Below are 52,088 nucleotides of genomic sequence, written 5' to 3'. Positions count from 1 at the left end.
CCAGACAATCAGCGTCGGTCGCAAACCATGCACGGAACTCACCAGCAGAGCGCGGGTAATCCACCCCAGCCCGGGGTCGAAGCTCGATCACCCCTCTATTTTAGGCCGGTCAGCTGAATACCCCAGACTCGTCTTTTCGTGATCAATTGGATCCAGCTCCGCGATTGCGATTGCTGCCACTCCAGCCTAGCCATTGACGTGTCGAATTGACCATTGACACTTGTTGCATCTATTCATACAGTCAGTAATTAGATGCAACAATTTTTAGACCTTAGCAACCTCCGGCAAGTGCTTCCACTCGATTCCGGGATCGCGGCCCTTCACCCAGACGAAGCGGTCTACGAATCGATGCTCGGATCTTGGGAGCAACAACAACGAAGTCGAAGTCTGACTGACGCCACCATCAATGAGCGAACTACCGTCGTTAGGCACTTCGGTGAATACGCAGGTTCCTATCCTTGGAAGTGGCAAGCTTCAGATCTGGATGACTACTCGAGCTTCATGCGTTCCAAAAACCTCGCCGTTTCTACTATCAGGCACCGGCAGGGGATATTGCAGGTTTTTTGCAGCTATCTCGTCAGCCCTGACTATGACTGGGTAGAGATCTGCGAGACCAAATTCGGAGACACGCCCTCGCAGATTTGCCTGCCGTGGAACACCACGAAGCACCTCGTGGATAATGAAGGCCACCCAGGGCGTCGGGCACTAACTCTCGATGAGATTGAGACACTTTTCAACTATGCGGACTCCCGTGTCGAAGCCGCCGTTCGCAATGGCCGAAAGGGGGCGTTGGCAGCACTTCGAGATGCCCAAATGTTCAAGACTGCTTATTCCTTCGGCCTGCGGCGGGCAGAACTACGGGGTTTGGATATACAGGACCTTCATGGGAATGCACGTGTCCCCCAATGGGGTCAATACGCGGCCATACATGTTCGATGGGGCAAAGCGAGCAAGGGTAGCGCACCAAAGCGGCGAACCGTCTTACTTGTCCCGGAATTGGCTTGGTGGATAGACGGCATGACGCAGTGGATCGAGGAAGATCGATCACTATTTATTCCGGGCAGTCTTGCAGCCCTGTGGCCTACCGAACGAAAAACGCGGGTGTCCCTTGAATACATTGACCGAAGATTTACAGCTCTGCGGCGTGAAGCCGGCCTCGATCCTGCGTTATCCCTACACTGCCTGCGTCATTCCTATGTCACTCATTTGATCGAGTACGGCTATGCTGATCGATTCGTTCAAGAACAGGTCGGTCATCAACATTCATCAACGACAGCAATTTATACCTCTGTCAGCGGCGACTTCAAAAATCGAATCCTAGCCGACGCTCTGCACCGCTTCAATGACCTGGAGAAATCATGACCAAGCGTGTTGAGACCATATGGAACCTACGACGTTTGATGGCTGATCAGGGACTCTTTAAGACCACTGAATTGATTCCCCTTCTTGCAGAATTCGGTGTCAGCCTCTCTCGGGAGCAAGTCTTTCGGCTGGTGACCCAAACGCCCGAGCGCGCGAACTTGAACTTTATCGGTGCAGTGTGCGCTGCCTTGAACTGCACTGCCTCCGACTTGATAGAAGTTCGAGTCGTAGAAGAGAAAGCAGTCGCAACCCCGGTTGAACAGACTCGAACAACCATCGGCAACCTGCGCCCAAGACCCGCGCGGATTCACCGCCCACAACAGGATCCAGGACACAAATGAGTCCGCCGCCCCAAGATCCAGACCGAATCCTCGAAGAAATTGCGCGGGCGTGCCAAAAAGAAGTGCCAGAACTACCCAGCTCGCTCATCATCTCAATAGCAATGAATTCGGGCGGCCCGAAGACCCGTGTCCGGTTCGTTCAGGAACTAGCATCAAAACCTGACCTACTCACATCGGGTCGCTCCGACGCAACGCCAACAGCCCACAACCTAATCAAAGGCCTCCGTGCGAGCGGCTTCGAGAATATTCGGCTCCCCCGCTGTTCGTCCTGCAGTCGAACTATGAAGCTTCCTCACCGCGACGGGCAAGGAGGCAAGCGATGTGGAACATGCAACCGCCGCGCAACTACGCCGTCTTGCACTCGCTGCGGCCAAATCCATGCGGGCGGACATCGCCTTATCGGCGGTGCCCCATTCTGCACAAGATGCTGGCGCCAGGATGAACGGAGCCACGAGATCTGCAACGTTTGCGAAAAAATGGGAATCATCATCCAACGAACCGCGACAGGTCCCGTGTGCGAACGATGCTACACCCCGCCGCCAATCATCTGCGCTCGTTGTGGAAACATACGCTCTCTCGCAGCCACAAGAGACGGATGGCCCCTCTGCCAAGGATGCAACCAGTCACTTCTCCGCTATCCTCGCACCTGCTCTCGCTGTGGCAACCACAGAATCGCACCGTACTTCAGTGAAAATGGTCCCATCTGTCCGAGCTGCGCCGACCAGCATGACCTGGGCAAATGCGCCGGCTGCGGTAACGACCAAAAGCCACTCAGCGGCATCCGCTGCGCGGCATGCCTCATCCCCGGACTCCTACGAGCTCTAATATCCAAAGAAGACGGCACCACACAACCACAGCTATTGGCCCTGGAGAGTTACCTGCTCCGCGACCCAACCAAAGCCGATTCAGTTCTTGTCTGGATAAGAAACAGCCCCATGGCGAAGGTCGTTCATGACATGACCTCCGGCCACACCCCAATTTCCCTCCATGCGGTAGCCGAACACCGCGCGAAGAGGGCCATCGGGTACCTCGCCGCCCTACTCATGGAATCCAGAGTCGTCCCCACAGAAAATTTCGATCGCATTCGATTAGAAGTATGGGAAAGAGAATTCTTCGCAACTCTCCCAAACCCATCCAGACGGGCACTGCTCAGGCGATACGCCACATGGATCGTCAACCCTCGGTTTGCCGAGGACGCGCATCTCAGCACCAAAGATGAAAGCAGCCGCTATACCGTATCCAAAGCCCATCTGATCGCAGTCTCCGAGCTCCTTGATAGGCTCGATGCGCTCGACCTGGATATGGGCGTCGTGCCCCAGCGCATCTTTGATGATTACGTGGCAACCCGCGGCAGGATTGGCAAAGAGCTCACGCCCTTCATCCGCTGGGCACGCACCCAAGGGTTGACCCGACTTCGCAGCGAGTACCTGAAAACAGGACTGGTGGCTGCAGGGGGCTCCGATGATCAGCGATGGGCTTGGGTGAAAGTTCTCCTCACAACGAACGAAATTCAGCTGAGCTCGCGCGTCGGCGGGCTCCTTGCCATCGTCTACGGGACAGCACTTACTCGACTGGTTTCTCTTCAACGGGATGCGGTCAGGAGAGACGGCGACACTACATACCTTTCGCTCGGAACCGAACCGATCAAGCTCCCTGAAGCACTCGGATTGTTGTTGCGGCAGCTGTTGGGGACCGAGACCAGAGCCGTTCACGATGACAACATATGGCTCTTTAAAGGCGAGCGAGCCGGTCGACACCTTACAACTGCGGCCTTGACCGCACCACTCGTGAAGAGGGGCATCAATCTAAGATCCGCGAAGAATACTGCGCTCCTGAGCCTTGCCAGAGACCTCCCGCCCTCCGTGCTTGCCGACCTCTTGGGCATATCAATTTATGCCGCGGAACGTTGGAGCGCCCACAGTGGTCACGACTGGGCTGACTACCCCCGAGCCCGCCTCACGACAGAACCGGGCTAGGCATCCATACCGAATTAAATACCGGATGTTGCGTGAAAGAGGGATCCTACTGATGGCACCGAAAGCTAGAAAAGATCAGCATAGGCATCTGAGAGCAAAAAACGACAAATTAACCCTCCAGCAATTTCCATGTAACTCCAGCTGGGCGTTCAAGTAGCCAAAACAGCGTTCCGCTTCATACCACCGTCACGGGTCAGACCCCCGGACACCCTACAGAGCAGTAGACGGGCCAGCAGTCGCACGATGTATGTCAGGGGCTGATGTGTTCGGTGGTGACCGTTTGCGGACACCACAAATCTTTCGTATCTTTGCCTTTCCCTTGCCACCACGTTGGTAGTTGTGTCGGGTTTCGTTTTTTATAGGTCGGTCAGGCCGATCCGCTGGTCGTCAAGGCAGGGTGAGCGTTTTCCTGCCGATGGTCCGATGGAGCGTCGGCAGGTGCAGGCTGGTCCCTTGACGGCGGGCATTGTCAGCCACGCGAAGCGTTGGATCTTGTTGTACTGACCGAAGTCCAAGACGGCGCCGTCAAGCTTAGCTGCCAGTTCGTGGCTGACACTGATCAGTATCTCTTCCCCGGTTGGCAGGCCCCAATCATCGTCGGTATCTCCTCCAGCCTGCTCTGGACCGTTGAGTAGGCACCGAAGCAGCTTCTTCGGTTCCGTTCGTGAGAAATACAGGCCCTGCTTGCGGCAGCCACCGCAGCCTTGGTAGCAATGCAAAACACCGCCGAACACATCGATCATGGACACCGCCTCCGCGGTCACAGTGAAAGTGCCGTGGCCGGGGATGCTTGCCAGTAGATTCTGTCCCTCCCGTGAGTACCTCATAAGTCCGGCTTTCTCATCGATGAACGTGGTGCGTGGACGGCTCAGAGTCAGCAATGTTTTCGCGCGCCGGATCCGTGATGGTCTTGACTAGCAAGTCGTTTATTTGGGGCAGCGCGAGGCCGCCAGAAAAGGCACGATTGCAGCGGCGACTCCAACATGAAACGAGCGCAAAGAGGCGCAGTGGTTATTTGGCGTCCTTTCTGCTGTGCTCTATTCCGGGCCGGTGGCGATGGGTGGGGTTATTCGTGGGTTGGTTCCCCACTCACCCGGTGATCAGCATGATTAAGGCCTTCCTGGACTAACCGGCCCAAGTGCCCGTCAGAGATTGAGTAGATCACGTGACGATGCTCTTTACGTGTGGAAACCAGTGCGCTGAAACGTAGTTTGGCCAGGTGCTGGCTGACCGAGGTGCGGCTGGCTCCGGTGCGTTCCACGAGCTGGCTCACATCAGCCGGCTCCCTTGCCAGCAACCACAGGATGTGTAGCCGGGTGGGGTCTGCGAGCATCCCAAACGTTGAGGTCGCCGCCTCCAGCCGTTCCTTATTGGGCTCGTCTGGGTGATGCAGGCTCGGTTCCGGTGCAGGCTGCGCCTGGGTCATCTTATGCACCTTCCCGTACTGTTTCCAGCATCGCTTCCGTGGGGTGCGCCGGCCATAATCTAAGGGCAAACCCAGTACCCAGTGTAGCGAGAACTACCAGGACCAGCGCGGCAGTGGGCTGCCCCATCCCTGCCCCGATCCACCCAGCCACCGGGTAGGTGATCATAAAGCAGGCATGGGAGAGGGAAAACTGCGCGGTAAAGATATAGGACCTGGTCGCGTCCGTCGCGGCACGGCGCAACAACCGAGCAGAGGGCGTGTTGATCATCGACGTCCCCGCCCCCAAAACCACCCACAAGGCCAACAACAACCACCACGGGAAAGCGGAGGCAGAAATGAACACCGTAACGCCCAGCCCCACGATGAGAACCAAGGCCCCGGCGAGCATCAGGGATCGATCCTCCACGCGCTCCAGCACACGGGGCGCAGTCAATGCCACCACCATCGAACCAGCACCGAAACACGCCAAGGCCACGGCCACATCAGTATTGGATAGCCCGTAGATTTCCCGGACGTAAACCACCGTGTTGACCAGCACCAGCGCAGTCGCGGCCGCCACGACCAGATTCAAGGCCAACAAGCCACGCAGCGACGGTACCCGGGCAAAGATCCGTGCACCCAACGTCGTGCGATGCAGCACCGAACCCTTGTTCCCCGCTACCGGGACCGGTGGCAGAACGGTGGTAACCACCAGCACGCCCGAAGCCAAGAACCCGGCCATCGTGCCCAAAAAGAGGTTGTTGTAAGAGATAACGGTCAACAACACCGCGGCGATCATGGGGCTGACCAAAGATTCCAAATCATAGGCCAAGCGCGAGAGCGACAGCGCCCGGGTGTAGTCCCGCTCCTGTGGCAAAATGACAGGGATCAGGGCCTGAAAGGCCGGTGTGAAAGTCGCCGAGGCCGACTGCAGAACAAAAATCAGGACGTAGATCTGCCATTCCTGAGCCACGAAAGGCAAGGACAACGCTATCGCGGCACGAACCACATCCGCACCGACCAGGACCATTTTGCGCGGCAGCCGCTCCACCAAAGCTGCCATGACCGGGGCCACCAAAACATAGGCTGCCATTTTAATGGTCAACGCCGTCCCCAACACGGCCCCGGCCCGGTCACCAGCCAAATCAAAGGCCAACAGCCCCAAAGCCACAGTCAACAGGCCCGTCCCGAGCAGAGCGACCACTTGGGCAGTAAACAATTTGCGGTACGCACGTACCCGAAACACTGCAAGCATCAGGACCCTTTCCAAGAATCAATCAACTCACCATACCGTTAATGTGCATAGGTGTGCACTCGTGCACTTCGATTCTTTGCTACAAGTCTACAATCCGACGCCTGAGACGATCCCTGGGCAGGGCTGGGGCACCATTCGTTCAGGGTTCCCCTCTCGGACTATCGATACCCGAGACGAGCAATTTACGGGGCAGATCCAAATTGAGCCTGGATTCGAGGTTTCGGTTCAACTGGAGTGAGATAACTGCAGCAAGTTCATCTCACTACAGTTGAACCAAATCGCATGTATTCGGGGTTTCCGTGGTTTAACTTAGATGAGGCGAGACATCGGGTTCGGCATGGGCGCGTGGTGGGCCATAGGCCTGCTGTTGGCTATTGGCCTCATCTGGGTCATCATTTGCGAGGTCCGCGCCGCTGGCGACGACATTATCCAGAACAACAGCCGGGAACCCCTAAGATACGGAGATCGGGGCCGCTGAGACACCCACAGGTGCCCGCGAGATCCTTGCTGAGCGATACTCACGCGGTGAACTGAGCGCAAAGGAGTACCTGGAACGCCTGTGTGTTCCCGGCGAGAACCCTTTAGGGAAGCCGGCCACCACCTTCGGCCGGCTTCCCGACCGGAAGCCAGCGTTCCGGGGCGCCGATTTTCGCCGTCTAGAATGTTGCCTCAAGTTTACGCGGATTGACCCCTGATGGTAACTCGAGCACCCAGTGGTTTCCGCCAACATGGCCACGCTGAGCCAGGCACCGGGTGAATAATCCAGCCGACACAGCACAGTGGATGGCGGGCTTCTGTGCCACGCAGAGTTCAACCGTATTCGTTCTGTCCGCGGGCGGTCCCTCGCCGCATGTTGGCAGGTTCTCAGGCGGTTTCGAGTTCCTTTAGTGCTGCCAGGAGTCGGTGATCGGCGTCGGCGGCGACTTCGGCGACGGCCGGGGCGTCGCTAAGCTGCACCATGGTCTGCGGGTCGATGGTCTGGATGACGGTGGTGTCGCTGTTGGATCCGCGCCTGATCACAACGTTGCAGGGCAGCAGCAGTCCCATGTCGGGGTCCGCGGCGAGAGCTTTCTGGGCTAGGGCAGGATTGCAGACTCCCAGGATGAGGTAGTCGCCTAGGCCTTGGCTGGCATCGGACCCGAGCTTGGCCTCGAAGGTGGCGCGGACATCAATTTCGGAGAGAACGCCGAAGCCCTGCTCCGAGAGGGCTTCACGGGTCCGGGTTACTGCTTCGGCGTAGGGCAGGGCGACGGTGATGGTGTGTGCGTAGCTCATTGTTGTGCTCCTTCATCGGTTTTCTCAATCATGCAAAGAACTGTAAGGCCGCTGGGTTACCGGACTTCGATCAATCCCATCATGCCGCTGTCCTCGTGGTCCAGGATGTGGCAGTGGTAGACGGTTTTGCCGGTGAAGTCATCGAAGGCGATCCGGACCCGGACACTGCTGCGGGCCGGGATGTTGACCACATCTTGCCATGCGGCGCTATCCACGGGCTGGTCGGCTTGTTCGATGATCTGCATCGGCCACACGTGCAGGTGCACGGGGTGATCCATTGGGCTGGTGTTCCGCAGGGTCCATTCCTCGACGGCACCGGCCGGGACCGTGGTGTCGACCCTTGCCGGATCAAACGGGCTGCCGTTGATGGTGAAACTCATCATCTCGGACCCCATCCCACCGTCCATGCCGCCGCTGTTCATGCTCATATCCATGGCGAAGACCAGTTCTCGGTGGGCTGTTACCGGGGTGGCCCGCAGATCCCGCGGTGTCGGCTGGGTCGGGACGGGCCCCAGCCCAACGGCCGGTGCGCCGGTAACGGAAAGGGTGGCCAGGACGGTCCCGTCCGGGCCGGGCCGGGATTGTCCGCCTCCGTTGTTGTCGCCCATCATGGATCCCATGCTTCCTCTGTCCACGGGCAGGGTGCGCAGGATGGCAGTCCCTGTGGCGGTGGTGACGAGCAGGTCAGCCCGATTGCCCGGGGCCAGCAGCACCTCCTCAACGTCCCTGGGATTCTGGAAGCGGCCCGAATCCAGACCCAGCAGCTGCAGGTGCTGGCCATCTAGGCGCAGTTTCAGGTACCGGGAGGTGCAGGCATTGATGATCCTCCATCGTTCACGCTCGCCCGGCCGGGCGGTTAGGTCCGGGCTCAGTTGGCCGTTGACCAGGACCATGAGACCTTCCCGGCCCATTATTTTTTCCATCGCCGACACGGCGGCAATGGAGCCGCCCCCGGTGAGGGAGATATCAGAGATGACTAGGACCCGTTCCCGGCTGACCGGCACGGGCTGGGAGTCCTCGATGATGATCGCCCCGTAGAGGCCGCCGAAGATCTGGTCGGCAACGCGTCCGTGACGATGGGGGTGGTACCAGTACACACCCGGCGGATGGTCCGCCGGCAGCCGGTACTCATAGTCAAAGGACGTTCCCGGTTCGACCGAAACCAGCACGTTGTCGCTGTTGCCCCGCGGGGAGATATGCAGTCCGTGGACGTGTAGGTTGGTCGGATCCGTCAGCTTGTTCTCCAGCGCCACGTTCACCCGGTCCCCGGGCTGCAGAAATAGAGTGGGGCCGGGCAGGGACCCGTTATAGGACAGCGCGGTGGCGTCCTTGCCTGCGATGCGCACTTGGCCCAGGGCCGCTGAAAGTTTCACCTGAAGCCGACCATCGGCACTATGCAGGGCCTGTGGTTCGATCAGTTCCTGCCCGACGGCGGCTAGGAACCCAGGGCCCTGTCCCCACAGCAATCCTGCCGCACCCGTTGCGGTGGCCACGGCCCCGGCACCTCCCAGGAACAGGGCACTGCGGCGGCTGAGGGGTTGCATTAGGTATCGTTCCCGAGGACCTTGAGCCGTTCGCGGTATTCCTCTGTGCTCAATTCTCCCTTGGCGTAGCGTTCGTCCAGAATCCGTCGGGCGGTAGTCTCACCCATAGTGCCGCGGGGTTCCGTACCCGCTCCTGGACCCCGGCCGGTCCCGGGCCGGGTGATTCCCCCGGAAAAGGCTCGCACGGCAAAGATGACCAGTAGAACAATGCCGATAATCAGGAGCAGCCAGAACAACCACGTCCAGCCCATCGCCGAACCATATCCGTTCATCATTTTCCTTCTCCTTCATTTCTCCTCTGGCAGCTGTTCCGCCAGCCGCCTCGGGAGTCGTGGCGGGACCGGTGTAAGGATTGCCAATAAAGTGCCCGGCCGCATTGGACCCTAAGTGCTGTCTGGACCCGGCACGCGAGACAAACTCGCCCTCCGTGGGTTCGGTTTTGGTGTGGTTGTTGCGGCTCAGGCGAGGGACAGGAAAAGTTTTTCCAGGTCCTTCTTGTTCATGCTGGCATCCTCTTTGGTGATGCACTGCTCCAGGCCAGTGGCGATGATGGCGAATCCTGCCCGGTCCAACGCCTTGGAGACCGCTGCGAGCTGCGTGACGATGTCTTTGCAGTCCCGGCCCTCTTCGAGCATGCGGGTGACGGCGGCAAGCTGCCCCTGGGCGCGTTTGAGGCGGTTGATAATCGGGGTGATTTCTGTTGAATCAAGTTCCACGGTGTGCTCCAAAGCTAGGTAGGTATTTTCTACACTCTATACCCCTAAGGGTATAAAGGCTAGCGGTCGGGCGCCTGCACCCGGGCGGTTTCGGCCCGCTTGCCAGATACCCCATGGGGTATTACCGTTGTGAATAGAGGAACGGAGAATCCCTTCCGGAAAATCCCCACCGCCCAACGAAGGAGAGTCCCATGCTTTTTGAGCGCATTTATGATGAGGACCTGTCTCAGGCCAGCTACTTTATCGGCTGCCAGGCCAACGCCACCGCCGTAATAGTGGACGGACGACGCGATATCGCCGTCTACCAGGAGCTTGCGGAGAAGAACGGCATGACGATCGTCGCGGTCACCGAGACCCACATCCACGCCGACTACCTGTCCGGAACCCGTGAACTGGCCGCTGCCACCGGCGCCAAAATCCATGTCTCCGGCGAAGGTGGCCCGGACTGGCAGTACGAATTCGACGGCGGACGCCTCTACGACGGCGACACAATCACCGTGGGCAACATCAGCATCAAGGCCGTCCACACTCCGGGGCATACCCCCGAGCACCTTTCCCTCCTGGTCACGGACGGCGCGTTTTCCGACGAGCCTGGTTACCTGCTTTCCGGTGACTTCGTCTTCTCCGGGGACTTGGGCCGTCCGGACCTGCTCGATGAGGCAGCTGGCGGCGTCGATACCCGGTTTGAGGGAGCCAAGCAGTTGTTCGCCAGCCTGCGGGATAAGTTCCTGACCCTGCCCGACTACGTCCAGGTCCACCCTGCGCACGGTGCTGGCAGTGCCTGCGGTAAGGCCCTGGGTGCGGTCCCGTCCTCCACGGTCGGCTACGAGCGTCTCTACGCCTGGTGGGGCCCATATCTCGCGGCCAACGACGAGGAAGGTTTCATCAACGAACTCCTCGACGGCCAGCCTGACGCCCATGCTTACTTCGCCCGGATGAAGCGCGAAAACCGGGAAGGGCCTGCCGTGATGGGTGCACGCGCCCAGCTGGCAGAACTTGCCACGGCCGACGTCGTCCGCGACCTTTCCCAGGACGCGGTGACGTTTGTTGACACCCGCTCCAACGCTGAGGTCCACGAAGGCACGGTTGCCCGGTCTCTGAACATCCCGGCCGGGAAGTCCGCCGCAAGCTTCGGTGCTTGGGTTGTGAATCCTGAAACGGACAAGAACCCGTTGGTACTGCTGGCCCCCAGCCAGTCTGCCGCGCAGGAGATGTGGGACCACCTGGTCCGGGTCGGCATCGACCCTGTCGCCGGCTACGTCACTAGCATCGAGGGCCTGCCTGCCAGCACCCCGCAGCTCATCCAGCCTGAAGAACTGGACAGTTTCGGCGCAGCGATGGTCTTGGATGTCCGCAACCGCACCGAACACGCCGCCGGTCATATCCATGGCTCCCACCAGCTCAGCGGCGGCCGTGTCATGTGGCACTTGGACGAGCTCCCGAGGGAAGGAACCATCGTGTCGTACTGCCAGAGCGGGGTCAGGAACTCGGTGGCTGCCTCTGCCCTGCGCCGGGCTGGCTACGACGTCGTCGAACTTGACGGCAGCTACGCCGCCTGGCAGCAGGAACGGGAAACTGTGCCCAGCAACTGAGACTGTCAGTACCTGAATTAATTGATTGACATGCGTTGGCGGCGGTCGGGTGTCCCGACCGCAGCCAACGCATGTCCAAAAGAGCTGGAGTTAGAAGATGTCGCCCCGCAGCACCCCGTCACCGCAAGACCGCACAGTGCGGCGCGAACACCCTCAAGGCACCGCCGTCACGCTGGGGCTGCGTCAGAACCTGGCCCAGTTCATGCTCCTGGTGGCCGTCAACGCCCTTGTCGGCGGAACCCTCGGCCAGGAACGGACGGTGCTGCCCCTGCTGGCGGACCAGGTCTTCCACTTGGACCTTTACACATCCGCGCTGACGTACATCCTGGCCTTCGGGCTGGCCAAAGCCGGAACGAATTACTTCGCCGGCACCCTTTCCGATCGCTACGGTCGAAAACCGGTCCTCGTTACCGGCTGGTTCATCGCCATCCCCGTCCCACTGCTACTGATTCTCGGACCTTCCTGGGGCTGGATCGTGGCCGCTAACGTGATTCTGGGCATCAGCCAGGGCCTGACCTGGTCCACTACCGTGATGATGAAGATGGACCTCGTCGGACCCTCACGTCGCGGCTTGGCCATGGGCCTGAACGAAGCGGCCGGCTACCTCGGCGTCGCCGCCACCGCGCTGGCCACCGGCTACATTGCAGCCAACTATGGGCTCCGTCCGGGACCGTTCCTACTCGGTGCCGCCTACATCGCCCTGGGCCTGGGCCTTTCCGTTTTGTCCGTGAAGGAAACCCATCACCATGCCCAACTGGAAGCCGCCAACCACACCGTGGCCCATCCCAGTGCACGTGCGGATCTGAGCAATCGGCAGGTCTTCACGCTGACCAGCTTCCGGGACAAATCCCTGTCCTCGGTCAGCCAGGCCGGCATGGTGAACAACCTCAACGACGGCCTCGCCTGGGGGCTGTTCCCTGTCCTGTTCGCGTCCGCCGGACTGAGCATCGAGCGCATCGGTATCCTAGCGGCCGTTTACCCAGCTGTCTGGGGTGCGGGCCAGCTCGTCACTGGCGCCCTGTCGGACAAGTACGGACGCAAACCATTGATCGTGGGCGGCATGCTCGTCCAGGCAGTAGCCCTGGGAATGGTTGCCCTCGGGCAAGACTTCGGGATCTGGCTCGCTGCCGCCGTGCTGCTGGGCGCCGGCACCGCCATGGTCTACCCCACTCTGCTGGCCGCGATCGGTGACGTCGCCCACCCAGCCTGGCGTGCACGCTCCGTCGGAATCTACCGACTCTGGCGCGACGGCGGATTCGCCGTCGGCGCCTTGGTCGCCGGTATCCTCGCGGACGCCTACGGCATCCCAGCGGCGGTCGCCGTCGTTGGCGCCGTCACCGTACTATCGGGAATCCTCGTGGCTGTACGGATGCGTGGCACCGACCACAAACCTGCCCTCTAGCCTTCTGCTTCCGGGAAAGGTACGCGTTGGCCCAGATGCCACAACCCAACAACGCTGATCCCTAACAAAGTGCACTTACCCGTCCCCCATCCAGCCTGTCTGACCATACCGATCACCCCTTCCATACGGTCCCCGATTCGGCTTAACAACGAGCTGGTGCATGACTTGCGCTCTCTTTTGGCATCCGCGTCACACCCCACCCGGCGCATTGGGGTGCCAATGTCTGGCGGGTGAAGTATTTCGGGGAACACTCAATACCCCATGGGGTATACTGATGGGGCAATCCATCCAGACGAAGGAGCAAGCAGATGTGCCGTGCAGTGACATGTAAAAAGTGCCAGAAGACGACGTGGGCGGGCTGTGGCCAGCACGTTGACCAGGTCATGCGCGGAGTTCCGGCCTCCCAGCGCTGTCGCGGGCACGAGCAGGAAAAGTCGGCTGGCAAGGGCTTCTTCGCGAAGCTGTTCGGACGGTAAATCCGCCCTAACGGAACCCAGAAACAGCTGTTGGGACAAGGAAGAGCCGGAGGACATGTCCTTCGGCTCTTCCTTGTCCCCTTGCCGTGTATCTCAGGAGAGTAGTGCCTGTAGTGCGACGTAGGCGGCGATCACCAGGACGAGGATGGCAAAGCCGCGTTTGAGGGCCTTGTCCGGGATTCTGGTGCCGAACCGTCCGGCCACGAGTGAGGCAGCCATCGCGGTTACGGCGAAGGCTGCCGTGACTGCCCAGTCGATCTGTAGGTCTCCGAGGTGGGCGGCGAAGCCGGCAGCTGAGTTGATGACGATGATGACCAGGGACGTCCCGACCGTCAGTGCCATGGGGAGTCCGAGCACCAGGGTGAGTGCCGGGACGATCAGGAAGCCGCCGCCGACGCCGAGCAGGCCGGTGAGGAATCCGACGACGGCGCCGGTGGCGATTGCCTTGGGAAGGCAGCTGCGCCAGTTGATCCCGCCGCCGGGCAGCGCGCAGGCACCTCCAGCACTAGTGGTGGGCATGAGCATCCGGATGCCGGCGAAGACCATGATGACGGCGAAGGTCAGCAGCAGAATTTTGGGGTCCAGGAGACGGTTGACTGCCGCTCCGAGGTACGCCGTCGCAGTTCCGGCGGCGCCGATGATCAGCGCCAGGCCCCAGTTCACTCCGTTGCGTAGCCGGGGCAGGACCGCGACGGCGGAGGAAGCGCCGACGACGACCAGCGACGTCGGGATGGCCGCGGCAAGCGGCAGCCCCACGCCGTAGACCAGGGCGGGCACGGCGAGGATGGATCCGCCGCCTCCGACTAGGCCCAGCAGTGCGCCGACGATCAGCCCAAACGCGGCCGCGGTTACGATCATGCCCGCGTGTTCAGGTTCTGTAGCGCTTGGTGGGCGGTGGGCTCGTTAGCGGAGCGGTTCCACGGCATCTTGGAGAGCATCTGTCCCATGGCGCAACTGTTCGTTGCAGCAGAGAATGTCAGTCCGGCCCCGATCCCGCCAGCGATCAGGCCGAGTTTGGGCGAGACAAATTTCGCCGCGATGATGCTGGCGAGCACCAGGGAGCCGGCGGTCATCCGAACCTGGCGTTCCAGAGCCCAGGGACCGCTGCCACGGACGACTTTTCCGCCGGCAGCAGCGTAGGCGGGGACTCCTCCGGAGAGGACACTGGCGCCGGCCAGGCCGACGGAATCAAGGTGTTTGCGGGCCTGCTCGGCTCGGTTGCCCGTCTGGCAGACAAGCACCACACGGGTGCCCATTTTTGCAGCGAATTCGTCCACGTGCTCGCTGAGCATCGCCAGGGGCACATGGTAGGAGCCCACTATGTGCAGGGAATCAAACTCTGCGCCATTGCGCACGTCAATGATCATCAGATCGTCATGGTTGTCTTCCCAGAACTTCAGGGTTGAGGCATCGATGGACTGCGGAACGGAATCAATGGTGCTAGTCGTCTTCAAGGAAGTCATGATCTCTTTCGGTCTGTTGTGGAACGTTTCCGGCGGCGGCCCCGCCTTTGTGTGAAGCCGCCATCCACCGTCCGGTTGGTCATGTCAGGGACAGGGTCCGGGCAAGTGGAAGTCCGGGCGGCACGTGGGGACATGCCGCCCGGACAGTCTGGGGTCAACTGACCGGAAAGCCTGCGGCTGTCCAATCGAGCATCCCGCCCGGCACGGTGTAGGCGGTGAAACCTGCGGCGGCGAGCTGATCCGCGGCAGCCGCACTGCGGGCTCCGCTGCGACATATTGCGATGACGGGACGAGACTTGTCCAGGTCGTTGAGGCGCTCGACTAATTCGCCCAGGGCGATGTGTCTGGCACCGTGAATCATGCCGTCGGCGACTTCCTCTGATTCACGGACATCAATAATCTGAGCGTCGTAGCCGCCCTTGAGCTGTTCGGCGAGCTGCTGTGGGGTGATTTCCATGGGCTGGACCTTTCGATAGTCCAGGGCTCTCGCCCTGTAAGAAGTGAACTTAGGGGTTCCCCCGGGAGGAGGCAGGTGCATGCTCAGGTCAAGAGCATGAAGAGTATGCGGATTTCTGCCAGCGGAGGCCGCTGGCCCCATGAGGTAGTCGCCGGTCCCCGTCGTGACCAGCTCGAATTTGGCTTTGTCCATGACTCCGCAGACGGCCCACAGCCCCGGATTGGACGGCAGCAATCAGTCCCGTGAGTTGTACCTTGGCGCACTTGAGCTGGTTGATGGTGCGGCGCCTGCCAGAATCGCGGCCGGGTTGGATATCTTGGAGGCGGGCAGCGCAGGACATGCTCACTTGCCCCGGCCTAGTAGTGACCGAATGACCGTTGCGGTACCACTCGCTGATGCCACCCACGACATTGACCGCGTCATAACTTTCCAGGCAAGGTGCTCCGTGGCGCTGGAACTATAGCCGTCAGAATCACACCTCGCATAGACAGTCCGCCCGATGGGAACGTCACCAAGGGACTGCTGGAAAACCGAGAATGGAACACTCAAGGTTCCCGGAACGTAAGCCTCCAAATACTTCTTCTCTTTCCGGACGTCGATGATGGAAACTGCAGACCGGTGCTGTCAGATCGTCCATTGAAATGCTCTTCATGCCTAGCGTCCTTTCGCCATGTCCTGAAGTCCGGTTGGCATCTTCCTTATCCAGCATAATACCCATAGGGGTATAAATGCGAATCCATGAATGCCGCTCGGTCCCTTGAACCATATACCCCCCAGGGTATGCTCTTCTATCATGACAATCATCGATATTTCCGAGAAAACCTTCAACAACACCATCACCGGCAACAACATCGTGCTGGTGGACTTCTGGGCAGCCTGGTCGGGCCCTGCCGGATGTTCGCCCCCACTTTCAGCAAAATATCCGAGATCCATGCGGACATAGTCTTCGCGAAGGTGGACACCGAGGCCGAGCTCGGACTCTCCGCCGCCGTCCGCATCACCTCCATACCTACCCTGATGGCCTTCCGGGAAGGGATCCTCGTCTTCTCCCAGCCGGGAGCCATGAACGCAGCCGGACTTGAACAGCTCATCAGCTGCATCAAGGAACTGGACATGGAAGAAGTGCAGGCGGAAATGGCCGCCGCTACGGTCTCGTAGGAAACCACCGGGCCCACGCCCCGGTCCTCGAGCCCGATGCCCGCCCAGCTGAGGCGACAAGAAGCCTGTAGGAGCAGCAAGCCCTTCATCACAGCTTCCGGCAGCGCAAAGCTGGCCCTCATGGTCCTGGATCCGGCGGTATCTAGCCGGTACGCGTCGAGTACAGGGGCGTTGGCCGGCCGGGTCCTTACTCCAGGGGACTACTCCTGACACGGTTTCCTCGGGATGGCCGTGGTGGCTGTCATCGTTAGCACCGCACGGATCGCTCGCCGCCCGCCGGCACCCGCACAATCCCTGCACAGCTAGGAACAGACATGACCACGAATATCAGGATCGAACCGTAAATTCCGGCCGGCATTGACCGGGGAGGAGTCCACGCGCGGCTGAATTCCCTGGGTGCTGAATGGCGTCAGCTTCGCCGCTGGCAGTGGGCGAGGGTGGCTGTGGCAGGAATCGCCATAGCCGCCGCCGCGGTCGCGCTTCTCTCACTGAACGGCATGGTGACTGTCGCCGGGGCCACCTGGTGTAATGCCCTGATTGTTGCGGTCGGGTCACTCCTGGTAGGACTGGTGGCCGGCAGTTACTTCCGCGCTCCGATCGGGGCCGAGGCTACGGTCTGCGATACTCGCTGGCCGGTGCTCGGCCTGACCGGGCTGGTGATCGCAACGTCCACCGGCCAGCGGGCCATGGCCGCCCATCTGTTTACCGGCGCTTCCCCCGCAGTGCTGGCAAGGGTGATCGAGCCCGCCTTCGCGCTCCGCTCCCTTTCCCTGTTGGGCTGGGCGTTGCGGGATCGGCTCCAACTCGAGCGGAACGCCGTATCACCCTCCGCCGATGGGAGCGGTGCATGCACTACCTGTCGGCCGCTCTTTCCCACCAAATCCGGTCCGTCTGGCGGCGCGTCCCCATGACGGAATCCGGCGTCACGGGCGGATTCAAGCCCAGCCTTCCCACTGCCTCGTCGCTATGGGAGCAATAGCTCCCGGCACAGAACCAACCCCCGGAAGAAGCTGCCCGGGGCCAAGCCGAACGCAGGCAAGCCGAACGCAGGCAAGAACCCCGATGCCTGACGCGGCAAGACCACCAAGGCAAACTGTGAGCCTCTACTAAGTTTTTCCGATCTGACCGGGCTGCTATTTTGAGCTCATGAGCGAACTAATGGGCTTCCATGACAATGAACCGCACACGGCCAATATCGCCGGACGCCTGAACTGGTTGCGGGCCGGGGTTCTCGGGGCCAATGACGGTATCGTGTCCGTCGCCGCCACCGTCGTGGGAGTCGCAGGCGTGACGAACTTACCTGCCCCCATTCTTGTGGCTGGAATCGCCGCAGTGGTTGGCGGTGCTGTTTCCATGGCGCTGGGTGAGTATGTGTCTGTGAGTAGCCAGCGAGACAGCCAACGGGCGCTCATCGAGAAGGAACGCCGCGAACTAGCTGATGACCCGGACGCTGAATTGGCCGAACTCACCGGGATCTACCGTGCTCAGGGCCTCAGCGATGCCACTGCGGCACAGGTGGCCCTTGAGCTGACGGACCATGATGCCTTGTCGGCACATCTGGCCGCTGAACTGAACATCAGCCAGCATGAGGAAGTCAATCCCTGGCAGGCGGCCTACGCCTCTGCAGCCGCGTTTACTGTTGGCGCAATCCTGCCTCTGCTGGCCATCTTGCTGCCGCCAGCGGAATGGCGGATCCCGGTGACGTTCTTGGCGGTGCTGTTTGCCCTTGCCTTGACGGGAACGGTGAGCGCTTCCATCGGTGGCAGCTCCAAAACCACGTCCGCGCTGCGTCTGGTCGTTGGTGGAGCCTTAGCCCTCGCGGCGACGTACGGTATCGGTACCGCCCTCGGAGCAAGCGGGATTATGTAGCTACTCCCACGTTTGTCCAGCGTTAGTATGTGCGTTTCTGTCGAGCTCTCCTACTGTCGGGGTTTGGCCTGTTCTGGGACAAGGCTAAGAGCCAATTTTGGGCACAAGTGGACAGCTTCGCGGGCCGCTTCAATATTTCCGGGACTGATGGCGGGATTGCTGCGGTTACCATTGGTGGCCTGCAGTGCCAAGGGATAGCCCCAGTCGTCGCGGACCAAAACGGTGGGCAACAGTTCGGTGCACAGCCCCCGCCCGTCGCAGCGGGTCCAGTCGATGTGGAGTATTTCAGTCATATTGCGCTCCTGGTTTCTCTGGTGCAGGTTCCCAAAAGATGGGCCTTCATGTCCTCGGCGAACATCTCCAAGGCACTGCTGACCAGCCGTGCTGTCCCGTCTGGATGATGGCAGGCACCCCGACCGCCGACGAGCTTGGTGAGACGTTCCAGCTCAAGGACTAATCGTGGGTTTCGGTCCCCGTAGGCGATGGCGCTCAGGACACGGGCCATGGCTGGCAGGCCAAACATGCAGGGGCCGCATTGTTTTGCGGAGGCACGTGCAAGGTAGTCAAGGATCCGTGCGGTGGCCTCAAGCCCGCAGTCCCGCGCAGGGAGTATATGGAGTACTCCCGCGCCGGGGTTGATCACGTTCTCCCCCGGCCCCGAGGGAGACAACCGGCATTCCAAGTCCCGGACCCACCGGCCGTGATAACCACCCACCAGCACGGCACCTACAGTGGAGAGGTCCACTCCGGCACTTGAGAGTACGTCGCAGAGTCGTGCGTCCCCTTCCACTTCCAAGACCTGCCCGGCACCCTGGCCGGAGATCGAGACGAGCCGGGTTCCGGGGTCCCGTTCCGATCCCGCTGCCCGGAACCACCCGGACCCGTGCCGGGCAATGAGGGCAACATGGGCCAGTGTTTCCACGTTCAACACTAGGGTGGGCCTGCCTTTGAGCCCTGCTGCGCTGAGTCGACGGCGGTTGTCCAGCGGCAGGGCAACGCCGGTGGCGATGCTGTTGACCACGGCGCTTGCCTCCCCTGAAATGAACGTTTCCGGGGCTTGGACCACCTTGATTTTGCGGGCGTCGCGGCGCTCGGCCACGGCGGCTTCCACCACGGGCATGGCGGCCGGTGTTGTGTAGATGTAGAGCAGCGACGCTGATACGGCCCGCCCGGCAATCAGGAGTCCGTCAATGACCAGGTGGGGTGCATGGGCAAGCAGGGTCTTATCCTTAAAGCTGAGCGGTTCGCCTTCGGCACCGTTGGCGATGACTACCGGTTTGGCCGGCAGCAACGCTGCGCCACGGCCCTGGGCCGTGGCCGCAACCTTCCGCCAAGAGGAGAAAGCCGCTCCACCCCTTCCTGTTAGGCCCGACTCTCCCAACACCGACATGAAGCCCGCATCGATGGCAGCTAGCGATAATGGCCCGAAGGCTTGTTCATGTTCGGCCAGGCCCGCGTTGGAGCCGGCGGCAAAGAGCTGGTACGTTCCGGCACTGCCCCTGAGAGTATCCACGGCGGGTCCTACTGCTTCCTGGATTGTCATGACAGGCCGCCTTGCCGGGCTTTGGCGGTTTCCAAAAAGTTCGCTGACAACCGCCACGCCACCGCTGCACCCACGGCGGCAAGGGATCCCGCGGCAAGCACAACAAACCACTTGCTGGTGCCGTCGGTGCCGTTGCCAATGGCATGTCCCAGAGCAATGGGCCACATCGCGTAGCTGAGCCAATGGATGGCGCGAAAGCTCCGCTGCCCCAAACGGTGACGCAGCAGCCCGGTGGCCACAACTGCAAGAACCAGATCAAAAGCCACCGTGCCCAGGCCCTGCCAGAACGGCTTGAAGCCGCCCAGGAAAGGAACAAACACGTCAATCACGTTGAGCTTCGCGTACGAATCCAGCATTAACGCCACGATATGGAACACTAAGAAAACTGTTGCCAGCAAAGATACGTTGCGGTGCAACAGCGTCATGGAGAACCTCGGAATGGCAAACAATGGCCTGCCAGACCTGTTCAGGATCCCCAGTATGACTGCGACGCTGAACAGGACCAACGAGACCACACCACTCATCCGGCCAAAAGCCCACAAGGCGTTATCCATCCGATTCCCCTCCCTTCATGGCCATGCTTTCCCCTTCATGCTGGTTCCCGTCCTTGGGCCAGCCAGCGGTCGTGGACACTCGCCCCCGCGCGTCGACCAGACGTGCGGCGATGCCAACTCGGTCAAACCATTCAACGGCGGTAAAGCCCCGCACAATCCCTGCCGTGCTGAAAGCATTTGCCTGCAGGCACGACGGCGCAGCCACCGAAACGGAACGCCACACCGGTTCCGCTGGAAGTCCGAACCGGGGGTCAAGAATATGGTGAACGGTGCGGCCTTCATGCTGCCACCGCCGTTTCTGGGTACTCGAGGTTGCCATGGCATGGCCCGCGCGCAGGGTGACCTGCTGCCGGGGATCCCCGGGCATGTCCTGCACCAGCACCTGCCACCCTCCCTCCGGTGCCGGGCCGGCGGTGGCAATGTCCCCGCCCAGGGAGACCAGGATCCCACATTCCAGTTCTGCGGCAACCCGTTGTGCGGCGCGGTCGGCGGCGACTGCCTTGGCAGTTGCCCCTAAATCCAGACGCACGTGTTCGGGAACACTCAGCTTTCGCCCCACGAGGTGAACCTGGTTCCAGCCGGCGCTTCGCTGCTGCACCCGCGGGTCATGGATCACGGTCCCACTCGGGCTGAGCTGAACTTCGGCTAAGTCCCGGTCGTAGCCTAGGGCTTCCAAGTCCCTGCCCAAGGTCGGGTCCACGTCGCCGTCAGTCCATGCGGCAGCATCCAGTGCAGATTTGACCAGCATCGCCAGCAGAGGGCTCACTGTGGCCCCGGCCGCCAGCTTCGGCTGCAGGCATACAAGTTCCGAGTCTTTTCGAAATCGGCTGCAAGCATCGTCGACGCCTGCAATTTCTTCCCGGACCACCCGTTCAGCTGCGGATGCCAGCCCAGGCGCCGTGACGGTGATAGACACTTCCAGCCCCCACACCGTCCACGACTTGGACTCCATATCAGGACCCGGACGATGTGCCGTTGGTGGCCGTGCCGTTACCGGATTGCACGGAACTGCCACCGGAGTATCCACCATAGGCGCCAGTGTTTTGGTTTGGGACCTTGATTTGCGATGTGTCACCCTTGTCTGCGCTCTTGACGGATTTAGTGCTTGTTCCGGGGCTCCCCGTGGCTTGGTCCACGGCTATGGCACCAATTCCGAGAACCGCAAAGCTGCCCACGGTGACGGCCGTGGTGAGGTTGAGCGCCCATTGCTTTCCGCTGTTTCTCTTCGTCATGGTCTGCTCCGGTCTGGTTGCTGGTGAAGTATTCTTACCTCCATCATCCCTGCGGAATCTTTGTGCTTTCTTAGACAGAGCCAGCAAGCTGCGATGAATGGCCCTCTGCTACTTGGCTGCCAAGGGCAAGATGATCCTTATCGCGGCGCCGCCACTGGGTGCGGATCCCACCGTGATCTTGCCGTTGTGCAGTGCCACAATCTCTGCCACTAAAGCCAGACCCAGCCCGTAATGACGTGGTGGCCCCGCACCCACAGACGCCGGGCGCAGTGAAGAGAATCTTTCAAAGACACGTGACTCGGTTCCTGGCATAAATCCAGGACCGTCGTCAGAGACCTCGATGCATACGTCAGTACCCTTGCTGCTCACAGCTACGCTGACTTCGCTCTGGGCGTGGTCCATTGCGTTGGCAATCAGTGCGGTAAAGACGCGCAGCAGTGCAACCGGCGATCCTTGAACCAAGATAGGCACCGCCATGGCAGGTTGGGCCAGCTGGATGGAGCGTTGCACTGCCTGGGGCATGGCCAAGGCGACAGCGTTGCGGGAAACCTCTGCCAGATCCACCGCGGTGTGGGCCACGGCGGAGCGGGGGTCCACGGAAATCAACAAGTCATCGAGAATTCCGGTGAGCAGCCGTGAGTCCTCGACAATCGCACTGACCTCTGTTGAGACAGCTTCCCTGGAAAAATCGGTCCCGGGCACCTCCAGCTTCCTGCGCAGGAGTTGGGAGCGTGTGCTTAGCAATGTCAACGGCGTTCTGAGTTCATGGCTGGCATCGGCCACGAACCGCCTTTGCAAGGCCAGGCTCTCGGCTAGTGGCCGCATGGCCCGTACCGCCATCCAGACCGACACGGCAGCAGCGAGCAAGGCCGCCGCAGTTCCGGCAACCACCATGGACCATGCCAAGCGGTTCAATGACTCACTTCCCTCGTGGGTGTCCACGGCGGCCTGCACCACTTTGTCGTTGCGAATGGTGGTCAGCACTTCATAGGTGTGCCCGCCCACCTCGAGGCTTTGCTGTTCATCCGACTGCGAAGCGTCCACACGGTTCATGGCTGCTTGGTCCGGGAGCCCTGCGGGCATGACTGGAGAGACCTTTACCTGGTCTTCGTCGGCAATCGCGACGTAGACGCCTGCGGGTGCGTCGCGGGGAGAGTCGATCTGGGTTGCACCCATCAGTGTTTTGTTCAGGGCTTCGGCCGTGCTGGCTGCCACGATGGAGTACAGTAGGCCGCCCATCACAGCCAGAAGAACCACAATCAGCACAGTGAACTGCAGCGCCAGACGAACCACCGAACGGCGAAGCTCTGCCACATCCCTGGTATTCACGCCAGTGGTCCCAAGACGTAGCCGCGTCCGCGCACCGTCAACACACACGCGCGGCCCAGTTTCTTGCGAAGATAGTGTACATAGGTATCAACCACGCCGCTGTCATCGGCATCGGCGAACACCGATTCCAAAAGACCCTCCCTGGTAAAGACCTGCTGGGGACGCCGGGCAAGATGCTCCAAAAACTCGCTCTCCCGTTCGGACAGCACCACCATGCCCAAACCGTCGAGAGTCACCATCCGGGTACCAACATCCAGCGATCCACCAGGAACCCTCACCAGAGCGGACGTGTCGGAGTGGCGCCTGAGCAGAGACCTGACCCGCGCAAGCAGTTCATCGATGTCAAAAGGCTTACCCAAATAGTCCTCTGCCCCCCGGTTCAGCCCCTCAACGCGGTCTGCAGGATTGCTCAAGGCCGAGAGTATGAGCGCCGGGGTGGCCACTCCTTTGCGACGCAGGCGCTCCAAGACGTCCAACCCCTCAATGGCTGGCAGACCGCGATCCATCACGATCACATCAAAATGCCGGCTGAGTCCCTCGTGAAGGGCACGTTGGCCATCACCTGCAACCACCACCTCGTAACCTTCACCACCCAGCAGGTCTGCCAGCATTGCCGCCAACGCGGCATCATCCTCCACCACCAACACACAAGGTTCATCATCCATGAAGTGAAGTATAAACGTTGAGGTGAGGCCTGAAAGCTTGGAAATTCAGGCTGAGCACTTATCGGTGAAGGGCCCCAACAGACGGCGTCGGGCACCGGGCTTTCATGGCTTCGTTCTTCTCGATCTCATTCCACTCCCGGAACTAATCAAACATCACACCTCGGATTATGAGACGCTTTCAACCTCACTGTTCTATCGCTTAGACCGCGGCGGCTGCCCACCGCTTCTTATCCCACGGCGGTATCCGAATAAATCGGGCCGAATAGGCTACCCGTGAATACTCGCCTGTACCGGTAGTCCCGGCCACACCCACGCACACCGGCACTCCCACGTGTTGCATCACTGCCGCTCGGATTCGACTCCCCGCGGCCTGCACTTGTTCATCGTTCCCCAGCAACCCCACGAACGATTCGTCAATGGAGTACACCTCCTGCCACCTGCCAAACCGGCCCACGACCTCCATGACCCTGGCACTCATGTCGCCGTACAGCTCATAGTTGCTCGAGCGTGCCACCAAACCCCTTCTGCGCGGAATTGCATCAGATGCGAATTTCGGACGATTACAGGCGTCGCAGTTCCATTCCAAGAACTCCCGATGGCCCAAGTGTACGTTGGGAAACTCTTGCTTTGCGGAAGCAGTTCGCGTTTAATGCATGATAAGTGCATCAAACGAAGGAGGAATGGTGGTCCAACCAGGAGTCCCACACGGCGCAGCCTCGCTCTACCTTTCGGCAGGGGTCTCTTTCCTTCAAGAAGAGGACGCCGTCTTTAATGCCATGCTGGAGGGCTGGACGATGCAACAGCGCGGTGGACGGAACCTGCGCAAAGATTCCGTGGACTCAGTCGTTGGAATCGTGAAGCGATTCCATGGCTTTACCTCGGAATGGCCATGGCAATGGACGGCCTCGACCATGGACGAATGGATGATGCACCTGGTATCCGTCAGAAAGTTGGCGCCGTCTACGATCCGTGGTTATCAACATGCAGTGCGTGGATTTTGTGACTACCTCTGCTCGGAACACTACGGCTGGAGTGTGGAGTGCGAGGAGCGATTCGGTACGCATCCCATTCAGGTCTGCCATGACTGGAATACGACGCGTCATCTTCAAGACTATGAAGGCCTGCCAGGTCGACGCCCGATGACCAAAGAGGAGCTGCAAATGCTCTTTGACCATGCAGATGGCGAAGTCGGGCGAAGGCTCGAGGCGGGTAAGAAGGGTGCCCTTCCGGCGTATCGTGACGCCACATTGTTGAAAGTGGTCTATGCCTGGGGACTGCGGGCTAACGAAGCAGTAAATCTGGACTCGACCGACTTTTACCGCAATCGGCACGCGCCAGAATTTGGGACATTCGGCATGCTGCAGGTGAGACTTGGAAAAGCCTCACGGCGTGGGCCACCGAACCGGCGATCTGTGGTGACTCTGCGTGGCTGGGCGGTCGAAGCGCTGCAAGATTACATCGAGAATGTCTGGCCGCTCGTGAAAGTCGACAATTCAAATGCGTTGTGGTTGTCCGAGCGGGGCACGCGGCTACGTGCGCGTGAACTGTCGGAGCGGTTCGCCACATACCGTGATGAACTCGGGTTAGACAAGGATCTTTCGCCCCATGCGCTTCGGCACAGCTATGTGACCCACCTCGCCGAAGAGGGAATAGACCCTACCTTTGTCCAGCAACAAGTTGGTCATGCTTACCAATCGACAACGGCGATCTACACTGCTGTCAGCAATGACTTCGCAAACAAGATGATGAGGCAGGCAGTGGACCAGCTTGTCCGTCCCCAACTAGAAGAAGGGCCCGACAAATGAATGTATTGGGATATGAATGGAGGTTAAGGGAGGTAATGGCCGCAGCCGGCATGTTCAGCACGACAAAGCTGATCCCGCTCTTGAAAGAGCGGGGCATCACCCTCTCTACGAGCCAGGTTTATCGTTTGGCTGCAGAGAAACCCGAACGACTCAATATGCACGTTCTGGTCGCTCTCATGGATATTCTCGACTGTACGGCCGATGATCTCGTGCGCCGGGTCGCGTTGGGTGCAGCTGCAACGCACTCCGAAGCAACAGCCACAGACGGAGGTCCAGAGCCGAGCGGCACGTCAGTATTGCGGGAAAAGAACCTGCGCCCAAAACGAGCACAGATCCAGCCATAAGATGCGCGCTGATCATATCGAAGCTATAGCCGAAAGCCTTCAAAGGGTGGAACCGGCTTTAGCACTCGAGCGAATCGTCAGCACCGTCAGCGCCTCCATCAGAACGCAGCCACCGGCGCTTCGGATGCGAACCCTTCTAGAAGATGAGCCCGATCTGTTGACGTCGGGCAGTCCCAAGATGCCCCGCGCCCTCGAACGAATCATCGCAGCGCTCACCCAGCAGGGAGCTACTACCTTGCAACGGCCGCGCTGCAACTACTGCAACCTCGTGCGCCTCCTACCAAATTCCACCGGTGGAGCACTGATTTGCAGTTCCTGCCATCAAGGAGACCGAGGGACCACGGTTGAATGCGTCAGATGTGGCCAATCGAAGCGAAGATACTCTGGCATCGGCAATCGCGGCTACTGCCAACAGTGCTGGACAGACAAACAGGCCGCCGCACAGCCAGAGTTGGTCAGCAATCTGATGTCCCGATTCCCCAACCTTCCAGAACGGGGCATTGAGATTGCCATTGCGAAAAGTGGCGCTCTTTCTGCGGGTCGGGATCGAACGGCCCGACTACTGGTGGAATGCGAGGACTTCGGAGACTCATGGTTTATGGATCCGGCTCGGTCCTCGCGGCTATTTCGAAGGCTCTATGACGGACTTCGCGGTGCGGGCGCGCCGCTGGATGAGCCGGTTTGCGGACACTGCAAACAGCCCGGACCGCTCGGTTCCCGACGAGATGGGCTAATCTGCTGCAGAAAATGCTACCGAGCAGGCCATCTCACGACGTGTGATGGGTGCGGGCAAGAGGCCGGCATCGAACGTCGGCAACCTGATGGGCAAGGGCACTGCCAACGATGCACCAACAAACTGATATGTGGATAAGTTTGTCAAGCGGCAGTAATGAGCGGCTCCCAGCATTGGTGCTGGGGGCCGCTCTTGGGTGTGATCCGGGTGTGGGTGCTGTGCTGGCGAGTCTTGTATTCGACTGTGCAGTGTCAGACTGATATTCGCGGGTTGGTTACCGCATGACGATTGTTCGGCTGGGGCGTATCAGTGTCTAGCATCGAGCGTTAACGGTGTGGCCCGTTTGTTCATAGTTTGATCTTGAGTTAGCCCCTGGTGCTGCCACGTCACGGCTTCCATGCACCCGGATCACACGTTTGTTAGGCCGCATGCATGTGTTCCCCTTGCTGTAGGGGTGCGGCGAGGGACCAACACCAGCCGGCAAGTTCCCGGGCGATTGCGGCATTGGCTGTGACGGACTTCTTCTTCCGTGCCTCAAAGACTTCCCATTTACGGTGCAGCCGGTGGTTGCCTTCCAGTGCCCGAATCCGGGTCACCGGGTCTACCAGGTCCAGCTGCTTCACGAGCCGAATTCCGGGCCTGGAATAGGGTTTTTTGTGTTGCCACGCAGCTTCGACCAGGAGCTTGCGGGCGTACTTGCTGCCAGCCCTGGTGATCGGCCCTTGGTGCCGAGATTGGCCTGAAGACTGCTCGCTGGGCACCAGACCGACATAGGATCCAATGGAAGATCCGGAGAACCGTGTCCAGTCTCCGATCTCCGTGGCAAGCCCAAACCCGGTCGTGACTTGAATGCCGCGCAGGCACATCAAGGCATCGACGACGGGGGTGTATTGGCAGTCCTTGGCGACCTCGCTGACGTGTTGGTCAATGCGTTTCAAATGAGCGGCCAGCAGCTCAACTTGCTCAATATCTGATTCGTAGGTGAACTGCAGCACCGGAGAGTCAAAACGTTGCCGGTGCAGCCACGCCGCGTGTTCCTGCGTCCACTTCGTGTCCTTCGGGTACCGAAGCCCATGCCGGAGCAGAATCGCGTTCAACCGCTGACGGGCATGGGACAAATCCCTGGCCGCCACGGACCGCAGCCGGGACAAATCCCGCAAGTCCTCTTGCTCCCTCGTAGGCACCCGAACCTCGGTGACAGATCCTGTCGCCAGCATTTCCACCAGCACGTGGGCATCACGCTTGTCTTCTCCGAACTAAGAATTTCAAGGCTGTCCGGTGTCAACGCGGGTTTTTCTGGTTACGGTTTTGTTGGATGTTGGTCCGGCCGGCAGCTTGGGTGAAGGTTGGCATTCCGAGTTGGGTCGTCGTGGTGCGGCGTGCGGTGATTTGATCCATTTCTGTCAATTTTGCTCGGGCTCCGGCGAGGCTGACTTTCAGACCCTCGGCTTCCCCGAGCCAGCGGTGGGCCTCGGCTTCCTTGATTCGGTCGATGAGGTTGTCGCGGATCTGGATCAACCGTGGCTTGGCCGTTGGATCGGGCCGCAGCAGCGGGCAGCGCAGGCAGCTGTGCTCGTGGATGCAGGGTGTGTCGTAGGAGCGTCCGCAGTCACCCACGGCGACCTTGCGGTGTTCGAAGTGGCCGATGAACTCGGCCCACTCGGCATCGGTGGGGGTGCGGTATTCCTGGGCCGGGCGTAGGGATCGGCGGCGGGCGATGAATTCCCGGTGGCCTTTGATGACTTCCTCGGGATAAACGGAGTTGTAGCCCATGGTCGTGTTGATGTCGCGGTGGCCGGCGACCAGCTGGGCGATGTGTGGTGGCATGCCGTGCATGATCGCATCGGTGATGAAGAGTCGGCGGAAATCGTGGAAGGTGTAGCGCATCGGATCCCCGCCACCGTCCTTGATGCCGATCCCGTCCAACGCGTGGTCGAGGTAGTGGCGCAGGGCGGTTTCGGAGACGGCCCGGTTTTCCAGGCGTCGGCGCCATTGAAACAGCAGCGGCAGGGGCGCGTTGAAGACGCGTTCATTCTTGTCGTAGGAGACTACGGCTGGCACGTGGGGTTGGCCCGCACGGATCCGGGACACGATCTGGGAAAGGACATCGGCAAGTTCGGGTGAGATGACCAGTATTCGTTCGGCGTCGGACTTGGAGGGGGCTATCTGCAGTAGGGGAATTAGTGCACCGGTGTCGGGCAGCCGGTATTGGATCAGGCTGTGGTGCGAGAGTTCACAAAGTTCCTCGATGCGGATGCCGGTGTGTCGCAGTACCTCAACCATGGCCCAGGTCCAGAAGGCGCGGTGCTCTTCATACATGAGGTCAACTCTTTTTCCTCCGTTCGGGGGCTCGGCCCAGATGTGCTTCCCACCCGGTGTCGTCATCACTGAGCGTCGCATTGGTTGGCCTTCAGCGGTAAAGAGTTCGCCGGGGTCGGTGCGTTTGCCGGCGGCGAGCAGCGCGCTGGTGCGTTCCCGTTCGGAGTAGACCCACGAGACCAGTGCAGGCAACACCGGCAGGCGTTCGCGGGTCCGCTGGTCCGTCCGGGATTTACGCGCCAACCGGGTTTTCTTGTGGGAGACATCCGTGGCATTGACCGGGCAACGCACCGCCCACGGGCCCCACCGTGCAGGGTCTTCATCGGCCCACTCGGCCAGGTCCAGGTAGAAGACGCGCACCGCCGATAGTACGCTGCGGCCATCTAGCCGTTCCGTGGTCCGCTGCACTTGTTGGCCGTTGGGGGAGGTACTGGTGCGGGTACGGGTCATGACCCGCTTCTTCCAGGAAGCCGCGACGTCGCGTGGGAGCTTCAGCGAATCGATCCCGGGGTGATGGGATTCGAGGTCGGCCCAGAACAACTTGCCCACCAAATAGGCCGTACGTTGCAATGATGAGAAGTCCATGGCGATCTGGCGTTCACGCAAGTAATCCACGAGCACGTCCCTCACCGGCCGGCACTTGAGGTTGTAGCGGTCGATCAGTTGTTCGCAGGTGGGCTGTCCGTTGCCGGAGAACATTTCAATCGCGGCGGGTGCTTCCTGGCCCAAGACACCATGCCAGCGCAGCAGCTGATAGAACAGCGGGCTGCGAATGAAACCGTTGGTACGCGTGGGGAGTTCAGCCGTGATCTCCAGCAGCTCAACGCAATCGCCGACTTCAACGTTGGCAACAAGCCCTCCCTTTGCCGCCATGAGCACGGCAATATGGGTCAGTGCCTGCTGGCCGGATTGCAGTCCGACTTCTTCGTCGACGCAGGTGCGGTTCATGGCAGAAAACGCCTGTCTATCACGCGTACGAGCCATCTCGCTGGCTAACGATCGACGGACCGGGGCGAAACGCAAGATCCAACCAAGACTTGGCCGGATCACGTCGGCACACATCAGGACCAACAACCCAAGACTTGGATGCGGTGCCGGGGAACCGGCCGGCCACCGATTGGTGGAATCCTCGCTGAACAGGTCCCGCCAGTCCAAGGAGGCCTCGGCCCCGCTGGCCTGCCACCGCTGCTGCCAAGTCTCGCCAGGGAACGACGAGAGCCAACCCAGCACCGACTGCACCCCAGCGTTCCGTGGTCGCTGGCTGCTGGGGTTTTCCAACCTGAACGGGGCCGCAAAGACCCGTTCAAGCACCGCAGCGCGGTCCTGGCATGTCGAAGGCCACGCGGCCTCGAGCTCGCGGGCGGGGAACCCTGCCCTTAACTGCGCACCGGTTTGCGCCACCATCCTGCCTGCCACGGTTTGGTCCGCAGCCGTGATGCCCTCCGCCGGTGTGCCGGTCAGCTGGTCGTTGGTGGTCATGAGGGGCCCTTTCCGAAGAGGATCTGCATGCTCTCGGGCCGGTAATCCGGGGCGGGAGTGGGGCCGGGATCCCGCAGGCGCTGCCGGGCGTGGAAGGCCAACACACCGGCTATCACCTCCTCGGTCACCGGGTTTAGATAGCGCTGGGTGGTCGATAAATACGCGTGGCCGAGTACCCATTGCACATCTGTCAGTGGCATCTGCGGGTCCCGTGCCATTCAGTACGCGGCCGTGTGTCGAAGGTCGTGCAACGACCAATGCGTGCCCAACGCTGTATTCGCCCGGTCAAACATCGCCCGCGCCGCGTCATAGGTCAAGGCCCTGAACGGACGACGCAACGTCCACCACAACGGTTCATCCCGGCCCGCCGGCACCAGGCCCTGCACTTGCACCTGATAAAGGCGCAACCAAACAAAGGCGTCCGGTGCCGCCGGCAAGGGCTGCAGCGCGCCGGTGCCCTTGCGGATCACGGTCATCAGCTGCTGCCCGGGATCGGCGTCAGCCACCGTGGCACCCAGCAATTCCGAGGCACGGGCGCCGGTCGAGACCCAAAACGCCACCAAAGCCCGATCCCTATGGGAACCCAGCTTGGCAAACAACTGGTCGAATTGCCTATCGGGGATCGCCCGTGGCGCCCGGGTCACCACCTTGGGCCGATACCGGCCCCCGCGCTTGCCGCCAAATCCTTCGTCGTGGTTGTGCTTCACTCGGGCCCTGGAACCTGCCCGGGCCCGCGCCAGCGGAAAGGGGTTGAGCATCGGCCCGGAGCCCGCCTCCAGATGGAAGTCATAGAAGCTGCGTAACACGCTCTCGCAATGCGCAACCGTCACTGCGGCGTACCGGTCGGCGTCCGGCACCGTGCCCGGCCCTGGATCCGCCATTTCAGTTTCATGCGTCTCCTCGGAAGCGGGGCCGCCGCCCTCGGGATACCGCCAATGCGGCCGCACCGGTTTCCGGGCAACCTGCAACCACCGGCAGAAGTCACGCGCCTCGACCCGGGTCGCCTGGTCCCACTCCACCTCGAATGCAGCCAAGAACCGAAACCACCGCAACAGGTCCATGCCGTAGGAGCGCAGCGTCTTAACCGACCGGCCGCAGGCCAGCAACTCGGCGAGGTAGACCGCCACCGACCCAACGCTCCTCCCTGACGCGTCAACCAGCCGATACGGTTCGAAGGGTTCGCCGGTCGCAACCAGGGAACCCGCCAGAGCCACCTCCAGCGCGGCCAGATCCTGTGGGATGCTCTCTTCGTTGTCCATGGGAACAGAACCTAGCTGATGCACCGTGGCACCGGCTATGGTTTCCCCCGCTGGACTTGGGTAGTTCGGTTAACACGTCCGTCTTAATCTTGTCGCCCGGTGCCCGCAGCAGTTTCGAGGAGGCCGCAATCACGCAGTCAATGCCGGCCTCCCGCAAGAACCGGGCCAACACGTACCCGGTGGGGCCGGATTCATACACAGCTCTCACCGGCGCCTCAAAGCGTTGGATCCATTCCAGCACCACCGCCGGATCCGCATCCATGGACGTCTTCACCAACTCACCAGTATCAGGATTCAAGGCGCAGCCAACAACAGAAACCGCGTGAACATCAAGCCCAATAAACGTATGATGAAACATGACCGGGACCTCCTAAAAAGATCACATATGGCACTACCAATGCAACGCCCATCAAGGCCGAAAGCCAAGAGGCTTGTCACTGGCAACCCACGGAAGCCGTGAAACAGAAGGCCCCGGCCCATACTCATATTGTCTAGCTGATGAATCCGCAGATTGTTCATTGTGCGGTCACCACCGCCTCATTGCAGCACGAACGCCTGAAGGGCCAGTTTGCAGCATATGCAGAACAAACGTCCGGACCGGCCTTTGCACCATTTGCGCAAAGGAAGCCCCGTGCCGCTTTGCCGGAAGCGAAATGGCAATATGCCTAACTTGCCGCAGCACCCAGAAATATGACTACTGCCAGGTGTGCGGCAACGAACGAAAATGCCGTTTCAAAGGAACAACGAAGGCGATTTGTGAACAGTGCGCGAATCGACGGGAACCCTGCCTGACATGCGGCCAGATACGTCTCATCAGACGCCGAATGGAAGATGGCCAAGCTATGTGTTGGTCCTGCGTCGATCCAATCATCGAGACCTGCACGCAATGCCGCAAAGACCTCATCGTCAACGGCAGGGTCAACAACTCGCCCTACTGCCCCACGTGCTACCCCCGGCAGCCAGCCTCGTTCCGTGGTTGCCGACGCTGTGGACACCATGAACATCTCCGCCAGTCGCGGCTGTGCGACCGATGCGAGGCCGACGATAAGATCAACCTACTGTTCCCTCAACCCCTCATTGATTCAGACCCGCGGATAGGGCCACTACGCACCGCATGCCTAAAAGCTGATCCGGAACGAGTACTGAGCACCTTTCGGTACAAAACGACGGTCGCATTGTTGCAGCGCCTTCTGAGCGCAACAGGACAGCTCGATCATGCCGCCGTCGATGAGGCCGGGACTGAGGCAAAAACGAGGGCAGTTCGTGCATTTCTGGTGGAGTACGGGCTACTCCCCCAACGCGATGAGATTCTCGCCCGGTTTGAGACATGGATTGCTCGTGCGGCAGACACAATTCCTGTACTGCGAGAACGTCATGCATTCATCCAATTTGCCAGATGGCGGCACCTGCGGGTCCTACGCCAGCAGGAATCCCAGGTGCGAACCGTTCAAGCTGACAGCCGGCGGCGTGAACTCAAAGACGTTATCAACTTCCTGAAATGGGTTAGTAAACATGGCGAGGCCTTGGCCAGCGCCACGCAAGGCCATGTTGACCGTTGGATCGCCAAAGACCCAATTTCAAGAAGGCTGATCCACCCATTTCTTGCCTGGGCGAGACGTAATCACTACTGCACACGTTTGGCTGTTCCGGCTATCCCTCGGTCCCAGCTTAACGTGGCCGGCGCCGATGAAACCGACCGATTGCGTTTGCTGACGATGATCCTTGAAACGATCTCGCTTGATCCGCGAACGCGCCTCGCCGCCGCACTTGTACTTCTTTATGGCATCCGTACCAACCGCATCGTTCAACTTCAAATCAAGGATTTCTCGATGGTGGGCGGCATTGTGTTCATTAGTCTCGGCAGTCAACCGCTGGCGTTACCTGCGGCCGTCGGCGACATCGCTTCTCTCGCACTGGCAACGAGAGGGGCAACGCGCATGTTTGGATCCGTCGAAGACCACAAGTGGCTGATCCCTGGCACCCGCTCTGGCTATCCGTTGGCACCGGCTTCGCTAGCTTTGCGGCTCAAGTCTCTCGGAATACTGCCCAGCCACGCGCGAGCAGGGGCCCTTGCCTCATTGTCTGGGCAACTTCCACCGGTCATTCTTGCTCGTCTTACGGGCCTTGAAATTTCGGCTGCTATTCGGTGGTCAAACGCCGTCTCCGCCAGCAATGCCAGATATGCAGGACTGATAACTAGCCCGCACAACCCAAATCCAGAGGACGCTCCAATCACAGGAAGTATCGAAACACTAACTTAGGGAGGAAACTGAGGTGGAAGCAACAACCAATCAAGCAGCGGCCACGACACACACATGGATTCTGCGACGAATCACAGACCTACCGAAAATCTAGGCGGATAACCGACTGAAACGATTTCGGCGCTAGCACTGCTCACAATCACCGGCAGAACATTGCACGGCCGCGCAAGGGCACCGACTAGGCGGCAGACCCAGGGAGCTGCGATATGTCGGATTCAATACGCTACAGTCCCGTAAGCCGGTGGCACCCTGTTGGTGTGGAATCTGGGTCGGGACCTGCGCCATTTGGTGAACACTGTTCACGACCTCACCGGACGCGGTATCGGGCTCAAGGTCCTCACCGGGGAGGGCGCGGCCATCGACACCACCACCGCCTCAGGCAAACTCGCACTCGAGAACTTCGCCGCCCTGGCCGATTCCGAGCGAGCCCTCATCTCCGAACGAACCATCACAGGCCTTGCTGCCGCACGTGCCCGTGGCCGGAAAGGCGGCTGCCCCCACAAGATGACACCGGGAAAGGTCTGTCTGGCGGTGGCCGCTGTGAGCCAAACCCAAACCATGGTTGGTGATCTGTGCACGGAACTCGGCATTACCCGCCAAACCCTCTACCGGCACATCTCGCCCACGGGCGAACTCCGTAGTGATGGGACGAAGCTCCTGAACCCGAGATAGTGGCCGTGGAGGTGACTTCTGATGCGCGTGCTGTCAGCTTCGGAAACGAAACTTCCAGCAACACGCGCATTGTTCGGCGAGTCGCAGGACGTCTCTGCATAGTGCTTTTCAAGGGTTGGCTTGCAGTGCCTGCCAATATTCGTACATGGATTGTTGATGTTCTCTACCCAGTTGAGCCCACTGCCGCATCGCATCCTTCGTGGGGTGCGGTGGCCGGTAATTGGAATGCTTGTAGAGCGTTGCATGTTCATCCCACGTGGCGACACAGAGCTGGGCGGGCAGAGACTCGGGGGACGCGTACAGGTGGATCAGCAATGCACCTGCAAGTGCGGACAGCCCGACTGTCGGGCTGTCCCCCGGCCTGTAGCCCGCCTTGCGCCACTCGACAGTAGCGATCATGCAGGCAGTCCCGGCCACCTCCTCGGCGAGGCTGAAAAGCCCATCCGCCGAGAGGCTAGGGAACTCGCCCGCGAGGGCGTCGCGAAGAACCTCATGCCCCCTGACATTCAATAGCTCGCCCGTCTCGGCGGCCTGAGCCACCACAGGAACCACCACTCGCGAAGCGATCTCTCTGGCCTGAGCCAAGGGCAATGAGAAGAAGTTCTTGGAGGGGTCAAAACCGTGTAAGTTGGTTACTTTTCGCATCCGTCCACCAGCCTCTCAGCGTTCTGGAACTCCTGCAAGGTAAGGCGGAATTCCAGAACGCGACCACACTTTTCTGTCGCCTGTCGGAACTGTCCTACCTGCTAAATGGTGGCTCAATAGACATACACCACTTGGTAAAGGTTCGGGGAGCTCACGCAATCGCGAAGAAATCCGGTCACGTAGATATATGCAGAAACTACGTTCACTCCGTTGCCCGTGTAGAGGCTGCCCTGCTTCTCCCACGAACTTGAAAACGACGCTTCACTGAAGCTATTTACATCAGCATAGCCATTGTCTTCATTCGTTGCTCCGACGTGGGCGGTGACATAGATTGGACCGTTGTTGAGGTACTCATATCCGAAATCATAATGGATATAATGCCCGGCATTACTCGGATACAAGAACGCGGTGCCGCAGTTGCCAGGAATCACAACGTTGGGCTGCGCTCCAGTCTTCGTGCTCTCGTGTGGGACGGCGACCATGGGAATCGCAATTGGCGGCAGATCAGTCGCCGCCGCCGATGCTGAGGACGTTTGCGCACTATTACCAAAGGGAACCGCGGCCGAAGCTGCTTGTGAAGTACCGGAAACACCGATTATAAGCAGGACTACCACAGCCATCGTGGTCACTGTTGATCGCTTGAAACTAAACATCTTTACTCCCCAATCTAGCTCACCAAGTTTTTCGAAGCTGGCTGCTACATAACAGAAACATTCCTCCGTAGCAGTGCCTTAAGTCAAGGGGACGGGGAGCTCGATCCTGAACCTGGAAAATTGAGCCTTGTAACGACCGATTGAGCTCGCCATGGTCATTCGGGATGGCGAAATGCCATGCAAGACGTTCCCCAATATGGACACGGAGCCCGGCAATGCAGACGACTTTGGACGATCAGTTCAGGCGCCATCGGAAAATAACAGCCATCGGCGAGTTCCCGCGGCCCGTCGATTCGCGTATACCCAGCAAAAATGCGCGGTGACCGGGCGCAATACGACACACGATTTGAAACCATCCACAGCCTTTCACCGGGTGACCCAGACACCTGGTTTGGCTGAAGAAATTGTGCTGCCCTGGGGTGTCTGTCTATTTGGCCGACTCGTTTCCATTCGGCGCCGCAGTGCGTCCATAGTGTGCTGGAGGCCCTGCTGTTTGGTTGCGCAGAGAAGCTGATGCGCCTTCCAGTATTGGAAGGCGCTGCCGGTGGTTAGTGTAACCATGGATGGCTAAATGGCTGTGTTCGTCAGGGCTCTGCGCTTGCTTGTTGGTCATTGCAGTGGGGGAATAACGCGAAAACGAATACCGCGGGTTACCTATAAAGTCTTCGCTTGGGCCCGGAGCTGAAACCACGGAGCACCCGTGGCAATGCCCAAATCCTTGGCCTCCTGCGAGCGCGCCACCACACAGCCGTCGTTGTTGGACAGCACGACGACGGGACGGCCTTCCAGTGCCGGGTCAAACACCCGCTCGCACGAGACATAGAAGTTGTTGACGTCCACCAGGGCGATGTGGGAGCTGCCCATGGCTGCTTCAGCCATGCTCGCCGGCCGCACCGGATTCGAAGCCGTAGCTTTCGAGACCGTAGCCAAGGAATGCTGGCAGCCCGGCAGCCAACCGCTCGAGGACGTACCGCTCGTGGGGCACCACAGCCTCGGGCAGGTCCGCCAAGCAGAACCACGCGAGACCTGCAGCCTTGCTTGGCTCCATGATGCGGGGACTGCCCGTCCAAGACTCACAGCTGAAGAAAAAGTCCACCCTGCCACCTGCGGCCTCACCGGGCCGGGCCGCCCGGTGCATCACCGTCAACGGAACAAGCTCTTCGGCGGCAATGACAACACCAAGTTCTTCCGCGGCCTCGCGGCGCGCCGCTGCCTGCACGGATTCGCCCGGCTCAACGTGGCCGGCTGCTGCTGTGGCCCAGTGGCCGTCCAGATACCCGGTTCCCTCGCGAAGTTGCAGCAGGACAGATCCGCGCCGCCGGAAGATGACATAGCTGACAGGGACCAGTGCCGAAAAGTCCCGCTTGGCGGAAAAGTCCCTAGACATGATGCAGGCATCGGGTGACAACGCCCCACACGGCAAGTTCCCCGGCCTGCACAGCCGCGGCAGTCGGGGACGGCGCATCGGCGGGATGCGTGGCCAAGGAGGGGGCGCCGTCGTGCATCACCAGGCGACGGATGAGCAGCTCATCCTCGACGATGACCACCACCACCGAGCCGTCGCGCGGGGTGAGGGAGCGGTCCACAATGATTTCATCGCCGTCGGCAATGCCGGCGCCGGCCATGGAGTCGCCCGAGACGCGCATGACGAACGTGCACGTGCGGTCCCTGATCAGGTGCTTGTTCAGGTCGATCCCGCCGTGAAAATAGTCCTGGGCCGGGGAAGGGAAACCGCTGGGAGCCGTGTTGGGCTGCGCCGGTGATACGAGGTCCATACCAAACACCACACCACCGACTAGAACAAAGATTCGAAACACAAGCGTACCATCGCAGGCCTCGATCCACTCCTTGGCGTGCCAGCAATGCCGGTCACCTTTCCATGCCTGCGGGGTGATCAATCAAGCACTGCAGTTTCAGTGTGGCCATCATTCCAGCTTCTAAACTTCATCTTCACCGTGCATCGGTCCTGAACGAGCTGACAACCGACTCCCATACCGCTGGCAAACGCTCCGCGATTTTTCAGTCAAGGCGCGCCGGTGCGTGACAGCCATCTCCGCGTTGTGAACTGGATCTGGATGTGCTTGAGCTCTGCCCGTGGAAGCACTGCGGTCACGACGCCGCCGCCCGGCAATTCTGCACCAACACCGTAAACGAACGGGTTTGTATCGACCTCCGCTCCGGGCACCTGGACTCCATTGACAAGGACACTGAGCTGGCCCTTGACCATTCGCTCGGTCACGGTGGGTGCGGATTGGTCCCAAGGGTTGCCAGTCAGCCCCAGCTCTTCCCGGTATTGGTTCATAAGAATGTGGTTGACGTGATCGACCAGCAATCTGTGGACTGAAGAAAGCTCGGACGGGTCACGGTGCCAGGTGGTTCGCACGGCCTCCCACAGCTGGGGGTAGCGCATCCGCTCCACCCCTTCGACCAGCCACGCGGGCCGCGGCCATGGCGGAACAAGCTCGATAGCCCTCCGCATCTCCTCACTGAGTTCTGCGAGGTTGATCGGATCGGAGCGGTCATTGGGGTTGCGCCAGAGCGCATAGGTGACACTCACACTCATGTCGCTGTACCCACGATTGTCCTGGCCATATGCCAAACCGATGGAATCCGCGTCCTCCAACGAGGGCTGAGGAACGAGCCCCATGACCGGGATGGGCATGAATTTCAGCTGCTCGGCCTGCTCAACACGAGGGTCCGGGGCATCTTCGGGGAGGATTCCAGCCATTCTCATACCCTGACCATGGCCCAAACACGGGAACCTGCATAGGAGGCCCTCGACTGAGCGCGAATACGGACACCCTGTCGACGGCGGCTGCTACACTCGCGCTTCAGCGTCTCCTGCCAAAGTGGCTGGAAACGATTAAGGAGTGCACCATGCCCTGGATTGAAACCATCTCCTTCGACGCCGCAACCGATAAGTTGAAACAGCTCTACGCCCGCATCACCGGCCCCGGCGGCAACGTGGACAATATTATGATGATGCACTCCCTGCGCCCCCACACGATGGAAGGGCACATGGCGCTCTACAAGAATGTGCTGCATCACCGGGATAACACGACGCCGAAGTGGTTTCTTGAGACTCTCGGCATATGGGTATCGGCACTCAACAAATGCACCTACTGCGTTGAACACCACTTCGCCGGGATGAAACGCATGCTGCGAGACGACACACGGGCACAGGCAATCCGCAGCGCCATCGAGGCAGGAGATCCCACAGCCGCACCGCTCGATCCGGCACAACAAGCGGCGATGGTCTACGCGCGTAAGTTGACCCAGTCCCCCGCCGACATGGTCGAGTCGGATGTTCAGTTGTTGCGCGAGGCTGGCTGGGACGATGGTGGGATTCTGGAGATCAATCAGGTCACCGCCTACTTTGCCTATGCCAACCGCACTGTTCTGGGACTGGGCTGTTCAACACAAGGCGATATCATCGGCCTTTCCCCCAATAATTCCGCCAATGCTGACGATTGGGGCCACAACTGAGGCGCCAGATGCCTTGACCAGGACACTGCGGTACCGGCACGTCCGGGTCCGCGGCTGTTCCCAGCCGGATTAGTTCTCGATGCTGGCCAAGGCATTGCGGCCCTGGCCAGTGATCTGGGGTTCCTCCCCAACGTCAGGGAATGTGCGGGCAGTCTCTGGAGCGGCCACAACGGCCAACACGGATGTGGGAATGGACAGTGCGACCGCGTCGCCCGGGGCAAGTGCCCGGCCCCAGGGGACTTCGGCCAGCATCAAGGCCCCGGCCACATCCAGGCTGATCTGCCTGCGCGGCCCCAATGTCCGCAGTCCGGTGACCGTGGCCAGGATCCCGATGCCGTTTCGCGCGCCCACTTCAATGCTCTCCTGGCGTACCAGCAGCACCCCCGGCCCGGGAGGCTGCCTCGTGTCACCGGGCAGCTGCAACACCCCCAACACGGAGTGGTGATACCCGTCGCGCACGATGCCCGGGATCTCGTTGGCCCCGCCCATCAGTCGGCTGGTTTCCAAGGTGGCCGGGCGTGAGTACATTCGTTCAACGCTGTCGTGTTGGAGCATCCGGCCGCCGCTGAACAGGGCAATTTTCTCGGCCACGGCCGCCGCCTCGCTGCGGTCATGGGTGACCAGCAGGACGGTGGGGTTCACACTGCGCCGCAACTGTGCCAGCAGCTCGTGCATGGCAGCGCGCAGTTCCGGATCCAAGGCGCTGAACGGCTCGTCCAAAAGCAGCACGGCCGGTCTGGCTGCCAAGGCCCGGGCGATCGCGACTCGTTGTGCCTGGCCGCCGGAGAGCGCCGTGACAGGGCGCCGGCCAAACCCCTCCAGCTGCACGAGTTCAAGGAAAGCTGCGGCATCGGCCCGAGCCGCCTTTTTGGGGACTCCGCGGACGGTGCCGGCGAAAGCAATATTGTCCAGGACGTTCAGGTGGGGAAAGAGCAGCGGGCGCTGCTGGACCATGGCCATTCCGCGGCGCTCGGGCAAGACCTCGGCCATGTCTTGGCCGCCCACCAGCACCCGTCCGACGTCGGGCGTCTCAAGGCCTGAAATGGCACGCAGCAAGGTGCTCTTCCCCGCACCGGAAGGCCCCAGCAGTGCTGTGCACGTGCCCGCCTCCACTGTCAGGTTCACGTTGTCCAAGACGGGTGTTCTCGTTCCGGGGAAGGATTTGGACAGGCCCTCCACGCTGACGCCGGGGATCATGGCAGGTTTCCATTCATTGATTTTGCCGTTGGTTTTCCGCTGGGTCGTCGGCCCAACAGGCCCACACCCAGCAGCAGGACCAGTGGAGGAAGCAGGGCCGCCGCGGAGAGCAGCGCGACGGTGGCGTCGTTGCCGGTGCCCGCAGCCGCGCCCGCCACCAAGAGTGGGACGGTGACGATCGTGCCGCCGCCGACCAGGACGGTGATGACATAGTCGCTCCAGCCCACCAGGAACGCCAGAAAGGCTGCCCGGGCCAAGGCCGGGGCCAGCAACGGCAGCTGCACCCGCCACATGACCTGCCACGGCGAGGCGCCCAGGAGGCGGGCTTCTTCCTCAACGGCGAGGTCATGCGCCCCGTAGGCGACGCGCATGACATAGCTCGTGTAGGGCAGGGCGTAGACCGTCAGTAGCAGGACGACGCCGGCAAACGGTGGAACGTGCAGGCGCAGCAGCAGCACGTTCAGTCCCAGTGCCGCAACGAATGCCGGCAGGGCGAGCGGGGCGAACAGCATGACGTTCACCGCCGGGGCAAAAAGGACCCGATGGTAGGCCAGCGCGCGGGCCGCCAGCACACCCAGGGGTGTGGCGATTGCGCTGACCAGCAGACCCAGCAGGAGGGAATGCCCGAAAGCCGGGATGGCACCCTGCGCGAGGGCGGCGCGCGCGCCCTCCCATCCCCAGGCCTGGGGCAGCACAGCCGGAAACGACCAGCGGTCGGCAAAGGCCCACAGGACCAAGGGCACCAGCGGCAGCAGGAACCAGAGTGCCAGGGCCAGGGCGAGCATGATCCGCAGTACACGCGTGATGCCCTGTGAAGTTCTCAGCCCGTTTCCGGGCTGGTCGGGCCAAGAGAGCGGTGTACTGAACTCGGGCGGGAGGGTCAGCGCCACAATGCACTCCTGCGCAGGTAGGCCAAGGAGGCTGCCACGGCGGCCATGGACAAGACGGTGGTCAGGATGGCCACTGCGGCCGCTTCCGGTCTGGAGGTGAGTGTTGCGGCGTTGAACAGGCGCAGCGCCATGACCGGCAGGGGCTCGGGGTAGGCCCGGCCCAGCAGCCATGCCACTTCGTAGGAGCCCAGGCTGTAGACAAAGACGATCGTGGCGGAGACGGTCAAGGCCGGCAGGCTGAGGGGGATGAGAATGTGCCGCAGGCGACGGAGGCGGCCGGCTCCCAGCAGTGCAGCTGTTTCATCGTAACTGACCGCCCGTGTGGCCAGCGTGCCGGTCACCACCAGGGCCACGAACGCTGATTCCTTCCACCCGTATTCGGCAACGACGCCGATCCACCACGGTCCTCCCACCAGTTCCGGCCATTGCCCGCCGTTGTTGAACAGGCGCGCGAGCAGCCCCGAGTCTGCCAGCAGCAAGGAGATGGAGGCGGCGCCAACAATGTGCGGGACGGGGATGGTCAGTGTGCCCAGGGCGGCGACGAGTTTGCCGCACCACTTTCCTTGGACGATGATCAGCGCTGCGCTGAACCCCACCACACAGGCCACTACGGTCGAAACGGTCGCGATTGCCAGCGACAGGGCAATGCCCACCGGCAGGTCTGCGGCATGGGCGCCATACGCCGCCACGGTCAGGGACGGCGGGCCCACCAGCGGGAACAGTCCCAAGCTTTGGGCAAGGGCCGTGACCATGCCCCCGATGACGACGAAGGCTGCTAGTACGACGGCGGGCACCACCATGAGCGTTCCCGGAAGCCAGGTGCGGGGCCCGGCAGGTGACGGCGTGGCCATTTTTGTCCTCATGCGCGCCTCACCGACCCGTCAGGACCAGACGCCGCCATGCGTCGTCGAGGGCCGGGACCCAGGCAGCGGAGAGTTCCGGGCTGGCATTTTGGGACAGCACCTCGTAGGAAGGCACCACCGGGGACTGGGGCAGCTTCGCGAACAGGGCCCGCTGGGCAGGGTCAAGCTTGGCAGTGTCCAGGACGGTGAACTGGCCCCAGACGCGGGAGTCGGCCTTGGCCGCCTGTTGCTCCGGGGACAGCGCCAGGTTCGCTACCACCATGGCGCCTGCCTGGTGACCGGATGTTGCGGGCATGGCCAGGAAGCTGGCGTTGCCGACCGTGCCCTCCGTCAATGTCAGCACCTGGGTGGCGGCAGGGTAGGTGCCATCGGCGACAAGTTTGGTCAGTTCGGCCGGCCCGTAGGTCATGGTGAAGTCCACCTGGCCGCCGGCATAGAGGGCATTGAGTTCAGCGGAGGTCTTGGGATACGTCTTCCCCTGGCGCCAGAGCGCCGGGGCCAGCTCCTTGAGCCTGCTGTAGAGGGCGGGCGTGAGCCGGTCGAAGGCCTTTTGGTCGTATTGCAGCGGCACGTTCTGGTACCCGCCGGAGACACTGTTGAGCACTTCGCGGGTAAAGACGGATCCGGTGAAGTCCGGGGGTGCGGGGTAGGTGAAGCGGCCGGGGTGTTCTTGTGCCCAGTCCAGCAGGCCAGCCAGTGTGTGTGGCGGGTCGGTGACGGTCGCGGAATTGTAGGCAATGGTGAACTGTGCTTTGTGCCACGGTGCCTCGCAGCCGTCCACGGGGGTTCCAAAGTCGTTGGCCAGCAGTGGGTCGGCGGGGTTGGTCAGGCCCATGTTCGGCAGCAGGTCCGTCCAGCCGCATGACCAGGCGCCGGCCTGCTGGCCGGTGCCGAAATTGTCCCCATTGACCCAGACCAAATCGACGGTCCCATCCCGCGTGCCGGCCTGGACCTCGGTCAGGACACGGTTCAGGGCGTCCTTGGTGTCGGCCACGGGAACGCGCTGGAGCGTGACGCCCAACCTGGCTGCTGCGGGGATCAGTGTCTTGTCGACATAGGCGTTTCCCTGCTCTTCCCCGCCGTACATCCACAACCGCACCGTCTGGCCTTGCGCATCAGCGACCACCTGATCCCAGCTGGCAAAATCCTGCTGGGCCGGGGCCGGGGCACTGCAGGCGCTCAGGGCCAGCAAGGCAGCGCCAACACCCGCCATGAGCGTGCTGAACCGTCGGCGGCGGGTGCTGTGTGGTGCGCGGCGGGTAAGGCCGGTGCCAAATCTTCGCATGTCAGCCTTTCCCGTTGCTCGTGCAGGCCGGTCCGGTGGCCGCATCCGCGGAGGCCGCATCCGCGGAGGCCGGTGATGCGGAGGCCGGATCCCCCTTCTCCGGAGGGTGTGTGAGCGGCCTGAGCGGGAGCATTTTGCGCAATCCGATGTTTTCGCCGACGTCCAGGACGGAATGCTGGACGCAGGCGGCCACCAGCTCCCCGGTCTCCGGATGGCTCATGGTGTACATGCAGGCGCCGAGGCGCTCTTGGGTTTCCTTGATTTTCGGGTCGTCGCTGGCCACGCCTTGCTCCATCAGTGCCCAGGCGGGTGCGACGTCGGCGGCATCCATGAAGTTGTGCACCACAAACGTCTTAAAAGACAAGCGGCGCTTGAAGGCCGCCGCGGCTACCGCCCGCAGCCCGCCTGCCCGGCGCATGAGGCGCAGGGCGAAGGCGAGGAGGTGGGGCACGTCGCCCGGGTGGGCCAGCAGCGCCCGCAAGATTTTCGCACCCACATTCCAAGTAGGGGTGCCGCCAAAAATCATGCCGCCAAAGTGCGCAAGGGCCCTGTCGCGGGCCGCAAGGTCCCGGGGATCATCGGGGTCCAGCAAGGCGGCCCTGCGGATTCCTGCATTGACGGTGATGGCGGTCCTATTGCAGCGCAGGTCCCCGAACTGGGTGCCTTGCCACGGGATGGGGTGTCCGGCCCCGGCCTCGATCCGGGACCACACTGCGTCGATGGAGACGGCGTCGAATCCTCCGGACCACCTGCGGTCATCCCCTATGTAGGCCGCGGGCTGGAAGGAGAGCATGTCATAGGGCATTTTCAACACGGCCTGTGCCACCTCGGTGACTTGATCAAGGTTGCTCGGTGTGACGGTCATGTTGTGTGCGATGTAGGAACGGACGCCATGCTCACGTTTAAGCGTGGTAAACATGTCGGCGAACTTCGCCCGGAAGGGGTTGAGCTCGGCCTCGTTGTGGGGGCGCACGGCGCCGCGTCGTCCGCGCATCAACGAATCAAAGTGGGCGGCGAAGGAGACCCTGTCAAAGCGGGGCTTTCCTTCCTGGTCCAGCACCACGTCCAGCAGGTACTGGTAGTCGAAGTCGCCGTGGGTCATGGACATCGGTTCCCGGCCGTTGGCGCGCATGGCCTGCAGCGCCGCTGCGTGGTCCTCGGCCGGGAGCAAGCTGACTTCCCCGCCGATCAACTGCGCGTGCGCACGGGGACCGCGGACGCTGCGCAGGTACTCCATCTGTTCGGTCACCCCCTTGAGGGTGTGGACGCCGTCGATCCTGACCTTGTTGGCGTCGGCCGAGTGGTAGCAGGGTGAGCAGGTGAGATTGCATTTGGGAAAGACTCCATGTGTGCCTTCACATCCGACGGCGGCCCGCCCCAACAGCTGGCCGGGGGTTTTGACGTGCTCGGGCAGCTGCGCCCAGCGCAGCTCCAACGCGGTCCTGGTCTCGGGATGAATCGGCCTTGTTGCGAGTTCAACGCCTCGGAGGAGGGCTGCGACATTCATAATAATCCTCTAGGTCATGCAGTGGATACGGGACGGAGCAGGGTTGCGGACTGGTTCCTTTTTAGGCGTGCAGTTCCGGTGCCGCAGGAGGCCCGGCTCAGTGGCCCTCCTCGCCAATGACTACGCCGCTGGCGGGGTCGAAAGCGATGTGGCCCTTGAGCTGCCAGGCAAGGGGTGTGGGGAGCGGGTAGGACCAGGCGGCGTTGGAAGCGCGAAAACCACCGGCGCTGACATGGCGATAGCGGGCGATGCCCTTCCAAACGCAGAGGGTGCGCAGCCAGCTTTTCGTCAACACTGGCGGTTCCACGGCGTTGGGCGGAAAGTAGTGGTTGCCCTCCAGATAGATGGTCTGCTCGGCGCGGGCGATTAGCTGGCCCTGAAACGTGGCCGTCATCATGAGCCGCTCCCGGCCAGTTTGTGCAGAATCTCCCGGTCCGTGACAATAATGCGCCCGCGGCCCTGCCGGACGGCGTTCTTGCCGGTGAACTCGCCCATGACCTTGCTGGTGGCCTCGCGGGAGGCTCCGAGCAGCCCGGCGAGTTGATCGTGGGTCAGGTGGATGGTGCGTCCTTGGCTGAAACGGTGCGGCGCAATGTTTTCCGAGAGTTTCAACAGTGTCGAGGCGACCTGGGCCGAAAGCGGCTTCAACGCAAGGTCGGTGAGGCGTTCCTCCAGACGGGCCACCTGCTCGCCAAGCAGTCGTGAGATGCGGATGGCTATGCGAGGATCAGCAAGCAGGAACCGTTCCACCTCCGCCACACTGAGTTGGCAGATGGTGGCGTCCTCGATGGCCTCGGCGTAGTTGTCATACATGCGCTGGCCCACCAGCATCATCTCCCCGAACACCGCACCGGGTTCCAGGATGGCCATGGTCAGGGCTTTGCCGTCCTCGGCAACCCTGAAGACCCGCACCCGGCCGGACTTGAGAATGAACAGGGCAGTGACCGGCTGGGACTGGCTAAAGAGCAGTTCCCCGCGGCGGAACAGCCGCGCCGGGGCCATCAGGTCCATGGCCGCGATTTCCTGCGCACTCAGGTCCGCGAACAACTCGACTTCGGTCAAGCAGCTGAACGCATCAAGTGGTTCACCCATCAACGGTTCGCCCTCTCGTAGGCTTGGGGTCCACGGTCTGAGATCCCCGGGGACGACGGCGGCCAGCTCACTTTGGCATTCATCCCTCATGGCCGGCCCGCAATGACCCGTACGGCCACCAACCCAAGAATAGCGCCAAAGACCATGTGGCCCATCAGGCTCAGCACGGCAGTCGGGTTGAGGGCGAAAAGGGGCATGCCCATCATGGCGGGCATGATCATGAGTGGGCCCAGGACCCACCAGATTGCTCCGTGGACAACCCCCACGAGTGCGCCGCGGCGGTATCCGGTCAGGAGCCGGTTGCCGAACAGGACGGTCAGGCCCAGCCCGATCAGCACCGAAATCATCAGGTGGACGCCGAATCCGACCACCGCCGACGAGGAACCAACCATGGAAGCGATCGTGGGCAACATGCCCATCATTGCCATCATTGCCATCATCATCCCGAAGACGATGCCGCCGGCAAGGCCACCGGCGACCCCGCCGAGAACGCGCCTGCCCAGGCTGGACGAAGGGGACGAGTGTGTAAGCGCTGATGCGGTAGCCATGGTGGCGGCCTTTCGTGGAGTTGGTTGTGCTAACCCCTTCAAGCTAGGTCCGTCCGGCGCCCCTCTTCAGTAATCTGGAGTACACAACAAGCCATGGCCACCGGATTGTCCTCTTTTTGGCTTTTCGCAGCACGGCTCCGGGGACTGCGGTGTTGGGTTCATCCGGTTCGGGCTGGCATGGTGTTGCCGGCCCGGATCTGCAGGTGCCCGGCCCGGGCGGAGGCCCGGATGACCTCGGTGCATTGTTCCTCCACGGCTCGCCAGGGTGCGGCATGGATGTCGGAGCCGCCCCAGGTGCAGGCCAGCCGTGCCAGCGGAGTCAGCCAGCGCGCCCAGCCCACGGGGTCTTGCATGTCCACGACGCCGACCCGTCCCCCCGGGGCCAGCAGCGACGTCGTGGTTGCCCAGGCCTGTTCCCAACCGCCCATCAGGGACAACGAGTACGTGGCTAGGGCGGCATCCGCGAGGGCCGATCCCCCTGCCGACACAATCTGGGCCGAGAGGGTGGCGGGGTCTGCAAGAACCATGTCCGCCTGGACCAAGATGACATTGGACCAGTGCTGGGCCTTGGCCCGCCGCCGGGCCTGGCGGAGCATCTGGGCGCTGCGGTCAATGCCAACAATCGTGCCGGAGGCGCCGATGCGTTGCTGCAGCAAAGCAAAATTCAGCCCCGTGCCGCATCCCACATCCACCACCTGCTGGCCCTTGGAGGGGGCCAGCGCGTTGATACCGAGCACCCGTCCGGCATGATAGATGGGGTACTCCCCTGACAATAGATCGTAAAAGGGGGCAAACCGGGTGTATTTATCACCCAAGGCGGGCTCCTTCCAGTTCGTTCTGATTCGTTCCCCGACGGCCGAACAGCCACAGCGGACCGCACCGGCGAGCGCCATCTCCAGCATTGAGCATCATCCACGAGCAGTCCATCATGACAGTCAAGCACCCGCTCGTTGATCTGCTGGTTGTTGGCGGGGGCACGGCCGGAATCGTCGGCGCCAAGCTGGCCACCGGGTTCGGGGTGCGCACAGTGCTGGTCGAACACGCCCGCACCGGGGGTGACTGCCTGTGGACAGGATGCGTCCCGTCCAAGACGCTCCTCTCAGCGGCCGAGCACGCCGCCACCCTGCGAGCACCGACCGGGGCGCCGTCGGAATGACCGTCATTAAGGGCACCCTGGTGTTCCGTGGCCCCGGTGTGGCCGAGGTGGGCGGCGAGCAGATCCGCTTCCGACAGGCGCTGGTCGCGACCGGCAAGTGCTCCGGGTGACGTTCACGTCCCCGGTGATGCGCCGCACCACGGCCGCCCTGGCCTGGGGGCGACACCGTTGGATGGACCGGGTTGCAGCTCACCGCAGCGACCGGTAGCCGGCAATGATCCGCTGGATGGCGCTGGCCGTGACCAGCACCGCCCAGATGGCGGCGATTTCCCATGCAGCACCCGGGAAGATCAGCCACAGGCTGTGCACCGCCACGGTCTCCGCGCCCTCGGTCAGGCCGGCCAGGAACGACAGTGAGCGGCCGTCCCGGATCTGGCGGCCGGTTTTTTCGGCAATGGAAGAGAACGCCAGGAAGGCCGTGCCGTTGATGTAGTAGGCGAAAAGGACCAGCAGGAACGGCAACCAAGGAGCACCGAACGCGGCACTGGCGCCGATGCCGACGCCAACCACCGTCGCACCATAGACGATGAAATCGGCGCAGATGTCCCAGAATCCGCCCCTGCCGGTGTCCTCAGTGCCATTTCGGCGGTTTCGGAGCCGGGCCAGCGGGCCGTCAAGGCCATCGGCGATCCGGCACAACAGCCACGCGGCCAGTGCCGGCAGCCACCACTGCCCGGCAGCGAAGGCGGCACTGGCCAGGCCTAGAACCAGATTCAACCCCGTCAACCTGTCGGGGGTGATCCACGGCCGGTCCAGCCAGATGGCGGCCCGTTCCGTGGCAGGGCCCATGGCCCGGCGCAACTTGGCATCAAACATCGTCTGCCTTCCTTTTCCGACCCCGCAGGACGGCGACCACCAGCCCCGCAATAGTCAGCACGGCGAGGGCACCGAGCGCGATGTCGAGCTGCCATCCCGGAGTAAGGCCGAACGCACCCAGCGCCACGTAACTCACCGTGCCGGGAAGGATGCCGATCGCTGTCCCGACGACGTAGTGCCACCAGCCGATGGAGGTCAGCCCGGCCGCATAGTTGATCGCCGTAAACGGAAACACTGGAACCAGCCGGACTCCAATCATGGCCGCCAGCCCGCGCCTGCTCAGCAGCCGGTCGATTTTCTCCACCCGTGTCCCGATGAATTTCTCCACAGCCTCACGGCCCAGCCGGCGGCCCAACCAGAAGGCGGCCACGGAACCGAGCATCGCGGCAGCATAGACGACGGCGACGCCACCGCCGAGCCCAAAGATCAGCCCCGCTGCAACTGAGAGGACGCTCTTGGGCAATGGAGCAAGGGTCACGGCGGCGTAGACCAGGATGAAGGCGGCAGGCCCCCACCAGCCCATAGTGGCGAAATAGGCTCGGAGCTCTTCGACCGGCGGGAGCGGAAACACTAGTACCGCCACGGTGGAGGCAGCCACGAGAACCACAAGGATCCCCAGCCGCAGGAGCGCCGAGCGTCTGCTCGTTCCATCTGGTTCACTCTTCACGGTCCTCCCCGCAGCTGCTTCCCTTTCCATGCCGGCTGGTTCACTCAAGGCGGGCCGGGGCGTCGTCATCCCCGGCTGGTCCGACGGACGTGGCTCCGACCAGCACTCCGCAGTCAGCCTGTTCGAGGAGGTTGATGGATCCCGGGGATCCGGCTTTGTCGATCCACCCGCGGGCCGACGGCGCCAGATCAGTGGCGCCCACCCGAACCAGCAAGCTGGCAGCATGGGCCTGCTGCCCGGTCATGCCCGCGGAACCGGCGTAGTGGTCGGAGACGCCGTCGGCCCTGCGAGCTTCCCCCGGGGATTTTCCAGCCCGGATCGTCATCTTGCTCGAAATGTAGCCAGAATCAGGGCATTCCCCGCCAAGCCCCACCGCCGGGACTACAGCAGCCACAATCTCAGCCATGAAAAGTTCCTCCTCGATGGGCAACGCGGCATTCCCAAAATCTTGACGCGTTGCCGTTGCCATCAGGTTACGCGCAGGGCCGGGAGGTGGCGCCAGCCTAGCCGCCCTTCGGGCGCCCAGGCGAACATGGTGCTTTCCTCCGGGAGGGACGTCTAGTGGAAGCGTCCCTGTCACCCGTGAAACCCGACCCCACCAATAGTAGGGCCGGCCCGGATGAAGTCCTGCGATCGAGGACACACAACGGCCGTCCTCGCAGCAAGGCACAAGGTGGAGTGGCCTTCACGATCGAAGTGTTGTGTGATTGAGATTGCTGAGCCGCCGCCACCGGCACCGTACCTTGGTGGGGACAAAGCCGGAACGAAATGGAGCCATCATGCACATCTATCAAGCACGCTGGAACGGTGTAGTCCTCGCAGAATCGGCGCACACGATCCGGGTTGAGGGAAAATATTGCACACTTAGAATCGGCGAGCCCGCCAATCCGGACGCCGCCTGGTACTACCCGCACCCCTTGCAAGCGGCAGGGAACATGCGCGGACACGTCACGTTTCGGCACGGAGTCAAGGTTGCCAAGGTCCCGGCCGCGGACTTTGAGCCGAAGAAGCCAAGAGCTTGCCGGTGGTTGAAGCTGGCCGGACCGCGATGAACGTAAAAGCACCAGCACCGGTCGAAACGACAATGACTCCCACCCGCTCGATCGCAGCGCAGTTGTGGCCGGGGACGGTGGTTGCTCTGGCTGTGGCCGCCGGCTGGTTCCTGCTCGCTGTGGCCCACCCCACCACCACTTACCATTTCGACCCGTTCCTCGTCGCAATCGCCCCGTTCGTGATCCTGCGGCTTCGACGCCCGGCATCCTCGTGGCGGATGGTGCTGGCCAGCACAGGGATCGGCGCAGGTTTAGCCTTGGCGGCAACCCTGCTGCTTGACAACGCTGGCGCACTGCGAGGCCCCGCCGTGCTCGGAATCATCGGCCCGATACCGGAGTCCTTGATCTCCATCCTTCCGGGCATCCTCGCCGTCGTCGTGGTGCACACCCTCATCCGGCAGGCCCGCAGTGCGCACTAAACGCCGGTATCCACGGGCCATGGCCGCTTTGGCAGGGACTGACGGGGATGGAGTCCTGGATGAACCAGATAGCCGTGCCGCAACCGATGAGCTCCTGTCCACGCTTCGTGCCGAAAGCTACACTCCAGCCGCGTGGTCACGATTTCTTGCCCGGGCAACCAGGCGCTCGGTCCGGCAAGCCATTGAGCATCGTCGGGCCTTGCTCGAATCGACCGTGCTGCATGTGGGACTGGCTGCTCTGGCGGATCCGCGCCACCGCACCTGGGTGGCAGCGAGCTGGATTCTCACGGCCAGTCACCTGGGCATGTTGGAGAAGCAGGAGACACTCGGAGTTGCCAATACCCTCACGCTGATTCGTGCGAACCTTCCAGCACTGGAGAGTCGACTCGGAAATGCGGTGCCGATCCTGGCCCTGGCCACTGACTGGCTCGATGGGCAAATTTCCCGTGCGACAGGTACCGAGACCCGGTTCGGGCGGCAGGCAGACTTCCTGGCAGATACTGCGCTGTGGACCTGGTTCACCCTCCAGCACGAGTCAAACCTGTGGCTGCGTGCCGCGACGTTCGCTGCATGGGAGGCGAGCGTTGTCGCCGTCACCGCGACAAGTTTTACCCACGGTGCGATGAAGGACATGCCACGGTCCCGCTGGATTCGTCCGGCCGCCGCACTTCAAATCATCATCGGTTTGAGGATCGTGTTGCGACAGATCAGCCACACCAAGAGCAAACTACAGGGGGAAAGCCTTTCTACTTGACCTTGTCCCTGGGCAAGCTCTCCGCAACTCAGCAAGTGGGCAGTGAAATCCACTCACATTTTCAACTGGTGGATGTCCCCACATTCTCCGGTGAGGATGGCGTTGCAGTAGTTTGGGGCGGAGATGCAGTGCCGTGGTTTCCGCCGGCACTTGCTGCGTTGGCCTTCATTGCTGTCAGCCGGATCTGGCGGGTCTTTTGGCACCGTCCGGACCAATCCACCTGTCGCGGCAGACACGAAACGTTTCGGGCCGCGACCAAAGACGAGGCGTTCGAATTGATGCAGGTCCACCTCCACGGTTCACCGGCGTCGCTGCCCATCGGAAACGGGGACGTCGAAACCCGGGTTGGTCCATCCATTAGGCGCATTGGTCCGGGAGTTCTACGGTTGTTGTTGTGACCCGGGGAAAGAGCACGGACAAGTTTCCAACAGCTGGCGATAATTCGTGGAACGGCCACCTGCAGGGCAGCACCGGTTACCGCAGGGTGCTGGCGGCGCTTGCCTGTTCAGGGGTGGCAACGTTTGCCCAGCTCTATTCAGTCCAGGGCCTGCTGCCGCTGATGTCACGCGATC

At 61.5% G+C, this 52,088-nt stretch carries 56 protein-coding genes and 3 pseudogenes (1 of these 59 running past the window's edge); 19 read left to right on the top strand and 40 right to left on the bottom strand.

Translation table 11 applies throughout. The features are described 5' to 3' along the window. The first annotated feature begins 252 nt into the window (after nucleotides 1-252). The 3 genes from QMG25_RS13235 to QMG25_RS13225 all read left to right on the top strand — a co-directional run bounded on the left by QMG25_RS13235 (nucleotide 253) and on the right by QMG25_RS13225 (nucleotide 3,679). Nucleotides 253-1,362 (top strand): tyrosine-type recombinase/integrase, encoded by a 1,110-nt coding sequence (locus tag QMG25_RS13235; RefSeq protein ID WP_283460926.1) that lies wholly within the window; start codon nucleotides 253-255, stop codon nucleotides 1,360-1,362. Beyond that, nucleotides 1,359-1,703 carry a helix-turn-helix domain-containing protein gene (locus QMG25_RS13230; protein WP_283460924.1) on the top strand — a complete coding sequence of 115 codons (345 nt, stop codon included), beginning with the start codon at nucleotides 1,359-1,361 and terminating at the stop codon, nucleotides 1,701-1,703. Before QMG25_RS13235 ends, QMG25_RS13230 begins: the two co-directional genes overlap by 4 nt. Before the next feature lie 860 nt (nucleotides 1,704-2,563). Next, on the top strand, nucleotides 2,564-3,679 hold the full coding sequence (locus QMG25_RS13225; protein ID WP_283460921.1) for a hypothetical protein: 1,116 nt from the start codon (nucleotides 2,564-2,566) through the stop codon (nucleotides 3,677-3,679). Between the two features lie 356 nt (nucleotides 3,680-4,035). Here QMG25_RS13225 and QMG25_RS13220 read toward each other — a convergent pair whose 3' ends face one another. The 7 genes from QMG25_RS13220 to QMG25_RS13190 form a co-directional block, all read right to left on the bottom strand. Further along, the gene (locus QMG25_RS13220; protein WP_283460920.1) at nucleotides 4,036-4,506 is read right to left on the bottom strand and encodes a peptidase; all 471 of its coding nucleotides are present in this window, start codon (nucleotides 4,504-4,506) and stop codon (nucleotides 4,036-4,038) included. A 239-nt stretch (nucleotides 4,507-4,745) separates the two neighbouring features. Continuing rightward, on the bottom strand, nucleotides 4,746-5,105 hold the full coding sequence (locus tag QMG25_RS13215; protein ID WP_283460918.1) for an ArsR/SmtB family transcription factor: 360 nt from the start codon (nucleotides 5,103-5,105) through the stop codon (nucleotides 4,746-4,748). 1 nt (nucleotide 5,106) lies between these two features. Then, complete coding sequence (locus tag QMG25_RS13210) at nucleotides 5,107-6,339, bottom strand: MFS transporter (protein ID WP_283460916.1); 1,233 nt, start codon at nucleotides 6,337-6,339, stop codon at nucleotides 5,107-5,109. Between the two features lie 864 nt (nucleotides 6,340-7,203). Further along, nucleotides 7,204-7,614 (bottom strand): DUF302 domain-containing protein, encoded by a 411-nt coding sequence (locus QMG25_RS13205; RefSeq protein ID WP_283460915.1) that lies wholly within the window; start codon nucleotides 7,612-7,614, stop codon nucleotides 7,204-7,206. Nucleotides 7,615-7,670: 56 nt separating this feature from the next. Continuing rightward, nucleotides 7,671-9,158 carry a multicopper oxidase family protein gene (locus tag QMG25_RS13200; RefSeq protein WP_283460913.1) on the bottom strand — a complete coding sequence of 496 codons (1,488 nt, stop codon included), beginning with the start codon at nucleotides 9,156-9,158 and terminating at the stop codon, nucleotides 7,671-7,673. Further along, complete coding sequence (locus QMG25_RS13195; protein WP_283460911.1) at nucleotides 9,158-9,433, bottom strand: SHOCT domain-containing protein; 276 nt, start codon at nucleotides 9,431-9,433, stop codon at nucleotides 9,158-9,160. The genes QMG25_RS13200 and QMG25_RS13195 overlap by 1 nt, the downstream gene beginning before the upstream one ends. Nucleotides 9,434-9,616: 183 nt before the next feature. Further along, nucleotides 9,617-9,874, bottom strand: a complete 258-nt coding sequence (locus QMG25_RS13190) for a metal-sensitive transcriptional regulator (protein ID WP_186760291.1) — start codon at nucleotides 9,872-9,874, stop codon at nucleotides 9,617-9,619. A 191-nt stretch (nucleotides 9,875-10,065) separates the two neighbouring features. On the opposite strand from QMG25_RS13190, the gene QMG25_RS13185 reads away from it, so the two are divergent. The 3 genes from QMG25_RS13185 to QMG25_RS20560 all read left to right on the top strand — a co-directional run bounded on the left by QMG25_RS13185 (nucleotide 10,066) and on the right by QMG25_RS20560 (nucleotide 13,344). Then, nucleotides 10,066-11,466, top strand: coding sequence for an MBL fold metallo-hydrolase (locus QMG25_RS13185; protein WP_283460906.1), 1,401 nt, complete (start codon nucleotides 10,066-10,068; stop codon nucleotides 11,464-11,466). Nucleotides 11,467-11,563: 97 nt separating this feature from the next. Continuing rightward, nucleotides 11,564-12,868: an MFS transporter gene (locus QMG25_RS13180; RefSeq protein WP_502866402.1), complete on the top strand. Its 1,305-nt coding sequence runs from the start codon at nucleotides 11,564-11,566 to the stop codon at nucleotides 12,866-12,868. Between the two features lie 308 nt (nucleotides 12,869-13,176). Continuing rightward, nucleotides 13,177-13,344, top strand: coding sequence for a DUF8730 family Cys-rich protein (locus QMG25_RS20560; RefSeq protein ID WP_154604974.1), 168 nt, complete (start codon nucleotides 13,177-13,179; stop codon nucleotides 13,342-13,344). Nucleotides 13,345-13,437: 93 nt separating this feature from the next. Here QMG25_RS20560 and QMG25_RS13175 read toward each other — a convergent pair whose 3' ends face one another. The 3 genes from QMG25_RS13175 to QMG25_RS20555 form a co-directional block, all read right to left on the bottom strand. Then, the gene (locus QMG25_RS13175) at nucleotides 13,438-14,202 is read right to left on the bottom strand and encodes a sulfite exporter TauE/SafE family protein (protein WP_283460905.1); all 765 of its coding nucleotides are present in this window, start codon (nucleotides 14,200-14,202) and stop codon (nucleotides 13,438-13,440) included. Further along, on the bottom strand, nucleotides 14,199-14,807 hold the full coding sequence (locus QMG25_RS13170) for a rhodanese-like domain-containing protein (RefSeq protein WP_283460903.1): 609 nt from the start codon (nucleotides 14,805-14,807) through the stop codon (nucleotides 14,199-14,201). The genes QMG25_RS13175 and QMG25_RS13170 overlap by 4 nt, the downstream gene beginning before the upstream one ends. Before the next feature lie 154 nt (nucleotides 14,808-14,961). Beyond that, a complete protein-coding gene (locus QMG25_RS20555) occupies nucleotides 14,962-15,456 on the bottom strand; it encodes a rhodanese-like domain-containing protein (protein WP_502866401.1) in 495 nt (164 codons plus the stop codon). A gap of 601 nt (nucleotides 15,457-16,057) precedes the next feature. Here QMG25_RS20555 and QMG25_RS13160 point away from each other — a divergent pair. Next, nucleotides 16,058-16,422, top strand: a pseudogene (locus QMG25_RS13160) (thioredoxin family protein). 1,146 nt (nucleotides 16,423-17,568) lie between these two features. Continuing rightward, nucleotides 17,569-18,291, top strand: coding sequence for a VIT1/CCC1 transporter family protein (locus tag QMG25_RS13155; protein WP_283460901.1), 723 nt, complete (start codon nucleotides 17,569-17,571; stop codon nucleotides 18,289-18,291). A 50-nt stretch (nucleotides 18,292-18,341) separates the two neighbouring features. Here QMG25_RS13155 and QMG25_RS13150 read toward each other — a convergent pair whose 3' ends face one another. The 8 genes from QMG25_RS13150 to QMG25_RS13115 form a co-directional block, all read right to left on the bottom strand. After that, a complete protein-coding gene (locus tag QMG25_RS13150; protein WP_283460899.1) occupies nucleotides 18,342-18,584 on the bottom strand; it encodes a ferredoxin in 243 nt (80 codons plus the stop codon). Beyond that, nucleotides 18,581-19,834 carry an NADH-ubiquinone oxidoreductase-F iron-sulfur binding region domain-containing protein gene (locus QMG25_RS13145; RefSeq protein WP_283460896.1) on the bottom strand — a complete coding sequence of 418 codons (1,254 nt, stop codon included), beginning with the start codon at nucleotides 19,832-19,834 and terminating at the stop codon, nucleotides 18,581-18,583. The genes QMG25_RS13150 and QMG25_RS13145 overlap by 4 nt, the downstream gene beginning before the upstream one ends. Then, complete coding sequence (locus tag QMG25_RS13140; RefSeq protein WP_283460894.1) at nucleotides 19,831-20,388, bottom strand: ferric reductase-like transmembrane domain-containing protein; 558 nt, start codon at nucleotides 20,386-20,388, stop codon at nucleotides 19,831-19,833. Before QMG25_RS13140 ends, QMG25_RS13145 begins: the two co-directional genes overlap by 4 nt. Then, the gene (locus QMG25_RS13135; RefSeq protein ID WP_283460892.1) at nucleotides 20,381-21,304 is read right to left on the bottom strand and encodes an FAD:protein FMN transferase; all 924 of its coding nucleotides are present in this window, start codon (nucleotides 21,302-21,304) and stop codon (nucleotides 20,381-20,383) included. The genes QMG25_RS13140 and QMG25_RS13135 overlap by 8 nt, the downstream gene beginning before the upstream one ends. A gap of 37 nt (nucleotides 21,305-21,341) precedes the next feature. Further along, nucleotides 21,342-21,620, bottom strand: a complete 279-nt coding sequence (locus QMG25_RS13130) for a hypothetical protein (RefSeq protein WP_283460891.1) — start codon at nucleotides 21,618-21,620, stop codon at nucleotides 21,342-21,344. Between the two features lie 108 nt (nucleotides 21,621-21,728). Next, nucleotides 21,729-22,949 (bottom strand): sensor histidine kinase, encoded by a 1,221-nt coding sequence (locus QMG25_RS13125; RefSeq protein WP_283460888.1) that lies wholly within the window; start codon nucleotides 22,947-22,949, stop codon nucleotides 21,729-21,731. Then, nucleotides 22,946-23,614 (bottom strand): response regulator transcription factor, encoded by a 669-nt coding sequence (locus QMG25_RS13120; RefSeq protein WP_283460886.1) that lies wholly within the window; start codon nucleotides 23,612-23,614, stop codon nucleotides 22,946-22,948. The genes QMG25_RS13125 and QMG25_RS13120 overlap by 4 nt, the downstream gene beginning before the upstream one ends. A gap of 199 nt (nucleotides 23,615-23,813) precedes the next feature. Continuing rightward, nucleotides 23,814-24,128 carry a Y-family DNA polymerase gene (locus QMG25_RS13115; protein WP_349307141.1) on the bottom strand — a complete coding sequence of 105 codons (315 nt, stop codon included), beginning with the start codon at nucleotides 24,126-24,128 and terminating at the stop codon, nucleotides 23,814-23,816. Between the two features lie 166 nt (nucleotides 24,129-24,294). Between QMG25_RS13115 and QMG25_RS13110 the strand changes: the two genes are divergently transcribed. Both QMG25_RS13110 and QMG25_RS13105 read left to right on the top strand, forming a co-directional pair. Beyond that, the gene (locus QMG25_RS13110; RefSeq protein ID WP_283460884.1) at nucleotides 24,295-25,419 is read left to right on the top strand and encodes a tyrosine-type recombinase/integrase; all 1,125 of its coding nucleotides are present in this window, start codon (nucleotides 24,295-24,297) and stop codon (nucleotides 25,417-25,419) included. Next, complete coding sequence (locus QMG25_RS13105; protein ID WP_283460882.1) at nucleotides 25,416-25,763, top strand: helix-turn-helix domain-containing protein; 348 nt, start codon at nucleotides 25,416-25,418, stop codon at nucleotides 25,761-25,763. Before QMG25_RS13110 ends, QMG25_RS13105 begins: the two co-directional genes overlap by 4 nt. 1,152 nt (nucleotides 25,764-26,915) lie before the next feature. Here the strand turns inward: QMG25_RS13105 and QMG25_RS13100 are convergent. The 4 genes and pseudogenes from QMG25_RS13100 to QMG25_RS13085 form a co-directional block, all read right to left on the bottom strand. After that, a pseudogene (locus QMG25_RS13100) lies at nucleotides 26,916-27,731 on the bottom strand (IS110 family RNA-guided transposase); the annotation flags it as partial. Between the two features lie 46 nt (nucleotides 27,732-27,777). Continuing rightward, on the bottom strand, nucleotides 27,778-30,294 hold the full coding sequence (locus QMG25_RS13095) for a tyrosine-type recombinase/integrase (RefSeq protein WP_283460880.1): 2,517 nt from the start codon (nucleotides 30,292-30,294) through the stop codon (nucleotides 27,778-27,780). After that, nucleotides 30,291-30,494 carry a hypothetical protein gene (locus QMG25_RS13090; RefSeq protein WP_283460878.1) on the bottom strand — a complete coding sequence of 68 codons (204 nt, stop codon included), beginning with the start codon at nucleotides 30,492-30,494 and terminating at the stop codon, nucleotides 30,291-30,293. Before QMG25_RS13090 ends, QMG25_RS13095 begins: the two co-directional genes overlap by 4 nt. An 18-nt stretch (nucleotides 30,495-30,512) precedes the next feature. Then, entirely contained in the window at nucleotides 30,513-31,553 is a 1,041-nt protein-coding gene (locus QMG25_RS13085) for a tyrosine-type recombinase/integrase (RefSeq protein WP_283460876.1), read from the bottom strand. Between the two features lie 498 nt (nucleotides 31,554-32,051). Between QMG25_RS13085 and QMG25_RS13080 the strand changes: the two genes are divergently transcribed. The 3 genes from QMG25_RS13080 (at nucleotide 32,052) to QMG25_RS13070 (ending at nucleotide 34,486) form a co-directional block, all read left to right on the top strand. Further along, a complete protein-coding gene (locus QMG25_RS13080; RefSeq protein WP_283460874.1) occupies nucleotides 32,052-32,222 on the top strand; it encodes a hypothetical protein in 171 nt (56 codons plus the stop codon). A gap of 767 nt (nucleotides 32,223-32,989) precedes the next feature. Next, nucleotides 32,990-33,814, top strand: a complete 825-nt coding sequence (locus QMG25_RS13075; RefSeq protein ID WP_283460872.1) for a site-specific integrase — start codon at nucleotides 32,990-32,992, stop codon at nucleotides 33,812-33,814. A 255-nt stretch (nucleotides 33,815-34,069) separates the two neighbouring features. After that, on the top strand, nucleotides 34,070-34,486 hold the full coding sequence (locus QMG25_RS13070) for a recombinase family protein (RefSeq protein WP_502866400.1): 417 nt from the start codon (nucleotides 34,070-34,072) through the stop codon (nucleotides 34,484-34,486). Nucleotides 34,487-34,594: 108 nt separating this feature from the next. On the opposite strand, the gene QMG25_RS13065 is transcribed toward QMG25_RS13070, so the two are convergent. The 6 genes and pseudogenes from QMG25_RS13065 to QMG25_RS13040 all read right to left on the bottom strand — a co-directional run bounded on the left by QMG25_RS13065 (nucleotide 34,595) and on the right by QMG25_RS13040 (nucleotide 38,512). After that, entirely contained in the window at nucleotides 34,595-35,131 is a 537-nt protein-coding gene (locus tag QMG25_RS13065; protein WP_283460871.1) for a hypothetical protein, read from the bottom strand. A gap of 113 nt (nucleotides 35,132-35,244) precedes the next feature. Then, the gene (locus QMG25_RS13060) at nucleotides 35,245-35,784 is read right to left on the bottom strand and encodes a hypothetical protein (RefSeq protein WP_283460869.1); all 540 of its coding nucleotides are present in this window, start codon (nucleotides 35,782-35,784) and stop codon (nucleotides 35,245-35,247) included. A 666-nt stretch (nucleotides 35,785-36,450) separates the two neighbouring features. After that, nucleotides 36,451-36,648: pseudogene (locus tag QMG25_RS13055) on the bottom strand (Y-family DNA polymerase); the annotation flags it as partial. 7 nt (nucleotides 36,649-36,655) lie between these two features. Next, nucleotides 36,656-37,171, bottom strand: coding sequence for an NUDIX domain-containing protein (locus tag QMG25_RS13050; protein WP_283460867.1), 516 nt, complete (start codon nucleotides 37,169-37,171; stop codon nucleotides 36,656-36,658). Continuing rightward, nucleotides 37,164-37,559, bottom strand: a complete 396-nt coding sequence (locus tag QMG25_RS13045; protein WP_283460865.1) for a LexA family protein — start codon at nucleotides 37,557-37,559, stop codon at nucleotides 37,164-37,166. The genes QMG25_RS13050 and QMG25_RS13045 overlap by 8 nt, the downstream gene beginning before the upstream one ends. 248 nt (nucleotides 37,560-37,807) lie before the next feature. Then, entirely contained in the window at nucleotides 37,808-38,512 is a 705-nt protein-coding gene (locus QMG25_RS13040) for a hypothetical protein (protein WP_283460863.1), read from the bottom strand. Between the two features lie 149 nt (nucleotides 38,513-38,661). Between QMG25_RS13040 and QMG25_RS13035 the strand changes: the two genes are divergently transcribed. Then, nucleotides 38,662-39,270 (top strand): carboxymuconolactone decarboxylase family protein, encoded by a 609-nt coding sequence (locus QMG25_RS13035; protein ID WP_283460861.1) that lies wholly within the window; start codon nucleotides 38,662-38,664, stop codon nucleotides 39,268-39,270. A gap of 69 nt (nucleotides 39,271-39,339) precedes the next feature. Here the strand turns inward: QMG25_RS13035 and QMG25_RS13030 are convergent, their stop codons facing one another. The 9 genes from QMG25_RS13030 to QMG25_RS12990 all read right to left on the bottom strand — a co-directional run bounded on the left by QMG25_RS13030 (nucleotide 39,340) and on the right by QMG25_RS12990 (nucleotide 47,467). Beyond that, nucleotides 39,340-40,467, bottom strand: a complete 1,128-nt coding sequence (locus QMG25_RS13030) for an ABC transporter ATP-binding protein (RefSeq protein ID WP_283460860.1) — start codon at nucleotides 40,465-40,467, stop codon at nucleotides 39,340-39,342. Next, the gene (locus QMG25_RS13025) at nucleotides 40,464-41,357 is read right to left on the bottom strand and encodes an ABC transporter permease (RefSeq protein WP_283460858.1); all 894 of its coding nucleotides are present in this window, start codon (nucleotides 41,355-41,357) and stop codon (nucleotides 40,464-40,466) included. Before QMG25_RS13025 ends, QMG25_RS13030 begins: the two co-directional genes overlap by 4 nt. After that, entirely contained in the window at nucleotides 41,348-42,220 is an 873-nt protein-coding gene (locus tag QMG25_RS13020; protein ID WP_283460856.1) for an ABC transporter permease, read from the bottom strand. The genes QMG25_RS13025 and QMG25_RS13020 overlap by 10 nt, the downstream gene beginning before the upstream one ends. A gap of 7 nt (nucleotides 42,221-42,227) precedes the next feature. Further along, nucleotides 42,228-43,505, bottom strand: a complete 1,278-nt coding sequence (locus tag QMG25_RS13015) for an ABC transporter substrate-binding protein (RefSeq protein ID WP_283460854.1) — start codon at nucleotides 43,503-43,505, stop codon at nucleotides 42,228-42,230. Nucleotide 43,506: 1 nt separating this feature from the next. Then, nucleotides 43,507-45,012, bottom strand: coding sequence for a hypothetical protein (locus QMG25_RS13010; RefSeq protein ID WP_283460853.1), 1,506 nt, complete (start codon nucleotides 45,010-45,012; stop codon nucleotides 43,507-43,509). Between the two features lie 97 nt (nucleotides 45,013-45,109). Next, a complete protein-coding gene (locus QMG25_RS13005) occupies nucleotides 45,110-45,409 on the bottom strand; it encodes a DUF427 domain-containing protein (protein ID WP_283460850.1) in 300 nt (99 codons plus the stop codon). Continuing rightward, a complete protein-coding gene (locus tag QMG25_RS13000) occupies nucleotides 45,406-46,104 on the bottom strand; it encodes a Crp/Fnr family transcriptional regulator (protein ID WP_283460847.1) in 699 nt (232 codons plus the stop codon). The genes QMG25_RS13005 and QMG25_RS13000 overlap by 4 nt, the downstream gene beginning before the upstream one ends. 86 nt (nucleotides 46,105-46,190) lie before the next feature. After that, the gene (locus QMG25_RS12995; protein WP_283460845.1) at nucleotides 46,191-46,652 is read right to left on the bottom strand and encodes a hypothetical protein; all 462 of its coding nucleotides are present in this window, start codon (nucleotides 46,650-46,652) and stop codon (nucleotides 46,191-46,193) included. A 158-nt stretch (nucleotides 46,653-46,810) separates the two neighbouring features. Further along, on the bottom strand, nucleotides 46,811-47,467 hold the full coding sequence (locus tag QMG25_RS12990) for a class I SAM-dependent methyltransferase (protein WP_283460843.1): 657 nt from the start codon (nucleotides 47,465-47,467) through the stop codon (nucleotides 46,811-46,813). Between the two features lie 86 nt (nucleotides 47,468-47,553). On the opposite strand from QMG25_RS12990, the gene QMG25_RS12985 reads away from it, so the two are divergent. Beyond that, nucleotides 47,554-47,808: an FAD-dependent oxidoreductase gene (locus QMG25_RS12985; protein WP_283460840.1), complete on the top strand. Its 255-nt coding sequence runs from the start codon at nucleotides 47,554-47,556 to the stop codon at nucleotides 47,806-47,808. Between the two features lie 189 nt (nucleotides 47,809-47,997). On the opposite strand, the gene QMG25_RS12980 is transcribed toward QMG25_RS12985, so the two are convergent. Genes QMG25_RS12980 through QMG25_RS12970 form a run of 3 tightly spaced genes read right to left on the bottom strand, consistent with a single transcriptional unit; the run spans nucleotide 47,998 to nucleotide 49,697 of the window. Further along, on the bottom strand, nucleotides 47,998-48,624 hold the full coding sequence (locus QMG25_RS12980; protein WP_283460838.1) for a CDP-alcohol phosphatidyltransferase family protein: 627 nt from the start codon (nucleotides 48,622-48,624) through the stop codon (nucleotides 47,998-48,000). Then, nucleotides 48,617-49,291 carry a TVP38/TMEM64 family protein gene (locus QMG25_RS12975; protein ID WP_283460836.1) on the bottom strand — a complete coding sequence of 225 codons (675 nt, stop codon included), beginning with the start codon at nucleotides 49,289-49,291 and terminating at the stop codon, nucleotides 48,617-48,619. The genes QMG25_RS12980 and QMG25_RS12975 overlap by 8 nt, the downstream gene beginning before the upstream one ends. A gap of 40 nt (nucleotides 49,292-49,331) precedes the next feature. After that, complete coding sequence (locus QMG25_RS12970) at nucleotides 49,332-49,697, bottom strand: oxidoreductase dimerization domain-containing protein (protein ID WP_283460834.1); 366 nt, start codon at nucleotides 49,695-49,697, stop codon at nucleotides 49,332-49,334. Nucleotides 49,698-50,070: 373 nt separating this feature from the next. Here QMG25_RS12970 and QMG25_RS12965 point away from each other — a divergent pair, with 373 nt between their 5' ends. The 4 genes from QMG25_RS12965 to QMG25_RS12950 form a co-directional block, all read left to right on the top strand. After that, a complete protein-coding gene (locus QMG25_RS12965) occupies nucleotides 50,071-50,343 on the top strand; it encodes a DUF427 domain-containing protein (RefSeq protein ID WP_283460832.1) in 273 nt (90 codons plus the stop codon). Nucleotides 50,344-50,375: 32 nt separating this feature from the next. Next, on the top strand, nucleotides 50,376-50,762 hold the full coding sequence (locus QMG25_RS12960) for a hypothetical protein (protein WP_283460831.1): 387 nt from the start codon (nucleotides 50,376-50,378) through the stop codon (nucleotides 50,760-50,762). 19 nt (nucleotides 50,763-50,781) lie between these two features. Next, nucleotides 50,782-51,516, top strand: a complete 735-nt coding sequence (locus QMG25_RS12955) for a CDP-alcohol phosphatidyltransferase family protein (RefSeq protein ID WP_283460828.1) — start codon at nucleotides 50,782-50,784, stop codon at nucleotides 51,514-51,516. 394 nt (nucleotides 51,517-51,910) lie between these two features. Next, nucleotides 51,911-52,088 carry the beginning of an MFS transporter gene (locus QMG25_RS12950; RefSeq protein WP_283460826.1) on the top strand. The gene runs 1,082 nt beyond the window's last position, so only the first 178 of its 1,260 coding nucleotides appear in the window; its start codon is at nucleotides 51,911-51,913; its stop codon lies beyond the right edge, outside the window.

It is taken from the genome of Arthrobacter sp. H35-D1 (assembly GCF_030063185.1).
In the GTDB taxonomy this organism is placed as follows: domain Bacteria; phylum Actinomycetota; class Actinomycetes; order Actinomycetales; family Micrococcaceae; genus Specibacter.
The sequence above is the reverse complement of the archived record's forward strand: the minus strand, read 5'-3'. Positions and strand labels throughout refer to the sequence as shown.

Coding starts and splice junctions, on each gene's coding strand:
- QMG25_RS13085 (WP_283460876.1), bottom strand. CDS start 31,553: ATGGACAACGAAGAGAGCATCCCACAGGATCTGGCCGCGCTGGAGGTG.
- QMG25_RS20560 (WP_154604974.1), top strand. CDS start 13,177: ATGTGCCGTGCAGTGACATGTAAAAAGTGCCAGAAGACGACGTGGGCG.
- QMG25_RS13095 (WP_283460880.1), bottom strand. CDS start 30,294: ATGACCACCAACGACCAGCTGACCGGCACACCGGCGGAGGGCATCACG.
- QMG25_RS13185 (WP_283460906.1), top strand. CDS start 10,066: ATGCTTTTTGAGCGCATTTATGATGAGGACCTGTCTCAGGCCAGCTAC.
- QMG25_RS13230 (WP_283460924.1), top strand. CDS start 1,359: ATGACCAAGCGTGTTGAGACCATATGGAACCTACGACGTTTGATGGCT.
- QMG25_RS13005 (WP_283460850.1), bottom strand. CDS start 45,409: ATGATGACGGCCACGTTTCAGGGCCAGCTAATCGCCCGCGCCGAGCAG.
- QMG25_RS13200 (WP_283460913.1), bottom strand. CDS start 9,158: ATGCAACCCCTCAGCCGCCGCAGTGCCCTGTTCCTGGGAGGTGCCGGG.
- QMG25_RS13035 (WP_283460861.1), top strand. CDS start 38,662: ATGCCCTGGATTGAAACCATCTCCTTCGACGCCGCAACCGATAAGTTG.
- QMG25_RS13040 (WP_283460863.1), bottom strand. CDS start 38,512: ATGGCTGGAATCCTCCCCGAAGATGCCCCGGACCCTCGTGTTGAGCAG.
- QMG25_RS13145 (WP_283460896.1), bottom strand. CDS start 19,834: ATGACAATCCAGGAAGCAGTAGGACCCGCCGTGGATACTCTCAGGGGC.
- QMG25_RS13180 (WP_502866402.1), top strand. CDS start 11,564: ATGTCGCCCCGCAGCACCCCGTCACCGCAAGACCGCACAGTGCGGCGC.
- QMG25_RS13215 (WP_283460918.1), bottom strand. CDS start 5,105: ATGACCCAGGCGCAGCCTGCACCGGAACCGAGCCTGCATCACCCAGAC.
- QMG25_RS12955 (WP_283460828.1), top strand. CDS start 50,782: ATGGCCGCTTTGGCAGGGACTGACGGGGATGGAGTCCTGGATGAACCA.
- QMG25_RS13130 (WP_283460891.1), bottom strand. CDS start 21,620: ATGACGAAGAGAAACAGCGGAAAGCAATGGGCGCTCAACCTCACCACG.
- QMG25_RS12960 (WP_283460831.1), top strand. CDS start 50,376: ATGACTCCCACCCGCTCGATCGCAGCGCAGTTGTGGCCGGGGACGGTG.
- QMG25_RS13045 (WP_283460865.1), bottom strand. CDS start 37,559: ATGGACCTCGTATCACCGGCGCAGCCCAACACGGCTCCCAGCGGTTTC.
- QMG25_RS13010 (WP_283460853.1), bottom strand. CDS start 45,012: ATGAATGTCGCAGCCCTCCTCCGAGGCGTTGAACTCGCAACAAGGCCG.
- QMG25_RS13110 (WP_283460884.1), top strand. CDS start 24,295: ATGGTGGTCCAACCAGGAGTCCCACACGGCGCAGCCTCGCTCTACCTT.
- QMG25_RS20555 (WP_502866401.1), bottom strand. CDS start 15,456: ATGGACAAAGCCAAATTCGAGCTGGTCACGACGGGGACCGGCGACTAC.
- QMG25_RS13080 (WP_283460874.1), top strand. CDS start 32,052: ATGAATCCGCAGATTGTTCATTGTGCGGTCACCACCGCCTCATTGCAG.
- QMG25_RS12965 (WP_283460832.1), top strand. CDS start 50,071: ATGCACATCTATCAAGCACGCTGGAACGGTGTAGTCCTCGCAGAATCG.
- QMG25_RS13210 (WP_283460916.1), bottom strand. CDS start 6,339: ATGCTTGCAGTGTTTCGGGTACGTGCGTACCGCAAATTGTTTACTGCC.
- QMG25_RS13015 (WP_283460854.1), bottom strand. CDS start 43,505: ATGCGAAGATTTGGCACCGGCCTTACCCGCCGCGCACCACACAGCACC.
- QMG25_RS13050 (WP_283460867.1), bottom strand. CDS start 37,171: ATGTCTAGGGACTTTTCCGCCAAGCGGGACTTTTCGGCACTGGTCCCT.
- QMG25_RS13105 (WP_283460882.1), top strand. CDS start 25,416: ATGAATGTATTGGGATATGAATGGAGGTTAAGGGAGGTAATGGCCGCA.
- QMG25_RS13000 (WP_283460847.1), bottom strand. CDS start 46,104: ATGGGTGAACCACTTGATGCGTTCAGCTGCTTGACCGAAGTCGAGTTG.
- QMG25_RS13090 (WP_283460878.1), bottom strand. CDS start 30,494: ATGCCACTGACAGATGTGCAATGGGTACTCGGCCACGCGTATTTATCG.
- QMG25_RS13065 (WP_283460871.1), bottom strand. CDS start 35,131: ATGCGAAAAGTAACCAACTTACACGGTTTTGACCCCTCCAAGAACTTC.
- QMG25_RS13030 (WP_283460860.1), bottom strand. CDS start 40,467: ATGATCCCCGGCGTCAGCGTGGAGGGCCTGTCCAAATCCTTCCCCGGA.
- QMG25_RS12980 (WP_283460838.1), bottom strand. CDS start 48,624: ATGTTTGATGCCAAGTTGCGCCGGGCCATGGGCCCTGCCACGGAACGG.
- QMG25_RS12970 (WP_283460834.1), bottom strand. CDS start 49,697: ATGGCTGAGATTGTGGCTGCTGTAGTCCCGGCGGTGGGGCTTGGCGGG.
- QMG25_RS13195 (WP_283460911.1), bottom strand. CDS start 9,433: ATGATGAACGGATATGGTTCGGCGATGGGCTGGACGTGGTTGTTCTGG.
- QMG25_RS12995 (WP_283460845.1), bottom strand. CDS start 46,652: ATGGCTACCGCATCAGCGCTTACACACTCGTCCCCTTCGTCCAGCCTG.
- QMG25_RS13220 (WP_283460920.1), bottom strand. CDS start 4,506: ATGAGGTACTCACGGGAGGGACAGAATCTACTGGCAAGCATCCCCGGC.
- QMG25_RS13140 (WP_283460894.1), bottom strand. CDS start 20,388: ATGGATAACGCCTTGTGGGCTTTTGGCCGGATGAGTGGTGTGGTCTCG.
- QMG25_RS13175 (WP_283460905.1), bottom strand. CDS start 14,202: ATGATCGTAACCGCGGCCGCGTTTGGGCTGATCGTCGGCGCACTGCTG.
- QMG25_RS13150 (WP_283460899.1), bottom strand. CDS start 18,584: ATGACTGAAATACTCCACATCGACTGGACCCGCTGCGACGGGCGGGGG.
- QMG25_RS13020 (WP_283460856.1), bottom strand. CDS start 42,220: ATGAGGACAAAAATGGCCACGCCGTCACCTGCCGGGCCCCGCACCTGG.
- QMG25_RS13060 (WP_283460869.1), bottom strand. CDS start 35,784: ATGTTTAGTTTCAAGCGATCAACAGTGACCACGATGGCTGTGGTAGTC.
- QMG25_RS13235 (WP_283460926.1), top strand. CDS start 253: ATGCAACAATTTTTAGACCTTAGCAACCTCCGGCAAGTGCTTCCACTC.
- QMG25_RS13170 (WP_283460903.1), bottom strand. CDS start 14,807: ATGACTTCCTTGAAGACGACTAGCACCATTGATTCCGTTCCGCAGTCC.
- QMG25_RS13120 (WP_283460886.1), bottom strand. CDS start 23,614: ATGGATGATGAACCTTGTGTGTTGGTGGTGGAGGATGATGCCGCGTTG.
- QMG25_RS13155 (WP_283460901.1), top strand. CDS start 17,569: ATGAGCGAACTAATGGGCTTCCATGACAATGAACCGCACACGGCCAAT.
- QMG25_RS13205 (WP_283460915.1), bottom strand. CDS start 7,614: ATGAGCTACGCACACACCATCACCGTCGCCCTGCCCTACGCCGAAGCA.